General features: G+C 62.1%; 25 protein-coding genes (1 of these 25 running past the window's edge). 9 read left to right on the forward strand and 16 right to left on the reverse strand.

Features of this window, described 5'->3' with window-relative positions; translation table 11 throughout:
• The 4 genes in view from mltG to BA899_RS09270 are tightly spaced (at most 3 nt apart) and all read left to right on the forward strand, a layout consistent with a single transcriptional unit that may run on beyond the window.
• On the forward strand, nucleotides 1–684 hold the 3' portion of the coding sequence (gene mltG, locus BA899_RS09255) for an endolytic transglycosylase MltG (RefSeq protein ID WP_159300406.1). It extends 336 nt beyond the left edge of the window; 684 of the gene's 1,020 nt are visible here — the last part of the coding sequence; the start codon falls outside the window, past its left edge; it ends in the stop codon at nucleotides 682–684.
• A gap of 3 nt (nucleotides 685–687) precedes the next feature.
• A complete protein-coding gene (gene tmk / locus BA899_RS09260) occupies nucleotides 688–1,314 on the forward strand; it encodes a dTMP kinase (protein WP_159300407.1) in 627 nt (208 codons plus the stop codon).
• The gene (gene holB, locus BA899_RS09265; RefSeq protein ID WP_159300408.1) at nucleotides 1,307–2,293 is read left to right on the forward strand and encodes a DNA polymerase III subunit delta'; all 987 of its coding nucleotides are present in this window, start codon (nucleotides 1,307–1,309) and stop codon (nucleotides 2,291–2,293) included. Before tmk ends, holB begins: the two co-directional genes overlap by 8 nt.
• Nucleotides 2,290–3,057 carry a TatD family hydrolase gene (locus BA899_RS09270; RefSeq protein WP_159300409.1) on the forward strand — a complete coding sequence of 256 codons (768 nt, stop codon included), beginning with the start codon at nucleotides 2,290–2,292 and terminating at the stop codon, nucleotides 3,055–3,057. Before holB ends, BA899_RS09270 begins: the two co-directional genes overlap by 4 nt.
• Here the strand turns inward: BA899_RS09270 and BA899_RS09275 are convergent.
• Complete coding sequence (locus tag BA899_RS09275) at nucleotides 3,038–4,258, reverse strand: TraB/GumN family protein (RefSeq protein WP_235013344.1); 1,221 nt, start codon at nucleotides 4,256–4,258, stop codon at nucleotides 3,038–3,040. The two genes, BA899_RS09270 and BA899_RS09275, sit on opposite strands and share 20 nt — an antisense overlap.
• A gap of 135 nt (nucleotides 4,259–4,393) precedes the next feature.
• Between BA899_RS09275 and arsB the strand changes: the two genes are divergently transcribed.
• Nucleotides 4,394–5,491 (forward strand): ACR3 family arsenite efflux transporter, encoded by a 1,098-nt coding sequence (gene arsB, locus BA899_RS09280; RefSeq protein ID WP_200833090.1) that lies wholly within the window; start codon nucleotides 4,394–4,396, stop codon nucleotides 5,489–5,491.
• A gap of 3 nt (nucleotides 5,492–5,494) precedes the next feature.
• Complete coding sequence (locus BA899_RS09285) at nucleotides 5,495–5,824, forward strand: CC/Se motif family (seleno)protein (protein WP_235013345.1); 330 nt, start codon at nucleotides 5,495–5,497, stop codon at nucleotides 5,822–5,824.
• Here the strand turns inward: BA899_RS09285 and BA899_RS09290 are convergent.
• The 5 genes from BA899_RS09290 to BA899_RS09310 all read right to left on the reverse strand — a co-directional run bounded on the left by BA899_RS09290 (nucleotide 5,812) and on the right by BA899_RS09310 (nucleotide 11,242).
• Complete coding sequence (locus tag BA899_RS09290) at nucleotides 5,812–7,188, reverse strand: GTPase/DUF3482 domain-containing protein (RefSeq protein WP_159300410.1); 1,377 nt, start codon at nucleotides 7,186–7,188, stop codon at nucleotides 5,812–5,814. The two genes, BA899_RS09285 and BA899_RS09290, sit on opposite strands and share 13 nt — an antisense overlap.
• Nucleotides 7,185–8,450: a DUF2868 domain-containing protein gene (locus BA899_RS09295; RefSeq protein ID WP_159300411.1), complete on the reverse strand. Its 1,266-nt coding sequence runs from the start codon at nucleotides 8,448–8,450 to the stop codon at nucleotides 7,185–7,187. The genes BA899_RS09290 and BA899_RS09295 overlap by 4 nt, the downstream gene beginning before the upstream one ends.
• A 140-nt stretch (nucleotides 8,451–8,590) precedes the next feature.
• The gene (locus BA899_RS09300; protein WP_235013346.1) at nucleotides 8,591–9,355 is read right to left on the reverse strand and encodes an SDR family NAD(P)-dependent oxidoreductase; all 765 of its coding nucleotides are present in this window, start codon (nucleotides 9,353–9,355) and stop codon (nucleotides 8,591–8,593) included.
• Nucleotides 9,352–10,311: a D-2-hydroxyacid dehydrogenase gene (locus BA899_RS09305; protein WP_159300412.1), complete on the reverse strand. Its 960-nt coding sequence runs from the start codon at nucleotides 10,309–10,311 to the stop codon at nucleotides 9,352–9,354. The genes BA899_RS09300 and BA899_RS09305 overlap by 4 nt, the downstream gene beginning before the upstream one ends.
• Before the next feature lie 268 nt (nucleotides 10,312–10,579).
• Complete coding sequence (locus BA899_RS09310) at nucleotides 10,580–11,242, reverse strand: rhomboid family intramembrane serine protease (protein ID WP_144347367.1); 663 nt, start codon at nucleotides 11,240–11,242, stop codon at nucleotides 10,580–10,582.
• 98 nt (nucleotides 11,243–11,340) lie between these two features.
• Here BA899_RS09310 and BA899_RS09315 point away from each other — a divergent pair, with 98 nt between their 5' ends.
• The 3 genes from BA899_RS09315 to BA899_RS09325 are packed head-to-tail and all read left to right on the forward strand — an operon-like array spanning nucleotide 11,341 to nucleotide 14,410.
• Entirely contained in the window at nucleotides 11,341–12,645 is a 1,305-nt protein-coding gene (locus BA899_RS09315; RefSeq protein ID WP_159300413.1) for a DUF3422 family protein, read from the forward strand.
• Nucleotides 12,626–13,357: a TVP38/TMEM64 family protein gene (locus BA899_RS09320; RefSeq protein ID WP_159300414.1), complete on the forward strand. Its 732-nt coding sequence runs from the start codon at nucleotides 12,626–12,628 to the stop codon at nucleotides 13,355–13,357. Before BA899_RS09315 ends, BA899_RS09320 begins: the two co-directional genes overlap by 20 nt.
• A 27-nt stretch (nucleotides 13,358–13,384) precedes the next feature.
• A complete protein-coding gene (locus BA899_RS09325) occupies nucleotides 13,385–14,410 on the forward strand; it encodes a class I fructose-bisphosphate aldolase (protein ID WP_159300415.1) in 1,026 nt (341 codons plus the stop codon).
• Nucleotides 14,411–14,491: 81 nt separating this feature from the next.
• Here the strand turns inward: BA899_RS09325 and BA899_RS09330 are convergent, their stop codons facing one another.
• The 10 genes from BA899_RS09330 to BA899_RS09375 all read right to left on the reverse strand — a co-directional run bounded on the left by BA899_RS09330 (nucleotide 14,492) and on the right by BA899_RS09375 (nucleotide 56,792).
• Nucleotides 14,492–15,841, reverse strand: coding sequence for a DegQ family serine endoprotease (locus tag BA899_RS09330; protein ID WP_159300416.1), 1,350 nt, complete (start codon nucleotides 15,839–15,841; stop codon nucleotides 14,492–14,494).
• Between the two features lie 64 nt (nucleotides 15,842–15,905).
• Complete coding sequence (locus BA899_RS09335; RefSeq protein WP_110882874.1) at nucleotides 15,906–17,492, reverse strand: peptide chain release factor 3; 1,587 nt, start codon at nucleotides 17,490–17,492, stop codon at nucleotides 15,906–15,908.
• 82 nt (nucleotides 17,493–17,574) lie between these two features.
• Nucleotides 17,575–18,744 (reverse strand): hypothetical protein, encoded by a 1,170-nt coding sequence (locus tag BA899_RS09340; protein ID WP_159300417.1) that lies wholly within the window; start codon nucleotides 18,742–18,744, stop codon nucleotides 17,575–17,577.
• 99 nt (nucleotides 18,745–18,843) lie between these two features.
• Nucleotides 18,844–19,599 (reverse strand): serine protease, encoded by a 756-nt coding sequence (locus BA899_RS09345; protein WP_159300418.1) that lies wholly within the window; start codon nucleotides 19,597–19,599, stop codon nucleotides 18,844–18,846.
• 23 nt (nucleotides 19,600–19,622) lie between these two features.
• Nucleotides 19,623–19,967 (reverse strand): hypothetical protein, encoded by a 345-nt coding sequence (locus tag BA899_RS09350; protein ID WP_110882877.1) that lies wholly within the window; start codon nucleotides 19,965–19,967, stop codon nucleotides 19,623–19,625.
• A gap of 30 nt (nucleotides 19,968–19,997) precedes the next feature.
• Nucleotides 19,998–21,437, reverse strand: a complete 1,440-nt coding sequence (locus BA899_RS09355) for an HlyD family type I secretion periplasmic adaptor subunit (protein WP_159300419.1) — start codon at nucleotides 21,435–21,437, stop codon at nucleotides 19,998–20,000.
• Nucleotides 21,434–23,581 (reverse strand): type I secretion system permease/ATPase, encoded by a 2,148-nt coding sequence (locus tag BA899_RS09360; RefSeq protein WP_159300420.1) that lies wholly within the window; start codon nucleotides 23,579–23,581, stop codon nucleotides 21,434–21,436. Before BA899_RS09360 ends, BA899_RS09355 begins: the two co-directional genes overlap by 4 nt.
• 3 nt (nucleotides 23,582–23,584) lie before the next feature.
• Complete coding sequence (locus tag BA899_RS09365; RefSeq protein ID WP_159300421.1) at nucleotides 23,585–25,084, reverse strand: TolC family protein; 1,500 nt, start codon at nucleotides 25,082–25,084, stop codon at nucleotides 23,585–23,587.
• Nucleotides 25,085–25,527: 443 nt separating this feature from the next.
• Nucleotides 25,528–38,553: an S-layer family protein gene (locus tag BA899_RS09370; RefSeq protein ID WP_159300422.1), complete on the reverse strand. Its 13,026-nt coding sequence runs from the start codon at nucleotides 38,551–38,553 to the stop codon at nucleotides 25,528–25,530.
• Nucleotides 38,554–38,633: 80 nt separating this feature from the next.
• Nucleotides 38,634–56,792: a hypothetical protein gene (locus BA899_RS09375; protein WP_235013347.1), complete on the reverse strand. Its 18,159-nt coding sequence runs from the start codon at nucleotides 56,790–56,792 to the stop codon at nucleotides 38,634–38,636.
• Between the last annotated feature and the right edge of the window lie 92 nt (nucleotides 56,793–56,884).

Genomic DNA, 56,884 nt, shown 5'->3' on the forward strand with positions numbered 1-56,884 from the left:
TACGAAATCACACTGGTTGAGGGCTGGCGCGTGGACGAAGTGCTCGCCGCCATCCGCCGCCACCCGCAGATCCGCCAGACACTGCCCGCCGGTGTCACCCATGCGGCGCTGATGAGCGCCATCGGTCGCCCCGGCGAGGCCGCGGAAGGCCGCTTCCTGCCCGAGACCTACCGCTTTCCGCGCGGCGAGACCGATGTCGAGATATTGCGACGCGCCAATCGGGATCTGGAATCGACCCTCGCATCGATCTGGGCGCAACGCGCGCAGCCAACGCCCCTGGACAGCCCCGATGAGCTGCTGACGCTTGCCTCGATCATTGAAAAGGAAACCGGACAGGCCGCGGAGCGTCGCCGCATTGCCGGTGTCTTCGTGCGTCGGCTGCGCCAGGGCATGCGCCTGCAGACGGACCCAACCGTGATCTACGGACTGGGCGAGCGATTCGACGGCGATCTCCTGCGGCGTCATCTGCGCACCGACAATCCGTATAACACCTACACCCGTCACGGTCTGCCGCCCACACCGATCGCCATCGCCGGACGCGCGGCCATCGAGGCGGCGGCGGATCCGGCCGCCGGCGACAGCCTGTATTTCGTCAGCCGCGGCGACGGCAGCCACGTCTTCTCGGACACCCTCGAGGCGCATAATCGGGCGGTGCGCCGCTACCAGCTCGGGGCGGGCGACTGACCCATGGACACGAGCCGCCTGATCACCGTCGAGGGGACCGAAGGTGCCGGCAAGAGCTCGGCACTGGCGATCATCCGCGATTGGGTGACCGCGCATGGGGGGGAGCCGGTGGTCACGCGGGAGCCCGGCGGGACCGCGCTGGGCGAGGAGCTGCGCGAGGTGCTGCTGGGCCATCGGGAGGCCGGGATGAGTGCCGAGGCGGAGGTGCTGTTGATGTTCGCCGCCCGCGCGGAGCATGTACGGACCGTCATCCAGCCGGCTCTGCAGGCCGGGCAGTGGGTGATCTGCGATCGATTCACCGATGCCAGTCTGGCCTATCAGGGCGGCGGGCGTGGTCTGGGCATCGAGCGGGTGAGGGCGCTGGCCGACTGGCTGCTCGGCGACCTGCAACCGGGACTGACCCTGTGGCTGGACCTGCCTGTGGCGACCGGACTGGCACGGGCGGCGGGGCGCAGTGCGCCCGACCGGTTCGAGTCCGAGCGCGCGCGGTTTTTTGAGGCGGTGCGGGCGGCCTATGCCGAGCTCGCGAACGCCGATCCCGGCCGCATCACTCGGGTTGATGCCACGCAATCGCTGGCCCGGGTGGGCGCGGCCATCGAGACCCTCCTCGACGAGCACTATGATGACTGAGCCCGCTGGCGTTGATGCCCATACGACTCGCCCCATGCCCTGGCAGCAGCGCGCCTGGGAGCGATTCGCGGCGAGCATCGAGGCCAATCGCGTGCCCCATGCCGTGCTGCTCGGTGGGCCGGCGGGGACCGGCAAACGGGCGCTGGGCGAAGCCATGGCGGCACGGCTGCTCTGCAGTCAGCCGGTGGACACCCGCGCCTGTGATGACTGCCGGGACTGCCGGCTGCGGCGGGCCGGCAGTCATCCCGACTATCAGATTGTCGAGCCCGCCGAGGGGGGCAGCGGCATCCTCAAGATCGAAGCCACCCGGGCGCTGACCGAATTCAGTCATCACACCAGTCAGCACAACCGCCGCCGGGTGGTGGTCCTGACCCCGGCCGAGGCGATGAACCGCCACGCGGCCAACGCGCTGCTCAAGACCCTCGAGGAACCGCCGGCTGGCATGGTGCTCATCCTGGTCAGCCATCAACCCGGGCGCCTGAGTGCGACCATCCGCAGCCGCTGCCAGTACGAGCGCCTCGGCATTCCGCCACAGGCAAGCGCCCGGGCTTGGTTGCAGGCGCAGGGCGTGAGCGCGCCGGAGGCATTGCTCGCATTGGCGGGCGGCAGCCCGCTCACCGCCCGCCAGCTGGCGGCCGAGAAGGGCATGCAGCGCTTCGAGGCGCTGGCCGCTGCGCTGGCTGCCGTCATCCAGGGGCACCAGAGTGCGGTGGCGGCCGCCACTGACTGGCGCCCGGTGGGCGCGCTCGAGACCACACGGCTCATGCAGCAGCTCGCCATTCAATTGATGCGTGGCGCGACCGATCCCCGTCAGCGGCTGAGTGGTCACCCGGCGCTCGAGGGGCTTCAAACGCTGCTCGACAGCGCACGTCTCGCCCGCATCCAGGGGGATCTCCTGCCACTGCGTGAAGCCGCCGAACAACCGCTCAGCCGCGAACTGTCCATCGAGGCCCTGTTCCTGACCTGGAGGCGACCATGATTGTGGATTCACATTGCCACTTCCATCTGCTCGAGCGACCGGAGAGCGCCGATGCCGCGCTGGCCGAGGCCCGGGCAGCGGGCGTGGATGCGTTCCTGAATGTGGCGGTCGCGGTGGAAGAACGCGACCGATTGACGGCCTTCAGCGAGCGCCATGATGATGTCTACACCTCGGTGGGGGTGCATCCCTGCGGCCGCGGCGAGGATCCGGATGCCCCGGCACTGGCCGCCATGGCCGATCATCCACGGGTGGTGGCGATCGGTGAGACGGGGCTCGATTATGGCGATGGCCCGGGGGACTACACCTGGCAGCAGGACCGGTTTCGCCGGCATATCGAGGCGGCGCGCCTGTCAGGCCGACCGATCATCGTCCACAGCCGCCAGGCGCCCGCGGATACGCTCGCCATTCTGCGTGAGAGCGGGGCGGAGACGGTGGGTGGCGTCATTCACTGCTTTGTCGAGGATGAAGCCACGGCCCGCGGGCTGCTTGATCTGGGGTTCTATCTCTCGCTATCGGGGATTCTGACCTTCCGGCGCGCGGAGTCGCTGCGCGCCACCGCCCGGGCACTGCCCATGGACCGACTGCTGGTGGAAACCGACTGCCCCTACCTGGCCCCGGTGCCGCACCGCGGCCAGGAGAACCGGCCCGCTTGGGTGCACTCAGTGATCGAATGCCTGGCCGAGCTCAAGGGCCTGTCGCCGGCGGCAGTGGCCGATCAGACCGCCGAGAACTTCTTCGCGTGCTTCACACGAGCTGCCCGATGATCCGAAAGCCCGCCAGATAGGTGCCCGCCGCCGAGCCGAGCGTTGCGAACAGAAACACCAGCAGCGTCCGCGCGACCCGGTTGCGCCACCAGCCGCGCCAGTCCGCCACCGCTTCGCGCAGCCCGCGAAAGTCCTCCACCCGCGGTCGGCGGCTCATCAGCTCAATCGCCGCGGCCACGAAACCCGCCCCGATGGTGGGGTTGAGCGATGTCAGCGGCGCGGCGACGAACGAGCCGATCACCGTAAACGGATGACCCCGGGCGAGGGCGGCGCCCAACGCGCAGAGGCTGCCATTGATCAGCACCCAGTCGCCGACCAGTTGCCAGCCCAGTTCGCTGCTGCGGCCAAAGCCGATGGCGAAGCCGGTGAGAATGATCGCCACCACGACCCAGGGCAGGACCTTGGGCCAGCGTGACCGGGGCGGGACCTGCTCGAGTCGTCGGGATTCCGCGGCCGGATCGTCGATGCCGTCACTGAGCGCCTGCTCGAGCCCGCTCAGATGGCCCGCGCCCACCACCACCAGGACCGAGCGGGGTGTCGTCTCCGCGGCCTGGATGTTGGCCAGCAGCTGCGCGGCCATGTACCGGTCGCGCTCGCTGATCAGCGGCTCGAACAGGCGCGCCGAGCCGGCCGCGAACTCGCTGAAGGTCGACTCCAGCATGTCGCCCTGTTTGAGTCGCTCGATGTCATCCGCGCTGACCTGATCGCGCGAGAGCAGACTGCCGATCAGACCCGTGAACAGCGACGGCCGCTGCCACCAGGGGACGTTGCGGTAAACCCGCTTGAGGGTCGTCCCGATATCGCGATCGATGCGCCAGACCGGCAGGCGGCGACGGCGGCCACCGTGAATGGCGGCCTCGAGCTCAGCGCCGGGGCGGATATCAAACTGATCGGCGAGACGCTGCTGATAGGCCCCCAACGCCAGACTCGCGATCACCATACCGGCCTTGCCGCTGCGCAGGATCTCAAACAGATCCATCTGCTCGACGGCCTGTGGGTCCATGAGGTTCTGATAGCGACTGTCGCAGAGTTCGACGGCGATCGTATCGTAGTCACCGCGGTCCACCTCGCGGCGCACATCCGCGATACTCTGTGGCGAGACATGGGCGGTCCCGAGCAGGGTGAAAGTCGTGCCGCCGACCCGCACGGTGCGGATCAGCGTGGTCTCGTCATTACTGGCCATGGGCGTCTCGGGCTGCATCGGCGGTGCATTATCGCGGGGTCGGCGGCCATTGGCCAGTCACGTCGGTCGGTCCTGCGGAGTTTGCGATGACCACGGCCCAGCGCTTAGACTTATCCGGACATACGCATACCAGCATATAAGGAACCTTCCCGCATGAGTGCTGATCCGCAGGCGACGCCGTCGGCGCCGGATATCCGCGAGGGCATGGGTTTTTTCGAGCGCTACCTGTCGGTCTGGGTGGCGCTCGCGATCGCCGCGGGCGTGGCCCTCGGCCAGCTCGCACCCGCGCTGCCGGCCACGCTGTCGCAGTTCGAATACGCCCAGGTCTCGATCCCCATCGCAGTGCTGATCTGGGCGATGATCTTTCCCATGATGGTGCAGATCGATTTTTCGTCGATCCTGGGCGTGCGGCGCCAACCGCGCGGGTTGATCATCACCACCACCGTCAACTGGCTGATCAAACCGTTCAGCATGTTCCTGATTGCCGGTCTTTTTCTGCTGGTCCTGTTCGAGCCGTTCATTGCCGCGGAGCGCGCCCGGGAGTATCTGGCGGGAGCCATCCTGCTGGGCGCCGCACCGTGCACGGCGATGGTGTTCGTCTGGAGCTACCTGACCCGCGGGGACCCGGCCTATACGCTCGTGCAGGTCTCACTCAACGATCTGATCATGCTGGTGGCGTTCGCACCCATCGTGATGCTGCTACTGGGTCTTTCAAGCATCGAGGTGCCCTGGGCGACGATGCTGCTGTCGGTGCTGATGTACATCGTCATCCCGCTGGCCGCCGGCTACCTGACCCGGGTGATGGTGATCCGGCGGCGGGGCCAGGCCTGGTTTGATGAGACATTCATGCGCCGGCTCGCGCCGGTCACACCCATCGGTCTGATCGCCACGCTGGTGCTGCTGTTCGCCTTCCAGGGTGAAGTCATCCTCCAGAACCCCCTGCATATCGCCCTGATCGCCGTCCCGCTGATCGTCCAGACCGTGCTGATTTTCGCCATCGCCTATCTGTGGGCGCAGCGCTGGGGTGTGCCGCATGCCATCGCCGCACCGGGGGCGATGATCGGCGCGAGCAATTTCTTTGAACTGGCGGTGGCCGCCGCCATTGGCCTGTTCGGCGTCCACTCGGGGGCGGCGCTCGCGACCGTCGTCGGGGTGCTTGTCGAGGTGCCGCTGATGCTGGCGCTGGTCAGGGTCGCCAACCGGACCCGGCCGATGTTCGAGCGCGCGGCGCCCGCCACGGCGACGTCCTAGGGAATGGACTCGGCAGGCGTTCGCATCGACCCGCGCGCCCGGCGCTGGCTGACGGGGCACGGCGGCGCCGTCACGCTCCGGTCCGCGCCGCGGCATGGTTGCTGCGGTGGCACGGCACGGTTGCCGGTGGCCGAACCCGGGCCACCGGCAGCGGCCGACGCCGACGCTTACCGCCTGAAGACGGTGGACGGGATCCAAGTTTACCTCGCAGTGCCCCTCGCGGAGGGCGTGCAAACGCTCACGGTGCGCCTCGAGGGTCTGCTCGGCTGGCACCGGTTGTTCGTCGAAACACCGGATGCCGGCGGCCAACCGCCGGACGATCAATCGATGTAGAAGTCGGGCAGGCTCGCGCTGATCCGCTCGATCACCTCGTTGCGTCGCGCGGTATCGCGGAAGGCCGCATTCAGCGATGACCATTCCGGATGACGGCGCGCCTCACGCAACAGGTCCACCCGCTCGCTGTTCTCGAAAAGCGCCGACTGCGCCCCGGCGAGCGTATCGGTGGTGGCATGCCCGCGGTGGTTGAGGGCGCTGATCAGATGCAGCTGGCGGGCGGTGAGCCGCTCGAGTGTCTCATCACTCACGCAGACCGGCTGCTGACCGTAGGACCGTCGCCATAACGGCGGGCCAAAGGCCACGGCCGCGCCGACCCCGGTGCCCACCAGCAGCCCCAGCAACAGCCCGGTCCGGGTGCCCATCAGGCCGGTGGCGAGCCCCAGGGCGCCACCCAGTACCACGCCAATACCCGCGTAGATGGCGGTCTGGCGGGCGTAGCGCTTGAGCGAGTCGGCATTGAAGACATCATCCGGCCAGTAACCACTCGCCAGTGGCCAGTCCTGATCCTCATAGTCCTCGTCGGCGAACGCGTAGAGACCCAGCAGCGTTTCGCTGCAGACCTGTTCGCGGGCCCGAATGGCCTCGCGGAGGGCCTCCAGCGAGGGGTCCGGGCCGTTGGGGTCAGTGGGCTGGATGGCCCGCTGGGCCGCGGCGGCATCCACCAACAGGGTGGCGATGGTCTCGCGGGCGGCGGCCCGGCAATGGGCTTCCTCGCTCTCACGGTGGGCGATCCAGGCCTCGATCGTCGCTTCAAAATCATTGAGTTGGCTCGCAATCTTACGGTAGAGCTGTAACTCGGTTTCGAAGCTCCGCACCCGCGCATCAAAAGCGACGACGGTGTGCAGCGTCACGCGGGCGAGGGCGTCGCGCCATTCCGACTCACGGCTGTCATCCGCCGCCACGAAGTTGAGCACGGCGATGATCGGGCGGGCGCTGGCGGCGAGGACCGCGAGCTCGTCCTTGTACTTCTCGAGCACGGGTTCGCGGACGTCAATGACGTAGAGCAGGCCATCGCAGCTCAGGGTCAGCTCGAGGACCCGGGTTTCCTCGGGAAACCGACGGGCGATATCGGCATCGTCGAGTAGCCGGCGCAGGGCGGCCGGCCCGTCATGGCGCTCGGTGCTGGATTCATCGAGATGCTCGAGCAGCGCCGGCGCGTTCTCCAGACCTGGCGAATCCCACAGCCGCAGGCGGGTGGCGTCGCCATCATCCAGCGTTGCCGCCGACACCCGGCGGGTGGTGCCACCGCGATCCTCGACCTCGCCGAAATTGCGGTTACGCGTGAGCGTGCGCACCAGTGAGGTCTTGCCGGCGTTGGTGTGCCCGACGATTCCGATGTCGAGGGGGGCGGCGTCGGTCATGAGGCCTCCGCGTCATGGGTCCATTGGCGAATGGAGGCAATCGCCGCCGGATCCGGTTGATGATGATCGAATACGACACAATCGGCGCCGATGGAATCAGCGAGCCGGTGCCAGTCGGCGATACGGGCGTCGGGATCGCCGCCGCGCTCCAGAAGCGCAAGGCGGTCGTGCAGCACAAGAATGAGCGGCGCGCCGGCGGTCTCGGCCATGTCGCCGAGGATCTGCGCCGTGCCGGTGTCGGGCGTGCGCAGCACCGAGCAGGTGGCGAGCAGCCCGGGCGGCGGGTGCGGGCGCTCACGCAACACCGAGGCGAGGGCGCGGCGCTCGGATCGGGTATCCACCGATCCCAGCACCGCGGCGTCGAGATCGGGCACGGCGGCCTGAAGATCATCGGCGGTGCGCTCAGCGGCGAACACCCGCACTGGGCCGCTGGCGGTTTCATCGGCCTGACGCGGGGCGCGCGGCAGGGTCGCCATCGGCGCCTCGGACTGATTGGCCGGGACCGAGCCGGCATGCACCCGGTCGCGCAGCTGCAGGTAGCCCGGCAGCGTGACATCCAGCGTCATGCGCTGACTGTGATAGCCCGCGACAGCGGTGTAGCCCAGCATCAGGAGCAGCCGCGGCAGCGCCGCGTAGAGCGAGACCTGGGTGGTCGGTGCCAGCCCGGAGCCGGCGCTGAGTAAAGTCGCGACCGCCGCGCCCGTGTAAGCGAGCCATGTCGCATGCACCGCTGCCGCCAGGCACGCCTGACCGCCACGCGTTCGCAGCAGATAGACCCCGGCACGGGTCACATCCGCCGCCAGATCACCGCGCAGCCATCGTGGACCAAGGGATTCAAGGGCGATGCGCGCAACAGCCCCCGCAAGACCGCCGTTAAGGCCCCGTAGGCGACGAACGGTCGTCGCCGCAAGCCACCCCAGCAGGGCAAGGGTGGGAAGACCCACAAGCGCCAGCTGGGCCGTCTGGGTGTCGATGCCTTCCGGCTGGAGAGTGGATCGGGCAACCAGCATCCCCGCGAAGGCGGCGCCGATGATCACCAGGCTGACGGCGCCAGCGGCGCCAAGCTGCAGGCGCCGGACATCCGCGGCGGCACCCGATGCAAGCGGCAGTGTCGACGCGCGGGCCGCCAGCTGATCGGTCATTGCGCCATGGGTCGAGCGTGCCACGGCGTTGGCCGTTTCATCATCGCGGCGGCGACCGTGCTGCTGCTCATGAAGTCGCACTGATTCGGTGAGCAGCCATTCGTGAAAATTGAGCGCCATAGCAGTACAGGTTAACAAGGTCGGGGCCGGCTCAGAAGCGGGCGGGGTTTTATCCCAGCCAACCGTAAGTGCGCATAATATATATTATGTTAAATGTAAGACGTCACCGTAGCGGTTCAGCCCCCGTGTGACCGCCACTTTCAACCGCCGACCACCTGATCCCAGTGCTCCCGGATGTCCCACTCCCGTTCGCTGAAACGCTCGCCCGGCAGCACCAGAACCGCCGCCATGAACGTGGCCACCTGCGCGGGCGCCGTCAGAGCATCGTTGGCCTTGAGCGCGCGAAAGTTCTCCACTGCCGGAAAGTCCTCGACGGACTGCGAGCGGATCAGCGACTGCATCGGCGTATCCACCACGCCCGGGCGCAGACTCCCGACATGCACCGCGGCGTTGCCCATCTCAGCCTTGAGCACCTGATAGGCCATATGCAGCGCGGCCTTGCTGATGCAGTACGCGCCCCAACCCGGCATGGCCCGGTGCGCGGCGCCTGATGACACGTGCAGGATGCGGCCGTTATTGGCCATTCGCCCCCGCAACGCCCGGCTGAGCGCAATCGGGGCTTCCAGATTGATGGCCAGATGGCTGCGGAGCGCCTCGGCCGACTGCTCAAGCAGCGGTCCCACCGGCGCGAGGACCCCGGCGTTATGAACCAGCGCGCGGATCGGCTGATCACCCAGCGCCTCGATGATTGCCGCGCGGCCGGCATCACTGGCCACATTCGCCGGCACAGCGCGGACCAGCGGATATTCATCCGCCAATGCCTGCAGCGGCGCCTCGCGACGGCCGATGGCAAGCACCGGTTGCGCCCGGTCCGCGTAATGAATGGCCAGCGCCCGGCCGATCCCCGTGCCGGCGCCCGTGATCACGACAACGCCTTCGGGCATGTTGTCTCCTTTTCGGCTCATGTCACACACCGTATGGGCGCACCGGCCATCCAGGCACGCAGGTTCTCGATACTCTGCTCGACGATCCGCTGACGGGCGCGGCGGCTGCCCCACGCGCTGTGCGGCGTGATGATCAGGTTCGGCAGCCCTGGCGCGAGCAACGGATTGCCATTGGCCGGTGGTTCAGCGGACAGAACGTCCAGCCCTGCCCCGCCGATCGCGCCCGTGCGCAGCGCATGCACCAGTGCCGGCTCGTCAATCAGCCCACCGCGGGCGGTATTGATCAGAAGTGCGGTGGATTTCATGCGCTCGAGGACGCGGGCGTCGATCATCTGATGGGTGGCGTCAGTCAGCGGACAGTGCAGCGTCAGGATATCGGCGCACTCGACCCCCGCCTCGAACGACAGCCGGCCCGGGCGCGGGTCCTCGACGCCCGGGCGTTCGGCGAGCTGGACGGTCATGCCCAGGGCTTCGGCCTTATGGGCCACCGCCGCCCCCAGATCGCCATAACCCACCACCACCAGCGTCTGCCCGGCAAGCTCGCGGATCGGGTAGTCAAGCAGGCAGAAGTCCGGCGACTGGGCCCAGCGTCCGCGCTGGACGGCCTGGTGGTAGTCCACCAGCCGGGTGGATAGCGCCAGCATGAGTGTGATCGCGTGCTGGCTCACCGCTTCGGTGCCATAACCGCGGCAATGGGTCACGGTGACGCCGCGGGCCCGGGCGGCCTCGACGTCGATGTTGTTCACGCCGGTCGCCACCACATTGATCAGCGCAAGCTGCGGGCAGGCATCCAACGTAGGCGCACCGATCACACACTTGTTGGTGATGGCGATGCGCGCCTCACCGATGGTCTCACTGACCGCATCGGGCGCGGTACGGCCGACCGGGCGCCAGGCGTCGCTGAGGTCCGCCAGGGCACTCAGATCGAGGTCGCCGCGATCCAGCGTATCCCGGTCGAGGAAGACCGTTTCGCTCATGACCGCCCCAACCCGCCGGCTTTTATGCACAGATCGCCGGGGCCGTCAAAGCCGATTGCAAACGGCTGGGCAAGACGGGAGGTTGCGGGATTGTGACGAGACGGATTCATCGGTTTATCCGGTAACTTACTGATATCAATGGAAAATGCAGTACTGGTGAATATTCAATCAATTTGTCGTGACACCGCATCTTACAAGGGGTTCCGACCGCTTATCGCGAAATCATCCACAGTCTTATCCACAGGTACTGTGGAAAACCGTCACGGGCTCAGCGCATGAGCCGACGCTGCGGTTTGATGGGCAATCGCCCCCGCCAGTAGGTGATCATGAGAAAGCCGAACGCCATGCCCCCAAGGTGCGCGAAATGCGCCACACCCGACATCGATCCGGTGACGCCGGCGTAGAGTTCGAACGCCCCATAAAACAGGACAAAGTACTTCGCCTTGATGGGGATGGGCGGGAACAGCAGCATCAACTGCTGCTCCGGGAACATCATGGCAAAACCGAGGAGGATGCCGAACACCGCGCCGGAGGCGCCGATGGTCGGATAGAGGTTGCCTGAGTCGGCCGCCAGCGTCGCGACCACCAGCTGAATCAGCCCCGCGCCGACCAGGCACACCAGATAGAACCCGAGAAACGGCCGCGATCCCCAGAAGCGCTCGAGGCTGGTCCCGAACATCCACAGCGCGAACATGTTCACGAACAGATGCAGCAGACCGCCATGCAGAAAGCCATAGGTCACGAGCTGCCAGATCTGAAAGCCGGGTACGCCGCCGACGTACTGCGCACTGAGCGCCTCGGTGCCGAGCGGCCACAGGCCGAGCCCGGCGATCATTCCCGGCCCGAACAGCATGGTCGCGAGAAAACCGACGCCATTGGCGACGAGCATCGACAGTACAACCGGGTTATCATTGAAATTTGTGGGTCCCATGGCGCAAGGATACGTCGAGCGCCGGGGCCGACGCCACTTGCTTGTGACGCCGCTCGGCGCTAGCGTGCGCGCAGCTGCAGAAAAGGCCTCCGTCCAGCATGGTCAGTCAAACCGGCATCACCACGCACACCCTCCGGGATACCCTGCTCAAAGAGGCGCACGCGCGGCCGTTCGAGAGCCTGGAGGCCCCCCTTCGCGTCTCACACCTGCTGATGCACACCGGCACCAGCGGCCGCAGCGAGGAAGTCGCCCACCTCACCGCACTCTGCGAGCGACTGCGGATCGACCCACCGGATGCCGAAGCGGGCCACTTCACCCTGGAAGCCCGGGGCTTTCGCCTGCGCTGGGAGCGGCACACCGAGTTTTCCACCTACACCATCTTTGTAAGCGGTGCGGAGTCCGAGCCATTCGCCGAGCCGGCGAGCACACAGCTGCCCACCCAGTGGCTGCCGCAACTGCCCGGCGAGCTGCTGGCGGCGACCCACGTCATCCTGGTGGGCGCCAATGGGGTGTCCACGGATATCGATTCGCTGGGGCGATACTTTCAGGCGGACAGCCTTGCCGGCAGTTACTGCAGTGGCGGTGCCGCATCGGTATGGACCGATTTCATGGCCGATCGCGACGGTTTTCTGCGCTTTCTGGTGGTCGACGAAAGCCTCAACCCCATGCAGGCCGGGCGGCTTGTCCAGCGCCTGCTCGAGCTGGAAACCTACCGTTTCATGGCGCTGCTCGGCTTCCCGCTGGCGCGGGAGCTCTCCCCGGAGATCACCGAGATGGAGACCCAGCTCGGGACGCTGATGGATCAGCTATCCGATGTCTCGGATCTGGCGGACGAACGCGACCTGCTGTCGGCCCTGTCGGATCTCTCCGCGCGGGTCGAGCGGCTCATGGCCCGGACCAATTTCCGCTTCAGCGCGACGGCGGCCTACGGCACGCTGGTCAGACGCCGTCTGCAGGTCCTGCGCGAGCAGCGCATCGAAGGGGTCAGCACCCTCGATGAGTTCATGGAGCGCCGCCTGGCGCCCGCCCTGGATACGTGTGTGCACATCGGCGATCGCCTTGAGCGCATTTCCAAGCGGGTCAGCCGCGGTGCCAATCTGCTGCGAACCCGGGTGGATGTGGCGCTGGAAGCGCAGAACCGGGATCTGCTGGAGTCAATGAACCGACGCGCCCGGCTGCAATTGCGCCTCCAGGAGACCGTCGAGGGGCTCTCGGTGGTCATCCTCAGCTACTACACGGTGTCATTGATCAACTACGCCTTCGACGGGCTGGCCGGGGCCGGCATTCTCGCCAACGGGCGCATCGCCACGGCCGTGGCCATTCCCATCGTGATTGCCCTGGTGGCCTTCGGGATCCGGCGCTCCCGGGGCCGTATCCTGCGCGATGATGCCGACGCGGGCTGAATGGCGGGCAGCCATCCGGCGCCGCTGGCCACTGCTATGGCGGGCGATGGTGGCCGTCCTGATCCTGATCGGCGTGGCGGTTGCCTGGCAGATCGGCGATCTCAGCGCCTACACCCAACTCGATCAACTGCTGCGCCTGGGCGCCGAGCTGCGCGCCCAGCCGTGGGCGATCCCCGCCATTCTGCTGTTATACATCGCCGCTGGCGTCGCCTTTGTGCCGTTGACCGTCATGGTGGTCGCAACGATCGTCATCTACGGGCCCTGGGGCGGATTTTCCCTGGCAACGGCGGGCACCCTGTCGACGGCGCTTTTCAGCTACCTGCTGGGGCATCTGCTGGGCGCCGAGCCCATGCGGCGGCTGGGCGGGCGTACGCTCCGGCGCCTCAACGCGCAGGCAGGCCAGCACGGCACCATGATCGTGACGGCCCTGCGCGTACTGCCGGTGGCGCACTTCCATGCCGTCAGCCTGGTGGCCGGGGCCTCGTCCATCCGCTTCGGGGCGTATCTGAATGGGACACTGATCGGTACCGTCCCGGGCATTGCCGCCATCGCCGCGGTGGGCAATCAGACCAAGCGGTTTCTGCTCGACCCGGACCTCACCGGTCTGATCGTACTGGCGGGGCTTGGCGTGCTCACGCTGGCGATGTTTGCGATGATCCGACGGTGGATGCGCCGCTATGCCCGAACGGGCGATAATCACGATAATCTTTAGACTTGCCCCAAAAGGAGGATTGAGACCATGGATCGAATCGGACAGATGCAACACACCATCGAGCGGTTGACCCGCCCCGGACGCGGCATTCTGGCGGCGGATGAAAGCTACCCCACCATCACAAAGCGACTGTCCGATTTCGGCATCGAGTCCACCGAAGAGACCCGACGGTTCTACCGCAGCCTGCTCGCCACCACCCCGGGCATCGGCGAGTACGTCGGCGGCATCATCTTTTTCGAGGAAACCCTCGGTCAGCGCACCGATGAGGGCCAGCTCATCCCCGCCGCCTGCGAGGCGCAGGACATCGTCCCCGGGATCAAGGTCGATAAGGGCGCGGTTGAACTCGCCGGCAGCGATGGCGAGAAAGTGACCCAGGGCCTGGATAACCTAGGCGACCGACTGGATGGCTATGTCGAACAGGGGGCGCTTTTCACCAAGTGGCGCAACCTCTATCAGATCACGCCGGAGCTGCCGAGCCGCCAGGCCCTCGAGGCGAATGCCGAGGTGCTGGCCCGCTATGCCGCCATCGCCCAGTCGCGCGGGATGGTGCCGATCGTCGAGCCCGAGGTACTGATGGACGGTGACCATGACCTGGCACGCTGTGCGGCGGTCACCGAGGCCGCCCAGGCCATGCTGTTCGAGGCGCTGCGCCGTCATCGCGTGCTGCTCGAAGCCATCATCCTCAAGCCCAATATGGTCCTGCCGGGCAAGGGTCAGCCACGCCCGGCGGTGGAGACCTGCGCCGAGGAGACTCTGCGGGTGCTGCGACGGACCGTGCCGGCGGCGGTGCCGAGTATCAACTTCCTCTCCGGCGGGCAGACCAGCGAAGAGGCAACCGCCCATCTCAATGCGATGAATCAGGCCGAGGGGCCCAAACCCTGGGTGATGAGTTTTTCGTTCAGCCGTGCCCTGCAGAACCCGGTCCAGGCCGCCTGGGCGGGCATCGCACAGAATAAGGAGGCCGCCCAGCAGGCCTTCCTGCACCGCGCCAGGCTCAATTCACTGGCGCGGGAGGGCCGCTATTCCGCCTCCATGGAGACCGATCAGGCCTGAGGCGGGTAGCCACCCTGAGCCCACAAAAAAGGCGGGTGCCCTGCGGGGCCCCGCCTTTTTCAGTGCCGGATCGTCGCCGGCTCAGCGGATCAGGACAAAGAATGCCCCGTTATTGCGGCGGACATTGAGCAGCAGCCGCTCGCTGCCCTCGACCTGCGCGCGGAATGCAGCCATGGAATCCACGGCCTCACGGTTGACCGATGTGATGACATCGCCCGGCTGCAGGTACTCCGCGGCGCGGCTGCCCTGGGCGACGTCGGTCACCAGCACGCCCTCGACCTGACCGAACAGCGGCGAGCGCTCGTCAAGCTCGCTGAATGTGGCACCGGCCAGACCCGGGTGCAGCGCATCGGCACTCACCTCCCCCGACTGGGGATCCGCCACCGTGGCCGTGGTGGTCTGCGTTTCCCCGTCGCGGACGTAGGTCATGCTGACCGCATCACCGATCCTGAGCAGCCCAATCGCGTTGGCCATGGCATTGGCATCGGGGATGCTCGTGCCGTTCACCTCAACGACAATGTCGCCGGCCTGCAGGCCTGCCTCGGCAGCAGGCGAATTGGGGGTCACCTGGCTGATCAGGGCACCGTCGTTGCGGTCGATATCAAAGGCCTCGGCCATCTCGGCGGTCAGATCCTGGACGCGCACGCCCAGAATGCCGCGCCGTACCTCGCCATATTCAATGATCTGGTCCATGACCTGACGGGCCATGTTCATGGGCACGGCGAAGCCGATGCCGATATTGCCGCCGCTGCGCGAGAGAATCGCGGTATTGATCCCCACCAGCTCGCCGCGCAGATTGATCAGCGCACCGCCGGAGTTGCCCGGATTGATGGACGCATCGGTCTGGATGAAGCTCTGCAGGCGCGCCCCGTTGTTGCCCGGCAGCGTTCGGTCAAGGCCACTTACCACACCGGTGGTCACGGTGTGATCAAGGCCGAAGGGGTTGCCGATGGCCATGGTGTAGTCGCCCACCCGCAGGCTGTCCGAGTCCGCCATGGGCAGCGCGGTCAACTCCTCCGCGTCGATCTGCAGCACGGCGATATCCGTCTCCGGGTCAGAGCCGACGATTTCCGCCGACAGCTCGCGGCCGTCATTGAACGCCACGGTAATCTCATCGGCCTGGGCGATCACATGATGGTTGGTCAGCACATAGCCCTGATCGGCATTGACCACCACACCCGAGCCCAGCGACTGCACTTCGCGCTGGCGCGGCTGTTCGGGGGCGTCAAAGAACCGCCGGAAGAATGGGTCGTTGAGAAGCGGGTTGGATTCGGCCTCGACCGTGCCGGAGGTGGCGATGTTCACCACCGCCGGCGAGACCTCCTCGACCAGAGGCGCGAGGCTTGGCGTGTTGCCGTTCTCATCGATAATCTGTGTCTGGCCGGCCATTGGCAGCGCCAGCAGTAACAACATCAGCAGTGCACGTCGCATGTCGTTCTCCACGTTTTTGGTAACGCTTTAGACATGGCGGCATACCACCGCGATTTTCAAGGCCTTAGTGCTCGCGGGTGGCGCGGAACTCGATATCCGGCCAGCGTTCCTCGGTGAGCTGCAGGTTGACCCGCGATGGCGCGATGTAGGCCAGCGCCCCAGAGACATCCTCCGCCAGGTTCTCCTGCTGGCGCTCCTGAAAACGCGCAAGCTGGCGTGGATCATCGCTGTAGACCCAGCGCGCCGTGGACACATTCACCGGCTCGAACTGGCAGTCCACGCCATACTCCGTGCGCAGGCGATGAGCCACCACATCGAACTGCAGCGCGCCGACCGCCCCGACGATCAGGTCGTTGCCCATCAGCGGGCGGAACAGCTGTGATGCCCCTTCCTCGCAGAGCTCCACCAACCCTTTCTGCAGCGCTTTCATGCGCATGGGGTCCTTGAGCACCGCCCGGCGGAACAACTCCGGGGCAAAGTTGGGGATGCCCTCGAACTTCAGTGACTCACCCTGGGTGAACGTATCGCCGATGCGGATGGTGCCGTGGTTGTGCAGGCCGATGATGTCCCCCGGATAGGCGGTCTCAACATGCTCACGGTCCGAGGCCAGAAAAGTGATGGCGTTGGCGATTTTTACGTCCTTGCCGATCCGCGCATGGCGGACCTTCATGCCCCGCTCGAACGCCCCCGAGCAGACGCGCATGAACGCGATGCGATCGCGATGATTGGGGTCCATGTTGGCCTGGATCTTGAACACGAACCCGGTCAACGGTGTTTCCTCCGGGGCCACCGTGCGGGTTTCGGCGGCGCGGGGTTGCGGCGGTGGGGCATGCTCGACAAACCGGTCCAGCAGCTCCTGGAGTCCGAAGTTGTTGACCGCCGAGCCGAAAAACACCGGGGTCAGCTCACCGGCGAGGTAGGCCTCACGATCAAATTCATTCCCTGCCTCGCGGACCAGTTCCACCTCGTCGCGAAGCTCCTCGGCCTGCTCGCCCAGGGCCTCATCAAGACGCGGATTATCAATCCCCTCGATGGTCTCCCCCGCCTCGATGCCGCCGGCATGCTGAGCGCCGAACAGGTGCACGCGGTCATCGAGCAGATTGAACACGCCACGAAATCGCTTACCCATGCCGATGGGCCAGGTGACCGGCGCGCAGCGCATGCGCAGGATCCGCTCCACCTCGTCCATCAGGTCCATGGGGTCGCGCCCCTCGCGGTCGAGCTTGTTCATGAACGTCATGATCGGCGTCGTGCGCAGGCGGCAGACTTCCATCAACTTGATGGTGCGCTCCTCAACGCCCTTGGCGGCATCGATCACCATCAACGCCGAATCCACCGCGGTCAGCGTGCGGTAGGTGTCCTCGGAGAAGTCGGCATGGCCCGGCGTGTCGAGCAGATTCACCATGCGATCCCGATAGGCGAACTGCATGACCGATGAGGTCACGGAAATCCCGCGCTCCTTTTCCATCTCCATCCAGTCAGAGGTCGCATGACGACTGGACTTGCGCCCTTTCACCGTCCCCGCCAGCTGAATGGCACCGCCAAACAGCAGCAGCTTTTCAGTGACCGTGGTTTTACCCGCATCGGGGTGCGAGATGATGGCAAAGGTCCGGCGGCGGGCCGCCTCGGCGGCAATGGTCTTGTCTGGCATTCGTATCCGCGTTGTCTGAATTGAAAAGGCGCACGGGGCGTGATGTCCGCCGTGCGCCCGATGGAAGGGATGGTTCGGTCGGTCAGTCCACGGACAGGATACGGATCGTCCCGGAGGGTGGCTCGTTAACGGCCTCAACCGGCCCGACAATGCTGGAGACCACCGTGCCCTCGTTGCCGAACTGGTCGACCACATTGGCCCGGGCCCGTATCTGGGCGCCAACGAGATTGCGCGTCAGCTCGAGCGTGCGGGTCGATGTCTCTGCCGCCCGCCGCCAGCTGCGGCCGTCGTCCGAGGCCTCCCAGACAAGTGTTACGTTGGCGATGCCGTCCCGATCGCTGACCGCGCTGGTGTCGACCTCGAGGGTATCGCCGACCAGCGTGTCACCCCGGATCAGCAGTTCCCCCTGAACCGGGTCATTGACGTTGCGGATGGGATCGGTAGCTGGACTGTTCACCCGCTCGGCCGCCCCATAACCATCGGCGTAGCGGATGACCGCGCGAAGATACCGCCCGACTTCGTCCTGCGTCAGCGTGATCGTGTCACCCTGCCATTCGCCCTGACGATAGCGCTGCCAGGTATTGCCGTCCGGGGAGATTTCCCAGAAATACGTGATCGGCCCGATGCCATCCTCGTCACGGATCTCGCTGATGTCGGCGCGCAGTGTCTCGTACTGGGCCTGCGTTCCCACCAGTCCCAACTCCCCCATCGGTGGGTCATTGACGTTACGCACCGGTGGTGTGGGCTGGGTGACGATCGATTCGAGGTTGCCGCCGCCGTCAAGGTATTCAAGCGCGACGCGCAGGCGGTTGCCGACATGACGTTGACGTGGCGTGAAGGTCTGCGTGGTGGCACCATCAATCTTGGTCCATGTGCCGCGGTTGGCGTCATATTCCTGCCACTGCACCGAGGGAGTACCCAGTCCGTCCGGGTCCGTCAGGTCCGAGAGATCAATCACCAGCGGGACATTCTGCAGCGGGCCATCACCCGTTGAACCGGTATCGCCGGCCGTGCGTTGACGGTCACTGGCGGCTTCCGTCTCGGTGGGCTGTTCGCGATCGTCCTGGCCAGCATCGGTGCTGCCGGAAGATGGGATCGGGGCACTTTTCTCCTGGAATGTCTCACTGACTGACTCGTCCGGCGTCTGAGGCGGAAGCGTGTCGTCTTCCGGATTGCCCCCAGCCATCGTCACGCAGGCGGTCAGCAGCGGGATCAGAGCCAGTGCCCGGCCCACGTTTGTCAATCTTTTCATAAACCCCACCAGATCGCGCAATGTCACGGATCTACCCTTCGCTAAGCTAGATCTGAGCATAATGGCATTGCCGGGCCTCGGCTACCCCCGTGGTCTGATTCACGGGCTTGGAATATTCGTCTCGGCACCGACCCGCTGGGTCACCACAAGCAGGTGCACCGCATCGGTGACATCCCGGTAGAGCTCGTAGGGCCGCAGGCTCTGGGTGTCGTCAAACATCGATATCCGATAGTCGACGCCCTCGGCATCCAGGAAGTCCGTGATGCGAGAGCTTTTCATGGCAAAGTTGACGTTCTGCGGGAAATCCCGGGTCATCTCGCTCGCCCGGCGGGCATCGAGCTTGTGGCTGATGATGCCAACGACCGTGCCATCCGGCGCCAGCACAGGGCTGCCCGAGTTGCCGCGGTGCACCTCGGCACTGAGCTGGAACCAGTCATTGCGCGCATTGAAGCGCTGCTCACCATTGATGATGCCCTCGGTAATGCGCTTGCCCGTGACCACCTCGCCGATTTTGGGGAACCCCACCACGGTCACATCCAGACCGATCGGGACACTCTCCCAAGGCGCGAAGACCACCGGCGGGGCATCCACCGCCGCCTCGATCAACGCGATATCCAGAGCCTCGTCAAACGCCACGAGCCTCGCGACGGTGAAAAGCCCATCGCGCTCGGTACTGATGTACAGCTGTTCGTGGGTTTCCAAGGCATGATGCGCGGTGACCAGCAGATTCGGCGCCACAACGAATGCGGTGCCAACCCGCGGGAGCGGCTCGAGGGTGCGCTCTTCGGCTGACTGCTGGGCCGCGACAGGCGGGATCAGCGTCAGGGCCAGCAGTGCCAGCGTGAAGCAACGCACCCTTACAGGAACGGATCGCCGTGTCACTTTTTACTCTTGGCGCCCGTGTCCTGGTCATCGCCTGAGTCGGCCTCGAACGAATCGAGCGCCGCCGTGACCTCTTCGTCGGTGGTCGGCGTATCGTCGCCCTGCTCGCCGCGGCGCTGGAGGATGCCGCGCTCCACCATTTCGTCGGCCGCGCGGGAAAATGCCCCCTGGATACGGATAAACGAGGCGAGCGGCAGGACAATCTGACCTTTGTTCTGAAGGGTTACTTCGCCCTCATTCTCGCCCGGCGTCCGTCGGACACAATCAATACGAACCAGCCCGTTGTTGATGCTGATATTACCGATATCTTCGATGAAATAGTCCATTTTTTCCTCTTCCATTGGGTTTTAAAAAGCAGGAACTCCTGCATGTCACTCCCGAAATGCCCGGTCCTTAAGGCGGAAAACCGGCTCCATAAGATACGCGAGCACTGTGCGTTTCGAGATCAGTATATCCATGTTGGCCGCCATACCCGGTGAAATGGGATAGCGTTGCCCTTCGGATTCAAGCCATGGTGTTTCGGTCTCGGCCCGGACCAGAAAGTACCGCGTTCCATCCTGGCGTTCCAGTGCATCCGAACCGATGAACACAATCTCACCATCAAGCCCGCCAAACCGGGAAAAGTCATAGGCGGTGAGTTTTATGCTCACAGCCTGACCCATTTCGAGGAAGGCGATGTCCTTGGGCGGAATCTCCGCCTGGACCTGCACCGGATCGTTCACGGGCGTGAGTTCGAGCATAGGCTCGCCCGGCTGCACCACGCCTCCGATGGTGCGGGTGTTGATCTTATTGACAATCGCCGCCATCGGCGCAACCAGATCCGTTCTCGACAGGCGATCCTCGAGCCCGCGGATTTCCTCGCGAACCTCGGCGAGCTGCCCCGCCGTATCCGCGATCTCAAGTCCAACATCGCGCCGGAATGTCGCCTCATGCTGCGACAGCCGCTCACGGGTCTCTGTCAGCGCCGCCTGCGCGGACGCCACCGCGAGATCGGCTTTTAGAATGCGTGCCTCGGCATCGTTCAGCTCCCGCTCTGCCGAGAGCAGGGAGAGTTCCGCCTCGAGTTGACGCTCCACCAGATCGCGGGTGACGTCATACTCGCGGCGGACCAGGTCCAGCTGCCGTCGTGCGACATCGGCCTCGGCACGCGCATCCTCCAATGCGTTGCGACTCTGGATGACCTGCTCCCTGAGCACCGAGGCTTCGATCTCATGGACTTCGCGGCGCTGGGTAAATGCCGAGCGCTCGGCGGCGACCACTTCCGGTGCCTGGGCGGTCATCTCCACCGGAAAGTCGAGCGCTTTGCCCTCGTGCTCAGCACGCAGTCGACGCAGACGGGCCTGGAGTGCGAGCTGCTGCTGACGCATCTGTCCATAGGAGCTCTCGGACTGCGTCGGATCAAGTTCGGCCAGCAGGGTCCCCTTTTCCACCAGATCGCCCTCTTCAACGTTGAGCGAGCGGATTATTCCCCCTTCCAGACTGGAAATGCGCTGAGTCTGCGCCGAGGTAACGACCTCCCCCGTCCCGCGAACGACATGATCGAGCTGCGCGGTTGCCGCCCAGGTGATGGCAATGCCCAGAAACACGATGATGAAGATCAGCAGAAGGCTGGGTATCTTGCTGCGGGTTGACCAGAAACGACTCGATCGGTCGAGACGGCGCATGCCAAAGCGCACCCAGGCCGGTGGCTGTTTGGGCTGCTCATCGCCGGTCTGTTCCGCCTGCGATGTTTCGGTTGCCTCGGCGTTGGTATCGACCTGTGGGTCGGCGGCGTCCGCCGCTGCGGGATGTCTGTCGGCCTCGTTGCTCACTGCTTCTGTCCCTGCGCGCCTTTCTTGAGGATGGACTTGGGCCCATCGGCAGCGACCCTGCCCTGGTCAAGCACCACGACCCGATCCGCCAGCTCGAGCAGTGCCGTGCGGTGGGTGATGATGATGAGTGTCTTGTCCGCCGCCACGGCATTCAGGCGCTCAACGAAACGCGCCTCGGCGGACATATCCATCATGCTGGTCGGCTCATCGAGGATCAGCACGGCAGGATCCGCCACCAGCGCCCGCGCAATCGCGATGGCCTGCTTCTGGCCGCCTGAAAGCCCCTCTCCGCGCTCTGAAATCTTGAGGTCGTAACCCTGCGGATGGTCGGCGAGGAAATCGTGCACACCGGCCTTTTTGGCGGCATCGAGGACGGCTTCATCGGACGGCTGCTCGGCACCGGCGGCGATATTCTCGCGGATGGTGCCCGAAAACAGCCAGCTCTCCTGCATGACGATGGCCATGTTGTTGCGCAGGTCGAACGGATCGATCTGCCGGACTTCCGTGCCATCGATCATGACCGAGCCCTGCTGCGGGTGATAGAGGCCCAGCATAAGGCGCGACAGCGTGCTCTTGCCCGAACCGATCTTACCCAACAGGGCGACTTTTTCGCCCGGCTGGATGTGAAACGAGACATCCCGCAGTACTGGCGTCTGACTGTCGGGATAGGTGAACCCGACGCCCCGGAACTCGACCTCACCGTCGAGGTGATCCCGGGTCAGCCACTTGTTCGACAATGGCCGATCCAGCGGCCGGCGCATGAACTCGTCCAGCGCCCGGAATGCGGTCTTGGCCTGAACGATCCGTGACATGACGTGCGCCACCTGCCCGAGGGGCGCCATGCATCGGCCCGCGAGGATGACCGACGCGATGAGCCCGCCCATGGTGAGCTGGCCCTGAGATACGAGGATCGCGCCATAGGTCACGACGCCCACCTGTGCGACCTGCTGGGCGAAGGCCGAGAAATTGACGACCACCTGCCCGAGGATGCGTGTCTTGATCGAGGAGTTGGCCTGGCGGGTCAGCGCATCACGCCAGCGTCGCCGCATCTCCCGCGATGCCGTCGAGACCTTCAATGTCTCGAGCCCGCTGATGGTCTCCACCAGCACGGATTGCTTCTGTTTGCCTTCCTCAAAGTCCTCCGCGGCGAGCTGGTTGAGGAAAGGCTGGACGATCACGCCAACGATGATGACCAGCGGTACCAGGACCGCCGGAATAATGGCGACGGGGCCGCCGATCATGTAGATCACGGCGATGAATAGCAGCACGAAGGGCAAGTCGATGAGTGCGATCAGCGAAGCCGAGGCGAGAAAATCCCGAAGGTTCTCGAACTCACGCATGACGCTGCTCAGGCCACCCACCGAATCGCGTTTTGAGGACAGATCGATGGCGAGCAGGTGATCGAACAGACGCTGACCGATCTGAATATCGGCCCGCGAGCCGGCCCCATCAAGGAAATGCCCCCGTAGGGTTTTAATGATCCAGTCAAAGATCAGCGCGATCGACACGCCAATCGTCAGCGCCACGAGTGATTCCGTCGCGCCATTGGGTAGCACCCGGTCATAGACGACCATGGTGAATATGGACGTGCTGACCGCCAGCAGGTTGGTCATCAACGCGGCAATGACAACCTGTCCGTAGGCCCACTTGTTCTGCGCCAATGGCCGCCAGAACCACCCCCAACGCTTGTTGAGCCGTGAGACATCCGGATCGATGGAATAAAACCCACGTGCCTCGTGATAGAACGGCTGCTCTTTGAGCACGAACCGCTCCGGCCGGCGCCCGGGCTCGATGATCTCGGCCTCACCGTCCTCAAGGAATTCGAGAATAATGGCGGGCCGGCCATCATCGCCAATCACCAGCGCGGGCAGATCGCCCTCCTCCATATGGCTGGCGCGATGATCAACGCGCCGCACCTGCATGCCAGCCGTCAGGGCAATATCGTGCAGGTGGGTTTCATCCGCCTGTTCGACATCCTGGGGCAGGCCGCTACGCAGCAGCGACAGGCTGAGCGGCCTCCCAAGGTGCTGAGCGAACTCCAGCAGACAGGATTCAAGCGGGCTCGGCGGCGCCCTGCGCCGTGCCGAGGCTGCCTGGGGGTCAGCCTGAGCCTGTTCGGTATGCGGTAGTGCACGCGTTGCCATGGATCAGCCAGTATCCTCCGGTAGCCCGTACTCGGTTAGCAGATCACCGGTCAGACGCCGGATAGTGAAATGTTGCAGATGGAGCTCCCCGCGCAGATCCAGCAGCCCGGCCTGTGCGCCGTAGAGCTCGCGCTGGGCGGTTACAAGATCATTCAGCGGACGGCGCCCGGTGAAGAACTGCTCCTCGTAGGCGGACAGCGTTTGACGGTTGGCAGCGACCTGCTGCCGAAGGCCTTCAAGCCGGGGTTGAAGACTAGCACGGTTTGAATACGCCTCACTGAGCGCGCGGACCACGTTGGCCCGAAGTTCATCGACCCGCGCGCGCTCGAGGCTCGCCTGCCGAAGCGCCTGGTCGACCTGAGCGCGACGACTGCCCCCGTCAAACAGCGGGGCGTTCACACGCAGGCCGATGAAACTGTCGTAAAAGTCCTGTCCTTCGCGCGTTACATCGAACCCGGTGACCGTGGCGCCGAGACTGACCTGCGGCCAACGCTGCGCTTGCCTTGCCTCGGCGTCACGCTCCGCCGCCCGGGCGATTGCTTCGGCCTCTGCCAACTGCGCGTTGCGCCCGACAGCGCGCTCCACGGCGGCTGACGTAGTTGCCGGAACAGGCGGATAAGCCGAGGGTAGGCCGAGGACGATCGGGTCGGTCCGAAAAACTTCCGCGTAATTGGCCCGTGCGGCATTGAATGCGGCGATGCGCTGCTCGAGCGTATTGCGCGCTTCCTGAACGCGACTGTTCATGCGGAACATGTCGCTCGGCGAGTCACGCCCGGCCTCTGAGCGCTCCTGGATCATGGCGCGCAGCCGGCGCACTTCGCTGAGATTCTCTTCGGCGAGCCGAATCTGCGCACGAAGGGTCGCGAGATCAATCAATGTCTCCGCCGCGCGGAACGCAATGTCCTGTACCGCAGCGCGAGTGCCATCCTCACCGGCTTCGACCCGATTACGCGCGGCGTCGATGCCCGCGCGTGTGGCACCGGCATCAAACAGGAGCAGATCGGCGTCCACCGTCGGGCTGAGCTGCAGATCACGATCGTCCGGGATCCCTCCCGCCGAGGTCGGATCTCCGCCGTCGCGAACACTCCGATCATTACCGAATTCGCTGGACAGGGTGATCTGGGGCATGCGCCCGGCCTGGGCCTGGTCGACTCCGGCCCGCGATGCGTCCGTCTGCAGCCTCGCCACACGGACGCTCGGGTGGTCATTTACTGCGATCCGCATCTGCTCCATCCATTCGCGGAGTTGCAGCGCCTCGAGAGGCTCAAGCGCGGTGGCCGCCTGCGCGTTGCCATCGGATTCGGTGAGCAGCTCGTCATACGCTTCGACACCGATTCCCCGGGCACGCTCGGTGTCAAAGACGAAGGTCTCGCGTGGTGGCTCAGCAGATGGGACCGGCTCGGCGGGTGTGACCGGCGCCGGCGGTCTTGCCGTGATACTTGACTCCGTCCGCTCACCGCGGCGGGTTTCAGGATCCGGTTCAGCATCGCGCTCTGTTACCACAGGCTCTGCTGATGGGGGGTCACCGATCACAGTGACCGAGAATCCCCGCTCTCCGCTGCGCCGTTCATCAACAATGGGAGCGGGGTCGCGCGGCGCATCAGAAACGCTCTGATCAGGCTCCACCGGGCGCTCACGGGGGGCTGGCTCCCGCTCGGACGCGACGAATTCGGTGCGTACCCCGCCCGCCGCGGCCGCACTGGGCCTGCGAGGTTCGCTATCTGATCGACTCGACGAGCGGTCTTCGCCCACGACACTGCGGCCGAGCACCCGGGGCGTGGGTGCCGGAGTTGTGTCTGAGCGATCGGCCTCGGAACCGGGCCCGGGGCGGGGAACTGGGTCTCCTCCTTCCAACACCGTCACGGATCCACTCGTGACCTGCGTGTTCGCCACGCCATGGACACTGGCAATCGCCAGAATCAGCAGGGCAGCCGGCGCTCGCCGCATCAGCTGATGCCCCCGGCGTCGATCAGGTCGTTCCACCAGTCGCTCGATCCAACCGGATTCTGCTCGGCGAAAAGGCTGGCCGTATCGTCTGGCACACTTGCGTTGCTGAAAGTCACTTCAACTCCGCCGCTGACCGCCGCGTACTCATCATTTGTCTGCGGGTCATCGTCCTGCGCGCGATTCACCACGAAAAAGCCTTCGAGATCGATTTCTGCCACCCCGTTTTGCGCGTCCAGCACCGAGACGATTTCGCTCAATGCGCTCGAATCGATGCCTCCCCCGGACGCATCCGCGTACAGCCCGTCCAGATTAATGAGATCTTCGCCGACTTCAAAGTCCGCAATACGCACATCCACCGATGTTTCCACTTCGGGCGCCACGATAAACGTGTCTGACCCCGCATTGCCGCTCAGTGTCGCATCCGCCGTGCCCTTGCCCATGGCGGCCAGCGTATCGTCGCCCTTACCGCCGGAGAGCGTATCCGAGCCGCCCACCGACACGAGGACATCGTCGCCGGCGCCGCCCCGTAGGTCGTCATCCCCGTCCCCGCCGATGATTCGATCATCACCGTCCCCGCCCAGGATGCTGTTCGGTGAGCTGTCCTGTAGCGGCCGTCCACCGCCGTTATAGACAAAGGCATCGGATGCCGTTTCGGTGGTCACGAACCCCGTCACTGGATCGTCCACCAGCACGGCGTCCGCAAATACAATTCGCTCCGCCTGAATGAAATCCGTCTGCCGGCCAAGTGCGGTGACTTGATCAACCCGCAGCACCGTTTCATCGACGTCGAACTGAAGATCCGGCGTTTCCTGGCCCAGGATTGTCGGCGTGGCATCCGGGTCACTGCTGGAATCATTCAGTAACTCGTTAAGCGTGTCGATTTCCGCACGGGTCAGCGCGTTGATCAGATAATCCGCCGTTCCCCCGGCGAAGGTCGCCACATCCGTTCCATCATTGCCGACAAAGATGTTCTCGCTACCGGGCTGGTGTCCATCGATGTCGCGGCGATAGGCGTCGTTTCCGTCACCACCGGCCATAGAGTCATCGCCCGCACCGCCACGCAGCGTGTCATCGCCCGCACCGCCGATGAGCACGTCATCGTCCTGCTCACCGATCAGGATATCGCTGCCGTCATAACCTAAAATCACGTCATCACCGGCGTCGCCGAAAATGAATTCATCGCTCGCCGGCGTGCGAGCAGCGCTGCCATCAAGCAACTCGGCCGTCTCATCGATGATGTTGTCGCGAACATCACCACTGATCGAATCACCGCCCTGCGGCAGCACGAGCAGCTCATCGGTCGTGGTATCGGCCGTCGCATTGCGGGCGGAATCGGTGAGGACCGCGACGACATCGTAGCGCCCGACCTCCAGTGCATCGGCGGCGGACCAGTCCAGGGACCAGTTGATGACGCCATCGCCCTCGGTGAGCGTGAGGCCATCGCCCTCCCGGAATACCCGGCCGTTGATGACCACTTCGAAGGCCAGATCGTCGTCGTTGCCCAGCGGGTTCAGCGTATCGGTGAGGATGACGGTGCCGGTCACGGCGGGGGTGGCGGTTCGCGCATCGAGGGTATCGATCACGATGGTGTCGGCGTCGGGCGCCTGGTCATCCACGACCGCGAAATCCCCGTCGGCTCCGGTGGGCCTTGCGTCCGCCACCGCGTCACTCAGGTACTCATTCATGCGATCAGTGATGCGCAGTCGGCCGATGATGGCAGCCGCCGCGTCGACGTCGATGCCGCCGTCCTTCCCCCGGCTTGCGGCAAGATCGCTGAGCAGCGTATCGATGCCACCGTCCACGCTGACACCGCTTTCTGACAACGCGGCCAGCTTGAGCCCGTACTGATTGCTGGCCTTATCCGAAGCGCCGCCCGTTGCATCCAGGTTGATGGGCTGTGCGCGGACCTGTGAGGGATCAACGCCAACCAGGTCGGCGACAATGTCAGCCGCCGAATCATAGAGCGCCCGGGCGGCGGAAAGGCTGGCCGCTTCCGGGCTATCAAGATCAACGCGCAGCGCCGCCGCCTCCTCGGCGAGGCGCACAGCAGCCTCGGTGTAGGGCGTCAGGCTGATGCCAGTGGCCGTCCCTGCATTGGTACTGGCATATCCACGCAGGGCACTGTCCAGTGTGACTGCGTCGCCCGTCGCCTCGTCGATGAATAGGGCCTGACTGCCCTCGGCATCGCTCACCCTCAGCCAGACGTCACCCTGATAGTCAGAGAGTTTGAGCGAAAAGCCCTTGGTCAGGCCCGACGCCTCGCTATTCCCGCCGCCCACCTGGGGCGGGAGATTGTCCAGGCCTGCCTGGGCGGCCGCGGCTGCTGCCTCTGGCAACTGCAAATTGCCGCGCAACCCTGTTTCGGTCTCAAGCGCCGTGACCTCGACACGGTCTGCTCCTGAGGTAATACTCCCGTTTTCGTAGGTAAATAACTGATTACCGTCGCTATCGAAACCTTCTATCGCGAAGGTGCCCGTCACAAACGGCCCCGCTGACAGATCCACGTCCAGTGTGCTGTCGCTACCACCGGTGATCTCGAGCGTGCCAGTGGCCACCGAGGACTCAGCGCCAAGCGGGTCGATGACGTTGTAAACGAACGCACCCGTGGCGACCTCACCCTCCGGCAGGTCCGGTGCATTCAGGTTGCTCAGACTGTAACTGCCATCGGCATTGATGGTGAGCGTCACATCGCCCGTCTGCGGATCGCCATTGGCGTCGGTGTAGTCCAGCGAGATGGTGAGGGCTGTCCCCGCGTTCTGGAGGGAGCCGCTTGCGGCTCCGGCATCATCGATATCGAGTTCATCCCGGGCATGGTCGACGTCATTGGCGTTATCCAGCAGTGCACTGGCGTCGGCACCGACACTGACACCCCCGTCGGCGAGCACATCGTCGGCCGCCGCCGAGATCGTCGCTCCGGAGAGGGTTGGCGCATCGTTCACGGAGGTGATCGTCGTGCCGAGCGCGATGGTCTGATCCGAAACCTCGGTGGTACCGCCGTTATTGATACCGGAGACGTCCGCTGTGCCACCGGAAGTAAAGCCAGTGAAGTCACCCTCGATCAGGCGAACAGTGAGTGCTGGAGCGGCGCCGTTGAAGTCCGCCGCGGGAACAAAACGCAGCGATGAAAACCCATCAAGAATCAATGCATTGGCGTCACTGACCGATGTGCCAATCGTCTCCCAGGTCCCACTGACATTATATTGCCAGTTGCCCGCCGTACCGTCGGCTGCATTGCCGATCACGGCAATACCGGCGAGACCATCGGCGAGATCGCCATCCCGGGAATCGTCAAAACTGTCCGCGAAAAGCTGGCCGACGATATCACCATTGGGATCGGCGGTGTCCTCTTCCACTTCAGCCAGCGCAACATCACCCGAGGCCACCGGCGCATCGTTCACATCGTTGACCGTAGTCTGAATGGCAATCGTCTCGGCAGAGATCGCTGTCTCACCACCGTTGGTAGAAACATCGGCCGCCTGGCCCGCCGTGAAGCTCGACAGATCCTCAAGCAAGCGAACCGTCAGATCCGGCGCCGCGCCATTGAAGTCCGCCGCCGGGACAAAGCGCAGCTCATCGGCTGCAGCAAGAATGAGCGCTGTACCATCCGTTGGGCCATCCGAGATGGCCGTCCAGTTACTCCCCTGATTGGTGGAGAACTGCCACTCACCCTTGGTCGTATCCTCGGTATATCCGGTAATCGCAATGCCCGCGAACGAGTCCGCCGAGCTGCCACCGGCAACATCATCTGCCGGGTCATCAAAGCTCGAGGACACCAGGCTGCTAACCGTCGCCCCTGCGGGACCAGTCGTGTCCTCATCAACCGACGTCAATGTCACATCACCCGAAGCCAGCGGTGCATCGTTGATCGGCGTGACATCAAACGTGAGCGTGTTCGGAGTCTGGTCCGTGTCCTTGCCGCCGCGATCGACGCCCCCATTATCAATGACTTGGAAGTCGAAGCTGGCATATCCGGTGCCGTTGGCATCGGCGGCCGGTGTGAAGGTGAGATCGCCACCGTTAATCGCCTCAACCGGGATCGAATCCCCGGAGCTCACTGCATTGCCGCTGAGTTTGAGCTCACCGGCACCTGGCAGTGCCGCTATTAATACCGAGTCGAAAGCATCGCCGTCCTCGGGATCACTAAAGCCAAAGTCCGAGGCCTGAAGTGTATAGGTCTGGTCCTCATCGACCGTCACCTTCCCGTCGCTGCCCGAGGGCGGCTCGTTGGGGGATTCTCCGGTTATTGTGATTGTCGCGGTCTGCGCAACCGATCCACCATTGCCATCGTCAACGGTATAGCTCGCCACGATGATGTTCGTCTCATCCGGGGCAAGACCCTCAAATGTCGCATCCGTCGGATCCACCATGAGATCACTACCGCTCCGGCGAACGCCAGCCGGCAGATCTTGACCGCTGTTGCCGGTCGCTTCTCCATCAACCGTATAGGTCAGGTTCGCCACCGCAAGCGTATCGCTGACATCGACATCGGCGGTGCCGGCGAGCAGGTCCACCGTCGCGGCAGGCTCTCCGGCCTCTACCTCCACGCCAAGCTGCTCAGTGACCAGCGGATCATCGTTGGTTCCCTGGACCACGACTTCAAGGCGCGCGCTGTTGGAGACCCTCAAGTCGGAATCCTCGACCGAGAAGTCATAAACCAGCGTGACGGATTCACCGACAGCGAGCCGGTCAAACACCGCCGCATCCCCATCAAAGCGCCAGTCCTTAAAGGCAATCTGCTGGTTCGCGTCCAGCACCTGCCCGGTCGGCACAGAGAAATAGCCCTCAATGACGCCCGGACTGACCCCCAGAATGCTTGTATCACCGGCCATCTCGGCCAGTTCAGAATCAACCACCTGGACCGTTTCGCCGGCATCCAGATCACCAATCGCCACTTGACCGGTTGTAGAAACCGCCGCTGCGTCATCCCCCTCAGTAAGTGTGCGGCGCATGAGTGTTGCGTCAGGGGCCAGTTCATCATCGATATCTGAGGATGCCACTCCCTCACCAAGCCACTGGATAATGGGCGCGCTGTCCTCATCGCGTCCTTCTGCCTGACTGGTATTCGAGGCCGTATCAACCACGAAGACATCGAGGCTGTATGCACCCGGATCCAGGTCGGTAAGCGTCAAGCGCCAGGTTCCTGGGGTATCCACATCGCCCGAATCAATAATCTCGAGCGCGCTCCCATCCGATCCGTCGATTGGATCGGCCGAGAAAACCGTCGTATCGCTCAGTGCGACTCTGAGCGACAGATCGCTATCTTCCTCCGCTGTATTGGCGCGATCGAAGAACTGCGCATCGCCCGTGATAACAGGTGTATCGTCAATGACCAAAAACTCACCGATGGTCGGTGGTGTAACCGGCCGATCCGAATCGACCACGCGACCGCGGATGGTCTCGTCACGCTCGACGAAAGAATCCTGGCTGTCGGTAAAGCTGGTCTGGTTGCGAAGCGCGGCGCCTGGGTTCTCGAAAACAACGTTGCCCGTCTCGGGATCACTGCTTGGCGACACATTCTCCTTCAGCCGATCGATCGAGCGCTGAACGCGGGAGTCTTTCTCCTCTTCACCAGAAAACTCAGAGAGTGCCGCAAGCTTCAGCCCGTATTGGTTGGCATCGGGGTCGTCGTTGGACTGGAAGGATGTTTGGTTGACCGCCACCGGACGCGTGTCACGAATATCCACGCCAGTCAGCTCCCGGACACGGTCTGCCGCGCTATCAATCGCGGGTAAGGCGTCGTTCAGGACCCCCGCGCTGTCCGCATCCAGTGTGATCTCCTGACCGGTAGCCTGCTCTACGAGCTGGATCGCGAGCTCGGTGAACGGCGTCAGGCTGATTACACCAAATCCTACGTCAGGTACTTCCGCTGAACCACGCAGCGGTATATCCAGCTGGGTTTCTTCACCGAGCGACTCATCAATGTACGACGAAGTGTCCTCGACCTGCAGAAATACCGGACCCGAGAAGTCGTCAAACCGGACCTTGAGACCCGCAATCACTTGCTGCCCATCAACGGTGTCGGTTGCAACTTCCGTCAGGGTGGCACCCTCACCCACCGTCTCGCCCGGCGGTTGTCCTTCATAAACGAAGAGCTCGTTGCCCTGAATATCCACCGCCCTTATGGCGAGCTTGCCATCGACAAAAGGACCGGCTGCAACACTGATATCGAGTCCGGAGAAAACTGCCTCCACATTGATGGTATTGAGCGGCGCAGTCGTCGTGTCGTTGCCAGTACCTCGATCACCACCACTATCCACGACGGTGATGCTGACGTTCCGGTCATCAGTCTCTGTTGGCGAACCGCTGGTGTTCTCATAGGTCACAAACCGCACAAGTTCATTCGCGGTGGATTCACTGAGCGACAAGTCCCTTAACGTGACAGTGGCGACGTTATCTTCGTTGTCATAGGTGACGTCGTAGGTATAGCTATCCGTCGATCCGCCGGTCACCGCCGTCAACAGATCAATCCCCGATCCATCAATGTTCAGGATCTCACCCGCATCGGCGACGTTGGTCACGTCAAAGGCAAGCTCGGAGATCGTATCCACAGCCTCGACTGTGCTGATCGCAAAATCATCGCTCGTGATGTTTACAGGTGTGGAGTCGTCGGATTCCGTATGTGTAACTGTCCCAGACGTGGCGGTAATCTCGGGGGCATCATTGAGGCCAGTAATGGTAATCGCCGCGGTCTGTTCAACTAACCCCCCGCTTCCATCCTGAATCTCATACCCGGCGACGATGGTACGGGTGTCCCCATCAGCCAGGCCCTGAAAGGCCGGGTTCTCGGGGTTCACCGTCAATTCGTTGCCTATGACAGTTATGCCATCAGGCGGATTGGCACCATCGTTACCAGTGGCATCACCATCAACTGTGTAGGTGAAATCGACCGCAGAAAGTGAGTCGCCAGAGTCCACATCCGTTGCGCCGGCGAGCAGATCCACCGTCTGCGCCGGGTCGTCCTCGGTCACTGTCTCCTCAATTTCTTTTGATACGACCGGCGCATCATTCACGGAGGTTATCGTCGTGCCGAGCGCGATGGTCTGATCCGAAACCTCGGTGGTACCGCCGTTATTGTCACCGGAGACGTCCGCTGTGCCACCGGAAGTAAAGCCAGTGAAGTCACCCTCGATCAGGCGGACGGTCAGTGCTGGCGCGGCGCCGTTGAAGTCCGTCGCCGGGAGGAAACGCAGCGATTCAAACCCGTTAAGAATCAATGCATTGGCATCACTGACCGATGTGCCGATCGTCTCCCAGGTCCCACTGACATTGTATTGCCAGTTGCCCGCCGTACCGTCGGCTGCATTGTTGGTCACGGCGATGCCAGCAAGACCATCGGCGAGATCGCCATCCCGGGAATCGTCAAAACTGTCCGCGAAAAGCTGGCCGACGATATCACCATTGGGATCGACGGTGTCCTCTCCCACTTCAGCCAGCGCGACGTCACCCGAGGCCACCGGCGCATCGTTCACCGGGGAGATTTCAATGGACGCCGTATCAGTCATGGATGAGAACGCCGTCGCCCCGCCGCGCTCGCTGACATCCGCGTAGTCACCCGCTTTTCCAGTGGTCTCGTCCCAGGCGCCGAAGTCGATGGTGGCCGAGCCGTTGTAGTGGGTAGCGGGGACAAACCGGATCTCATCGCTCGCATCCAGCAGCAAGCCCTTGCCAGCGTTGTCCCCGGAGAGGTCGATAGCCGTCCAGCTCGATCCGGAATCCGTAGAGAACTGCCAACCGCCATTCGTCTCATCGACTGCGGTCACATAGATTGAGTCATCACTCGGGCCATCGGGATCGTCGATCGACCCAGAGGCGATTAATTCATCGACGCGCGTCCCGCCGTTCAGGCTGTTAGAGATATCCTCATCGATCCCGGCGAGCTGCGGGGATTTCGACTCATCAAGCGTCGGGGCATCATTGGTGCCCGAAATCGTGATGTTTGCTGTCTGCTCCGAAGACAACCCGCCATTGCGGTCTTCGACTCGGTAAGCAAACGTCCCAGTCGCGGTCCCGCCGGCAGGTAGCTCGTCCCAGTCGACTTTCGACAGCTCATAGCTGCCGTTCTGGTTCACCGTGAGATCAACATCCTGGCTCTGGTTGACGCCATCGGCATCGGCGTAGCTGAGGGTCACGGTCACGGCATCGCCAACATCCGCGGAGTCACCGTTGACTTCACCGATGACCAGCGTGGTGTCCTCATCATCCACATCGGAGGCGTTGTCCAGCAGGTTGCTGGTCACCGCTGTCACGGTAATGCCCGTTTCCAGCTCATCTTCGGTGCTATTTATTGAGCCCGGCACAGTGACTTCGGGCGCATCGTTACTGCCCGTGATCGTTACCGTGACCTGCTCGTCAGCAGTCGCGCCCGCCGCATCCTCGCCCGTGAGCGTGTAACTCAGCTCAACCGTGTCTCCCGAACCCAGCGCCTCCAGGTCCAGTTCGCTGGCATCATATTTCCAGGCACCCGTCGCCTCGTCCGTGATGCTGAACGCACCACGCAGCGCCGCGGCACCCAACTCCGAGGGCAGCGATGGCGATGATCCAACACCCGAGGCGGTGTATGCCAACGTCACATCCGCATCGGCCGTGCTCGTGCTCACTGTCAGCGATTCGCCCGCGTCCACATCCGTAAACGCCACATTACCGACCGCCACCGCTTCCTGCGCCGGCGTCTCGTCACCCGAAGCGTTCTCCGTCACCGAACCGGCCAACGCACTGTTTGACGTATCAACCACCGGCGCATCGTTCACGGAAGTGATCGTCGTGCCGAGCTCGATTGTCTGAGCCGAAAGCTGGGTGATGCCGCCATTGTTGTCACCGGAAACGTCCGCTTTGCCATCGGAAGTAAATCCAGTGAGGTCACCCTCGATCAGGCGAACCGTCAGATCCGGCGCCGCGCCATTGAAGTCCGACGCCGGGACAAAGCGCAGCTCATCAGCTGCAGCAAGAATGAGCGCTGAACCATCCGTCGGGCCACCCGAGATGGCCGTCCAACTAGACTCCCCATCAAGTGAGAACTCCCACTCACCCTTGGCCGTGTCCGCGGTATATCCAGTGATCGCAATGCCCGCGAACGCGTCCGCCGAGCTGCCACCGGCCACCTCATCTGCCGAGTCATCAAGCTGTGAGGACACCAAACTACTGACCGTCGCCCCCGCGGGATCAGCCGTGTCCTCATCAACCGGCTTCAACGTCACATCACCCGAGGCAACCGGCGCATCGTTGACCGGCGTAACTGCAATACTCGCCGTATCCGTTGCGCTTGAGAACGCCGTATCAGCACCTGTCGAACTGACGGCAACGTAGGTCCCCGCGCTGCCGGTGCTCTTATCCCAGGCACCAAACGTGAGATCCGCACTGCCGTTGAAGTCCGCATTCGGTGTAAACCGGATCTCATCGCTCGCATCCAGCAGCAAGCCCTGGCCAGGGTTGCCTCCAGAAAAATCGATCGCCGTCCAGCTTGATCCGGAATCCGTCGAGAATTGCCAACTGCCATTCGTCTCATCAACCGTCGTGACGTGAATCGCCTCAGCCGCCGATCCATCTTCATCGGTAACCGAGCCGTCCACGACGATCGCGGACACCACAGTGCCTGCGTTGTTCGCATCCGGAATATCTTCGGCAATGGCCGAAAGGGACGGATCCTCAGTGGAATCCAGCACCGGCGCATCGTTGACCAGGGTCACCGTCGGGTCCGCACTGCCCGTGCCCGTCTGAGCAGGCGAGCCGTCATCCGTGACCGTCAGATCCACCGCCGGCAGATCATTGCCAGCATTCACATACGCCGCACCGGCACTCGTCAGCAGAACTTCGCTGTTCGCCGTATCCAGCGTGTAGAGCGCATTACCCGAGCCATCATCCGGCACCGCGCCGGTAAAGGTCACCGTGAGGCCATCGCCCTCCTCATCAGCCGTGGTGTACGTCGCCACCACCGCATTCTCGGCAACCGCCCCATCGTCCTCAGTAAAGTCGTTCGCCGTCACCGTGATCGTCGGCGCATCGTTGACCAGGGTCACCGTCGGGTCCGCACTGCCCGTGCCCGTCTGAGCAGGCGAGCCGTCATCCGTGACCGTCAGATCCACCGCCGGCAGATCATTGCCAGCATTCACATACGCCGCACCGGCACTCGTCAGCAGAACTTCGCTGTTCGCCGTATCCAGCGTGTAGAGCGCATTACCCGAGCCATCATCCGGCACCGCGCCGGTAAAGGTCACCGTGAGGCCATCGCCCTCCTCATCAGCCGTGGTGTACGTCGCCACCACCGCATTCTCGGCAACCGCCCCATCGTCCTCAGTAAAGTCGTTCGCCGTCACCGTGATCGTCGGCGCATTATTCGACGGCTCAGCCACTTCAGTACCGGTTAAGGTGATTGTCGCGGTCTGGTTGACTGTGCCCCCGTTGCCGTCGGTAATCGTGTAACTGGCCTCGATGACGCGTGTCTCGCCCAGAGGCAGATTCTCGAACGCCGGAGAGTTCGGCTCAAAAATCAGTTCGGTGCCATCAAGGCGTATGCCCTCGGGGCGTTCTGAGCCTCCGTTACCGGTAGAAGAGCCATTCACGGCGAACGACAGATCGGTCACCGAAAGCGTGTCATTCACATCTGCGTCGGTGGCGTCGGCGAGCAGATCCACCGTCGTGCGGGCATCGCCGACGTCTGCTGCCACGTTGATCGCGCCACTGATTTCCGGCGCATCATTCGTGCCCTCGACCGTGATTTCGAGGCGCGCCTTGTTTGAATCCAGCGGTTCGGAATCATCAACCAAGAAGTCATAGAGCAGCGTTACGGATTCATTGCCACCAAGCCGGTCAAAAACACCCGCATTGCCACTGAAATTCCAGTCCTCAAAGGCTATCTGCTGACTCTCGTTGAGCACCTCCCCCACCGGAAGCGAAAAGTACCCCCCGAGGGCACTTTCGCCGACATCGAGGACCTGCGTATTGCCGGTGATCTTGACCAACTCGGAATCGCGCACCTGAACCGTTTCCCCGGCATCAAGGTCCCCGATCGCCAGCCGGCCGGTTGCCGAGACCGCTGCCGCGTCATCACCCTCCGTGAGCGTTCGACGAACGATGGTTGCATCAGCATCGAGCGTCCCGTCCGCCGCATCCGGTGCGATGACGCCCTCGCCGATGAACTGGATTACTGGGGCATTGTTCGCATCGCGCCCCTCAGCCTTGGTTGTGTTTGAGGCCTCATCAACGACAAACACATCAAGGCTGTACGCACCGGGGTCCAGGTCGGAGAGTGTCAGCCGCCAGGTCCCCGCGGTATCCGCATCGCCTTCCTTAACAACCGTGAGCGCCTCATCGCCCGACGCATCATCGGCGTCAACCGAGAAGACGGTGTCATCACCCAATGCGACCCTCAGGGAGAGGTTGGAATCCTCGAGCGCGGTATTCTCACGATCAATGAACTGCGCCTCCCCCTCAATCACCGGGACATCGTCGATGACGAGAAACTCACCGATGGTCGGTGGCGTATCAGGACGATCTGCGTCTATCACGCGCTCGCGGATCGACTCGTCTCGATCAACGAAGGCATCCAGGCTGTCCGTTAAATCAGTCTGATTGCGAAGGGCCGTTCCAGGGTTCTGGAATTCGATCGTGCGCTGGGCAGCATCAGCAACTGGTGAAACGTTGGCTGTGAGTGAGTTGATGGCGTTTTGTACGCGGTCGCCTGTCTCGTCACTGCCTGCAAACTCGGAAAGTGCAGCCAGCTTGAGGCCATACTGATTCGCATCGAGGTCGTCGCTTGACTGAAAGGAAGCCTGGTTGACCGCCACTGGGCGTGTGTCGCGAATATCCACACCGGTGAGATCGCGAACCCGATCCGCGGCGCTGTCCAGAAGACCCCGCGCAGCGGTCAGCCCATCGACGTTCGACGCGTCCAGAGTTACCGATGTACCCGTTTCCTCGATAAGCTGGATCGCGAGCTCGGTGAAGGGCGTGAGGCTGGCCTGTGCGATCCCTTCAGGCGGCACTTCCGCTGAACCGCGCAGCGGTATATCCAAGGTGGTTTCCTCGCCCAGGGACTCATCAATGTAGGCGGAGGTATCTTCGATCTGTAGGAACACGGGACCCGAAAAGTCATCGAATTGGACTTCAAGCCCCGTGATCACCGGCTCCCCGGCTACGGTATCGGTCTCGACACCCGCCAGCGTGACTCCGGCACCCAGGGTATCGCCCGGCGATTCCCCTTCGTAAACAAAGAGCTCGTTCCCCTGACCGTCCACGGCCCGGATGGCGAGCTTGCCGTCAACGAAGGGGCCTGCCGCGAACGCAATATTCAGCCCGGTGACGGCCGCGTCACCGAGCGAGGCGGCGCCGGCGCCGGCGCTGCCCAGACCACCGCCGAAGAGTCCCGCCACTGCAGAAGCAAACCACGCCCCCGGACCGTCGCCGAACCAAAGCCAACCACCTTCGTCGTCGTCGTCCTCGGGCGCAGGTGGCCCCATCTGTTCGTTCAACTGAGTGATTGAGACGAAGCGCGGATCCGACTCCGTAATGGCCTCAGCCTGCGGCAGAGGAGTCTCCGAGAGGATTTCACCGGTGGAGTCCGCGGGGGCACCTGGGTCCGCCTGACTGATCGCGGGCGCCGAGCCCTCGTCCCCGCGCCAGAGCACAATGCCCTCGTCGTCATCGTCCTCATCTGACCGATCCGGCGCGGGGGGCGGTAACTCACCCGCCAACGCCCGATCACCGATGATGACATCAGGCGTGTTGGCGAAAAGCGCATCAGGAGCTGCAGCTTCCTGCTCAAGAACAATAGTGAACCGATTCTTCTGATCGAGTATATCTTGGGGGACATCCGGCAAGGGAACCGGCGATGCGCTGCTTACCGCAAGCAGCAGATCGGAAGAAACGCCCTCACCGTCTCCTTCATTTTTTTGCTCACCGCCAAATCGCCCCCAGAACTCCTCGAGCCGGCCGATGAGCACGCCGATCACCGCCGCCCCTAGCAGAGCCATGGAGCGGCGGGACAAACCTCGCGCAGTAAGTCGTGCCGCCGGCACCGATCGACGTTTCATTAATTGTTCTAGTTCCTGCCCTCGCAACGCATAGACAACGACTATCGGTTAGAAGTGCCCTCCATGGCCTGAGCCCGTTACTAGCTCACGTTGGTCAAACCCAGCGCCGCTTCAAAGTCATCACGCCATTCGCCGGCACCGTCGTAAACGAAATCACTCGCAGTCAACCGGTCAACATTAATCCCGAGAAGCCGGATTGAGCCCTCCGCATCCAGCGTGTTGATGTCATCATCCCCGTCGACGAACTCCGCCTTGAATGCATCGAGATTAATCTCCCCCTTCGACGCGTCGAGCCCGCCGCCCTCGAAGAGGTTCGAGAGCTCGACCGTACCGCCATTCCCATCGGTAAGGGCCTCTGTGCTGAGACGGTTTTCACCGCGAGCGAAATCGCCGATTATCGCGTCAATATCGATTCCGGCATCATCGAGCGGCGCGGCGATGATCTGATCGTCGCCACCGCCAACCAGCATAAGCACCTGACCATCACCTGAACCGACGTTGTCATCGCGGGTTGCAAGCACGAACTTGTCGTCCCCACTGCCACCCTTCATACGGTCATTGCCACCGGTCGTAATGAGGGTGTCATTGCCCGATCCACCATCCAGCCAATCATAGACTTGGCCCCCCGACAGGAAGTCATTGCCGGAGCCACCGAAGAGAAAATGGCTTTTCTCTGATTCGGTATCGACCGTTAACGTGTCGTCACCGCCACGCCCTCGCATGGTGTATGTGGCATTGTCAAACTCACTGATTGATCCAAAGCTGGCCTCGCCGGAACCACCAAGGCTGAACTCCGAATTACCAGTGTCGTAGAAACTATCGTCGCTACTGACATAAGCATTGCTATCCGGCGAAGCCTTCAAGGATTCCTCCGAGAGCACCTCGATGCGGTTATCACCCTCATTACCGTTGATGATGATGCTCTCTTCACTGAGCACCCGCAGAAGCGAAACCGGATCGGTTCCGTCGGCCTCATTGCCGAGTGTGAGCTCAACACCGCTGGAGCCATCCTGGATAAAGAAGTTGAGCTCCTTGGTGACGACGGCGGGGTTGTAGCTGTTCGGCGTTACGAGGATTTCATGGCCATCCTTCGTATTCACGTCATCAATCGCCGCCTGAATGGTCGAGAATTTCGTCGCCGTATTGACGTTGATCACGGAACCGACCAGATCATTCAGTGTTTCCCTGTCACTATCAGGTCGTTCTTCCGGATCTTCCCCGGGCTGAATGAACAGGAAGTTTTCAACGTCGGTAAGCACTCGATCGGTATTAACCACCGTGCCGCCATCACTCAGCGACACCTCAACCTGTACTTCCGTTGTCTGGGTCGTATCATCCGTGGTCCGGTTGAAATTGTAGTCAAGAATCTTCGCTACGTTGCCCTGACCGACGACAGCATCCTTGAGGTCGATATTGTTGCCGCTATCGTCCTCAAGATTCGCCGCGGCAACGGCATTGCCGTTGTTATCGAGTACAAGCTTCCTCACGCCGCCGACTTCGCCGGTGAACTCGAACACAGCGGTGTCGATCTGGTCACCACCGCTGATGAAGTCGCCGCCGTCCTCACCGGATCCGCCAAAGAGCAGATCATCGCCATCGCCACCATAGATCGCGTCTGCACCGTCACCGCCGACGATGAAGTCATCGCCGCCGCCACCACGCAGCACGTCGTCAGCGCCTTTACCGTCGATGAAGTCGCGTCCCCCGCCACCGAGGAAGTCATTTGCCGAACCATCACCAGTCAGGTAGATCCCGCCCGTGGCAAGCGCCTGAAGATTCGACTCGATGCCATTCTCATCCGGCGGATAGGTGGAGCCATCCCCCGGGTTCGCGGGGAACTGCGCGCCATCACTACGGAGATCAGAGAAACCGCTGATATCCGAATCCACCTCCGACGCCCGAACCTTGGCGCTTACATTGTCGAGGAAGAACTCTGCATCACCTTCGAGCGTGATGGTGTCGCTGGAATCCATCCTGCTGTGATCGATCGCGACATCCACGACGAAGTCGCCGCTGCCGACCCCCCGCTCAGTGCTGCCGTTGCTGAAATCATCACCCGGCGTCACAAGGTTGTCATCGGGCTGATCATCGTCGGCATCCACATGGAGGTCACCCGTGCCGGCCGTGACATTGAGATAGGCTTCCGACTGCGCGTCAGAGAGGGTGAAGGGGTCTGTGTCAGAATCCCGATCGGTACCGGAGATCGGCCCCGTGTTAATCGTCACAAGCCCGCTCGACTCACTCGCATCGACTGTTCTGGCGATCAAGCCGTCTGTTAGCGCGGCAGCTGAACCGTCCGTTGAGCGCAGCACCGAGATGTCCCCGCTGCCTGCGAGCTCGAGGACGTTGTCGCCCTCCAGCAGGCCTGCTCGAATCTCGGTCGTCCGGTCCGAATCAATGCGAATGTTGTCATCACCCGGCAGAGCAAGATCGATGTCGAGTTTGCCCACCCCGTTAGCAGCTGTGACATTGGCTTCGAGGTTATCAACGGAGATAACACCGTCGCCCGAGAGCGCCAGTGACCCTGAATCACCCGTATCATCAGCAAGCAGGTCGGCATCGATGATGACCGTATCGCCGGATGAGGCGGTGACCGTCGTCGCGCCTGTCCCGGTCGTCACCGCCACCTGGTTATCCGTGGTGGTATCTGTTGTCACCGTCAACGTGCCTGTAACGCCTGCTGCATCCACGTCACCGACAACACCGGTTATGGTGGCCGCCACTACACCATTCAGCGTCAAGGTGTTGTCGTCATCCATTTCATCACCGGCGACGGTGACCGAGCTTCCACCGGAAACCGTGGTATTGGCATCACCGGTCCTGACAACAACGCCGGTGGCGGAATTATCAAGGTTGACCGTGAGACCGCCTCCGAGCGCAGCCCCGGCACCATCACCATCTGCATCAACAATGACACCGGTCGCGACATTATTGACAACGAAATCCGCTGCCCCATCGAGCGTGACCGTATCGCCGCTGGCCAGTTCATCGGCATCCACCGTCACGGTGTCTTCCGAGTCCACACCGGTGATGGTGATATCACCGCTACCGGTTTCTACAGCGAGGTTGTCAGCACTGCTGTTGGCGGCTTCGGTCGTGATGTCGATGGTGCCTGTCGTCCCGGTCGCCGTTGCATCGGCGCCAAGCGCTGTAACGGAAAATGCCGTGTTACCCCGCACAGTCAGGTCATTTGCGCTACCGGTATCCGACAGATCGCCCGCGTCAATATTAACGGTCCCGCTGCTGCCGTCGCCTTCGACCGTCGCAGCCGCTGTACCCGTCTTCACGCTGGCGGACTCACCCGACACCAGCGCATCGGTGAAGACCAGCATTCCACCGGTGAAGTCGACCGGACTGCCTTCGACAGTCATTCCAGACTGCCCGTCGATGGTCGCCCCCGCCTGCAAGTTGAACACCTCTACGAAGCCTGCCCCTGCAAGGGTAGCCGTCGAGCCGTTCATCTGCTTCGCATCGAGCGTCACATCAGTCGAGTCACTGGCGAGCGTATTGATCTGGGAATTGCCGGCGTTAAGCCGGATATCGACATCGCTCGTACCGCTGATATCGGTATCTGCCGCCGTCGTTACCGTCAGGGTGCCGGACTGGGCACTCGCATCCAGGTCCGCCGCTAAATCCTCCACAGAGATGGCACCGACACCATCTGTGCTGAGCTCGAAACTGTCATTGGTGTCGTCATTACCAACGACCGTCGTCCCACCAGTGATCTCGGCATCGTCGTCATCGTCGACCAGGGCACCGGCCTCGATGGTGAGATTGTCAGACGCATTCTCCGCATCAACCGTCAGATCCCCATCACCGGCGGTAACGGTGAAGTCATCGCCAGTCCCGGCCCGCGATGTGATAGTTAATGGACCGGTACTGCTCCCTGCCGTGATATCAGCGGCCGTTTCAATCAGATCGAAGCCGCCTGTACCAGTCAGTTCGATCGTCCCGGAGCCGCTGGCGCTGGTTAGATCGACCTGTACATCGCCAGCACTCGGATTATTGTTGTTCTGCAGCTCATACTCTGCATCCCCACCGAGGTTGAGGATGTTGTTGTCGTCGGTGGCATCCGCAAGGGCCGAGGCGTCGACGACAATATCAATCGTCTCGGTGTCGTCTGGATCCGAATCATTACCGGTTACCGTCGTGGTGTTGGAACCGGTATCGATGCGCATGGCGGCGCCGTTACCATCACCGGTTATTGGTCTCGTCGTGATATCCAGTTCACCGGTGTAGGTCCCTACACCGAGATCCGCATCAATATCGCCGACGAGATTAGTGACAGTCACATCACCTGAGCCAGCGAGCTCAAGGGTGTTGTTAACGCTCAGGTCGTTTGCATTGACACTGGCATCGCGGGCGACATCAAGCCGGATGTCCGTCGCATCATCGAGGGCCACCGATAGCGTACCGGTACCATCATCAGCATTCAGGTCGCCTTTTAATCCGGTAACGACGAAATTGCTGTCGCCTTGAAGATCGAGCGTTGTCCCGTCGAGCAGCGCTGACGCATCCGCTGTGATCGTGTCACTGGCATTGTCAGCATTGATCGTCGTCGCGCCGGCGCTGGTCTTTACCTCAATACCATCGTCTCCGGCATCGTTGGTCGTCACGTCAAGCGTGCCGGTCTGAGTACTCGCATCAACGTCCCCATCCAGGTTGTTGACGACCATGCCCGACGAACCGTCGAGGGTCAGCACATTGATCTGAGCCAACTCCTCGGCATCGACCGTCACCGATCCGCTGTTACCGGTTACGCTGGTCGCCTCAGTGCCAGTCTCGACGAGGACTCCGGTGGCACTGTCTGCCGTCGTGACGTCGAGTGTGCCGGCCAGCGCCGCCTCCCCGTTCGTTCCGCCATTGGCATCGATCCGCACCCCGTCACCAACATCCGTGACGGTGTAATCGCCCGAGCCAAAGGTGGAAACCACGCCGCCATCAATGACGGCGCCCGCATCCGCGAGGATAGCGCTGTTGGAACCTGTTGCTGTGAGGAAACTGTTCAGCTGACTGGTCTTGATGACCACATCCTGGTCAGTGGCCGTCGTCGCGGTCAGTGTACCCGGGAGCCCGCTCGCATCGACATCTCCCTTGAGGTTTTCAACGATGGCCTCGCTGGAGCGGTCAGAGGCACCGTCGATCAGCAGCTCGAACGTCGTATCGTCACCGTCGTCCGCGATATTGGCGGCGTCAACGGTGATCTTCGAGTCAGAAGCCGCACTGACCTCAGTGAGACCCGATCCGGTCGTCAGGGTCAGGTCAGCATTGCTCACCGTGTCAACATCCAGATCACCGGAAAGCGAGGTAGCCGTCGCGTCCCGAGAGAGCCCATCCACTTCCACTTCACCATCGCCTGCGAGGGTGAGAATGGCACCCGCACCCGTCATCGATGTCGCGTCAATGATGGCCTCGGTTTCACCACCCGGCGTCGAATCCGTCTCATCAACGGTGATCGTGCTATTGGCCGAACCTAGATCAATTTCGATCCCTGCGTCGTTGTCCAATGGACCAGTCTGAACGATGAGCTCGCCCTGAAGGGTGCTGGTCTGCGCAGGGGTATTGCCGTTCGCGTCGAGATCCTGAACAAGACCGGTGACACCCACGGTTGACTGACCGTCCACTGAGAGGGTCCTGCCGGCTGTCGTCATGTCACCGGCGGCAACATTCACCGTGTCAGCGTTGCCAGTCGTACTGATTGCCGCGTCCGCATCACCCAGCGTAACGCTGATGTTTCCATCACCGGATGCACTCCCGTCATTGTCCCCCGTCGTGACGGACAGCCTGCCGGACAGCGCACTGGCATCAACATCACCGATCAGCTTGTCGACATCGGCGACCGCGGCACCCGTTAGGGTCAAAGTCGTATCGTTTTTAAGAACTTCAGCATCAACGCTGATGTCGCCACCCGCCGTCGCGCCCGTGGCGACGGTCGTTGCCTCTTGTCCGGTGAGCACTTCGACGCCAGTCGCCTGGCTCTGTGTGTTCACTGTCAGTGTTCCAGACAGGGGCGCTGTACCAGCGACGGCATCATCATCGTTGGCGTCAATGACCACATTGTCGTCGACATCGTTGACGGTAAACCCGGCCGCGCCATCGATGGTCAGCGTCTCGCCACCAGTCATGGCAAGCGCTTCGACTACGACCGTGCCGGATGTGCCGGTCACCGTGGCGCTTGCGGAACCCGTGGTGACAGACAGATCGGCCGATCCAATAGTGGTGACGTCGAGCACGCCAGTGCTCGTTGCTGCATCCACATCCCCCTGGAGATTATCCACCAGAGCAACCGAGTCGCCGCTCACGCTCAACGTTGTATCGTCGGCCAGGCTGGCGGCGTCGACATCAACCGTTCCGCCACTGCCGACAACGGTGCTGGCGGCACTACCCGTCTTGACGAACACCGTATCCGCAGCGCCGAGCGTATCGGTCCGGACGGTCAGATCACCACTGAACCCGGAACTGCCATCAACAATAACGCCATCGGCGGCATCGAAGAGATCAACGGCACCCCCTTGATTCAACGTTACGGTATCGCCGGAACCAACCGCGGTTGCATCGAGCGTCACCGACGTGGAGTTGGTATTGATCTCAGAGTCGAATCCGTTGAGAACGATGTCCACATCGTTGCCACCGGTCACGTTCGCCGTGAGCTTGTTGGTAAGCGCACTCGCGTCGACGTCGGCCGATAGATTATTGACCGTGACCGTACCGCTACCCGATGCCGAGAGCTCGTAGAGATCCCCGGAGTTCCCGGTTGAAATCTCATCATCGATCGCGTCATCTGTCAGGTTTGTGGCATCGACCGTGATGTCGTCTACGGAATCGGTCGCTTCCACCTCAAGCAGGCCGGTACCCGCAGTCACCGTTATGTCGTTCTCAGTACCGGAGTCGGTCGCGATGGTGAGCTTCCCGGTAAGGCTCGGTGCTTCGACATCGCTTGTGGTATTCACCAGACGGAAGTCGCCCGCCCCTGTGAGCTCGATTCCACCCGACGCATCCAGACCACTCGCGTCGATCGTGACTTCTCCGCCAGTGGCATCGCTGTTGATCTCATACTCGGCATCGCCGGTCAGTGTGAGATCCGTTCCATTGTCGCTGTCTGACAGCTGCTCCGCCTCAACAACAATGTCCAGCTTAGTCGTATCCGTATCGTCGCTGTCATCACCGGATACCGTCAGGCTATCGCTGCCTGCCGTAATGGTGAGCTTCTGTGTACTGGCATCCGTACCCGTGATGCCCGAGGTATTGACTGTCACCGCGCCGCTGGCTGCCGAGGCGTCGACATCGGCCTCCACGTTGTTGGCCGTCATGGTTGAGCTGCCGGAGAGCGTCAACTCCTCATCATCCAGTTCCGTAGCGTCTATGGTGACGTCACCGGAATCCGAACTCACGCGTGTGAGATCATCACCCGTGTTGATACTCACATTGCTGGCGCCGGATTTCGTCTCAACGTCAAGGGTACCGGTCATGACCCCGTCGTTCGTGCCGCCTGTGGCATCGACGGTGGTAGAGCTCCCAACCCGGGAGACCAGCATCGGCGACCCGTCACCCACGAGCGTCAGATTCGAGCCCGCGGCGAGCTCAAAGGCGTCGATGAAGGTGAGCTCCGTGGAACTGGCCGCGTCAACCCGTGCGTTGCCAGCTCCAAGCTCGATGTCGACGTCATCCTTAGCGCCGTCCGTGATCTGCCCTCGCGTGACGTCAAGTTCTCCAAGGAGGCCTGTGGCATCCACATCCGCCTTGAGATCGGTTACGGTTACATCGCCACTGCCAAGGGCGACGACCTCGAGAATCTCCGTCTCCTGATTCCGCGTGTCGCTCTTATCATCGAGGAGCGCACCCGCATCAACGCGAATCGTGTCGTTGCCATCCTCGGCATCGACGGTGGTCTTGCCCGTCCCGGCGGTGACCAGGATGTCATCGGCGCTGCCATCATCCTTTGTTCGGACCGTGACCTCGCCCGTGAGCGACTCGGCATTGACATCAGCTGCCGTACCCGTCAGCTCGAAGTCGCCGCTGCCCTCGAGGGTGACCTCGTTATCGTCAGCAATTGCCGATATATCCAGTGAGAGCAATTCACCGTCGCTTTCATTGACGATGACATACTCGGCGTCTCCCTGGAGGGTCAGCGTCTCGCCTGCCTCACCTGCCAGATTACTGCCATCCACGCGGATATCGATGACGTCCTTATTGCCGTCATCGGAATCGTCGCCGTTAATGGTGGTGTCGGTCGTACCGACAACAATCTCCATCGCTGGCGTGTTGCTGTCGCCAGTCCCCGTACCAGTCAGTGAGTCTGTATTAATCGTCAGGGAATCACCGGAGAACCCGGCGGCGTTGATGTCCGCCTCAACGCCGTTGACCGTCATCGTGCCGGCGCCATCCAGCGTGAGCTCCGCGTTGGAAAGGCTGCCGGATATCGTGCCATCACCGGAGATGTTGGCCGCATCGATGGTGACGTTGTTACCTGTCGCGCCTGAGATCACCGCATTGTTCGTACCTGCGGTAATCGCGAATGCACCGGCACCGGTGCGGGTGTCGACATCAAGCAGACCAGTCAGCGCACCGGCGTCGAGATCCGCACCCAGCTCACCGACCGCGATATCGGCATCGCCCTCAATGAAAAGATCACCCGCGCCGGTGGCGTCAGCAGAGAGCGCGCCAGCATCCACTCGCAGGTCGGTTACCTGACCGCTACCGGCATCGACAACGTCAGCGGTGATTTCGGTACGTCCCTCACCAATGCTGATCAGGCGATCGGCACCATCAGTGAGTTCACCCGTCGTGACATCGAGCGTCCCGCTAAGGACACCGATATTGCCGACTTCGTCTGCATCGATATTCTGGACGAGATTGTTGACGACGACATCGGAGTTCCCCGTCAGCGTCAGTGTCTCGGACCCGGTAGCGTCCATCCCAGTCGCGTCAATGGTGACTGTATCGCTTCCGTTCGTCCCGTCGATCGTTGCGTCCGTATCGCCAAGACTGATGTCGATGGTCCCGTCGACCTGATTATCCCGCGTCGTGACGAACAGCTCAGCGCCGTCCATGCCATCTGCCGCGATATCACCGATCAGATCATTGACTGTGACTTCCGACGATCCATTGATGTCTAGCTCGGTGCCGTTGGCCAGTTCGTCGGCTTCGACGGTAACTGTCCCGGCGGCGCTAGTTCCCGTATTGAGCGTTGTCGCTGCGACGCCGGTCAGCACACTGACGCCGGTCGCGCCAGAATCGGTGGTGACCGAAAGCGTTCCCTGCAGAGAGGAGCCCGCCCCATCGCCATCCGCATCGACGACTACATTCGAGCCGACATTGTCAGCCTCAAAGTTGGCATCCCCATCAAGCGTCAAGCGATCGGTGCTGCCCATTGCATTGGCATCAACGATTACCTGATCGCCCGCGGTGGTACCCGTGATGGTGGTGCTGTCCTGGCTCGCCTCGATGGAGACATTGTTATCGGCGACCGTAGATGCCGTGGTGATATCGAGCACGCCGGAGCTGCTACCCGCAACAATATCGCCCTGGAGCTCGGTCACGGTGGCATCGGACGAGCCAGTCAACGTCAGTTCGAGGTCATTATTCAGCTCGGTGGCATCAATAACGCCCGATCCCCCGGAGCTGTTCACGGTCGTGTTGTTGGTACCCGTGAGAAGCGTGTAATCGGCGCCGTTGACAGTGCTGACCTCCAACGTGCCTGTCAGCGCCCCACTATCGGTATCGAAGCCGAGGTGGTCCGACGCGTCGATCGTGATGGACTGAGCCAAGCTGACCGTGACACTGCCGGTGCCGTCCAGGTCAAGCTGACCGCTTGTCAGTTCCCTGGCATTGACCGCGGCTGAACTACCCGTGCGCGTGGTGACGCTTGTGTCGTCCGAACCGGTCGTGACATTAACCTGCCCCACTGAATCAGCGAGATTGACGTCGAGCTGCCCCTGGAAATTGATGGACGACCCCTCGCCATTGCGATCGGCGAAAATGTCGGCCGACAGATTATCGACCTGCAGGGTGTCATTGCCCGTCGCACTGCCACCGCGAACAAAAACGTCAGTCGGCTCAGCAGCGACATTCTCGGCATCAAGCAGATTCTTTCCGCTAGTACCGTCGGTATCCGTAGTGAGGATCAAGTCCTCAACATCATCGACCGTCGTCTGGGAAGTACTGCTGCCGTTCTGGCTGAATTCGATCTCGAGCTCATCTGCGCTCGAGGAGCTGCCATTGTAGAAACGAACAACCCCGTCGAATTGTTCACTCGTCGTGATGACGTCGTTGTTGCCTGTATTGTCGAACAGAACCTCTTCAACACCGGTGAGAGTACCCAGCGTGAAATCAACCCTGCCGCCGGCATCAATAATGACCTGATCGGTGTCGGTGTCAGGGCCTGCACCGTCATCTGTAATACTATCGCCGCTCTCGAAACCGACCCCAATCTCGCGGGTCCCATCACCGTTGATGATATCCGGGGTAATCAGGAAATCGTCGCTGCCCTCGCCGCCGTCGACGACATCCGCGCCCGTGCCACCGCGAATGACATCATCGCCATCACGACCGAATAAGACGTCATCGCCATCGCTGCCACGCAGCGTGTCGTTACCACCACGCCCAAGCACATAGTTGGGCGTCTCAAGCTGATCCGGACTACCACCACCGCTGTAATCAAATGCAGCGTCCTGCTCAGCGCTGACATAGATTTCATTCCCGGTGTCACCACGGTCTGCATAGTCATTCGTGGAGTCGATCGACCCATCCAGCGTACCCCAGACCAGCGTAACGTCATTGAACTGGAGGTTCTCAGCCTGGATGTAGTCCGTCTGGCGGATGCCGTTCTGAACATAGTCGACCTGGAAGATCGGCTGATCCGGGTCAAACGAGACACCTTCCAGCTCTGTTGGCAGCTCGGCTCCGTCGCCCAGCACCGCATCACCGCTGGAATAGAAATCATCTAAGAATCCATCACTTCCACCCCCACCACCGATATCTTCAAGAAGATGGTCGGCACGGTTGATGAGGTAATCGGAGGTATCGCCCGAGAAGAGGGCCGTGTCGTCTCCGCTACCGCCAACGAAGGTATTCGTCGTGCCATCAACTCGATTGACGTTGTAGGTGTCGTCGCCGGCATCACCCGTAATGTCGTCGCTACCAGCACTACCCACGAACGTGTCGTTGCCGGCTCCGCCGGCGAGCGCGTCGTCCCCTTCGCCACCGTCAATGGTGTCACCGCCACCACCGCCGCCAATGGTGTCGTCCCCGCCACCGCCGGAGAGCACGTTGACCTGCTCATCACCGGTGATGGTGTCACCGAATTCAGTGCCTGTGACGTTCTCTATATCCGAGACGCCACTGGTGGAGGTGATATAGACATTCGTGTTGTTGAGCGTTCCAGTGACGAATTCCCCTTCGCTCGTACCATCCTCATCAAAATCAACATCGCCCGTATTCGTCAGATCAATGTTGAGCTCGGCGTCCGGTTCGCTGAAAACAACCGTCTCGTCAGCTGCTGCAGTACCCTCGACAACCAAATCTTCGAAGCCGCTGAAGTCGGTCGAGTCGATCGCGTCGCTGCTTTGATCCGCCGTCTCGAATGTATTGAGCTTGAGCGACTCGCCAAGGCTGGTCTTGAACGTATTGCCATCGGCGAAATCGTTGGTGTTGGTGGTTACACCATCACCACTGACAGGGACATCGAACTGGTTGCGCAACACACGAATATCAGCATCCGCCGCATACGTCCCGGCGTCACCAATGTTGACGCCCGCCGTGTTATTAACGAAGACACTGCTCGCGATATCAATATCTGAAGTCGACGCGGCGCCATCCAACGCCACACCATTGACCGAGGAGGCGAACGTGTTCCCGGTCAGATCCGCGGTCGCTGCATAGTTCTGCGCGAGGTTGATACCCGTATCCAGCGCGTTGAAGTCACTCGCTGCCACGGTGACGTCAGCATCCGTCGCCGTCACGTTCAGGCCCGTCGCGCCATTCGCCGAACCACTGCCAATGAAGGCCGCGTCACGAATGACCGCGCCCGAGCCGGCACTGGTCACCTCTACGGCATCGGAGCTGTCCGCGACAGCGAACCGGATTCCGTCAATGGTCACATTCGACTGATCGATCGTCAGCTTGTCGCTGATCACTGCCGCGGAGACAGTACCGGAGCCCTGAATCGTCAGACCTTCGGTGACCGAGTTGCTGAACGAACCGACTGACACGCCATCCGCGATGGCAATGGTATCCGTTGTTGTGCCTGATCCGTTGCCGACGGCGGTGAGCGCGGAGTCGAAATCGCCATGAAGGCTCTGGAGCTCGCCCGAATCGTTGAGTACCCGGAAGTCCTTGGTCAGATCATGAGTGTTTCCACCACTGACAAAACTGCCGCCGGAGACGGATCCACCCTCATCCAGGGTCTCCACACCCTCATAACGATTGGTCCCATCGCTGCCAGACACCGTGACCGACGCCGTGTCCTCAAAGCGATCGGCATCGCTCATCGTGATCGTATCCGACGCGGCAATTACCGCCGTGTCGTCACCCACACCGCCGACGAATTCATCATCGCCTGCCCCGCCAATGAAGATATCGTCCCCCGAGCCGCCCAGCGCAGAGTCGTCACCGGACTGGCCAACAATAATGTCGTTACCGGTGCCGCCGAATATCTGATCGTCACCCGTGCCGCCGTAGAGGAAATCATCACCGGACTGTCCGTATAGGCCGTCCGCTTCGCCTCCGCCGAAGATGACATCATCAAATTCCGAGCCGCGGAGTGTATTGGCGCCATCACTGCCCTGAATTTCCGCACCGTCGACAATGACCGTGCCACCGTCGGTGCCATCACCATCCTCATCGGGCAGGGTGACGTCATGATCCTCGCCGTCATCCGTCAGCGCCGACGCGTCAAGATCCAGAGCAAGCCCGGTGCTGCCACCGCCGGTGTTCGTGATGACGAACTCTTCAACCCCTGTCGTATGCGCCTGTATGAACAGGTTCTGATTGTTCGCCGTGCCCTGGAACTGAAGGGTGTCAGTCTCCGTTCCACCGGAGACAGCGGTATCGGTGATGTAGTCATCAACGCTGGAGGTCACTGTGCGCGTGGTGCCAAACGCATCCGAGCGGGTATCAGCGCCAACAATGAACGTATCCTCGCCCGCACCACCGTTGAGGGTATCCGAACCTGCTCCACCGTAGAGGGTATCGCTACCGGCACCACCGGACAGAGTGTCATCCCCGCTGCCGCCGAAGATCGTGTTGTTCTCCGCGTTACCGGTGCCAGCGAAATTACCGGTACCCGTATAACGGAGCACTTCGACATTATCCGTCAGATCGTAGTCATTCAGCGTCGTGCGAACTTCATCACCGCTGCCTTCACCACCTGCCTCGCTGACCTCGTCATCCTTGGTCACCCGATAGAGGTCGTTGCCACTGCCACCTTGTAGCTGATCGGCCGCATTCCCGCCAATGATGAAATCATTGCCATCACCACCGATCAGGCGATCGATTCCATTTGTGCCACTGATCTCGTCGGGACCACTGCCACCATCAATGATCTGTCCGGTGATTGCCCCGATCGTATTAGACCCCGCCAGCAACGAGTCGAGCCCCGACATCGTCTGTGCAGGACTCTCGTCGACCTGGACAACATCGCCGGATGCCGTGAGGCTGCTGGTCGTGCTATTCGGTGAAAAAGCCTCGATCTGCGACTTTCCTAAGCGCAGCTCCGCACTATCGTTCTGGACGAATGAGTCGACGCCGCGATTATCCGTCGCGCCAACCGTCACTCCCTCCAGGTTTCCGATCCGGGTCGCTGACAGCCCTTGAAGACTACTTGCCGTATCCTCCACGGTCAGGACATCAATCTGATTAATCGCCGTTGCCGAGTCGAGTGCATCGACCTCACTCACAGATCCTGTGACCTCGAACTGCCCGGTCAGTGTGAGTGACTGCCCACCAAGTTGACTGGCATCGAGTGTCACCGTGCCCGAATCGCTGGTCTCGACGGTGTTGTATCGCGTGAAACCGGGCGCCGTCAGGTCAATCCCTGAATTATCAATGTTGCTAGCCGTGTCACGGATCGTGTCGATCGTGACACCGTTGAAGCTGAGATTCTGACTGTCGATACCCTCGGCGTCGGCGATTGAAACCGGAGAGCTGGCATCGACAAGGATAATATCGCCGGTGCTTGACTCATTGACTGCGGCAGCCACGGCTTCCGATATATCGGCATAGCCACCGACACCAACCACACGGGCCGTTACGTCGGCAAACTGAAGGACTTCAACATTGCTGACGGTGTCAACGTCATCACCGCTGTTGCGTGTATCGCTGATTGTCAGCGAACCGCCACCAAGGCCGGTGATGTTGTAATCTGAGAAGTCTCCGGTGTAGACCGCTGTATCGCCGGCGCCTACACCACCGTCGATGGTGTCGTTACCCGCACCACCCGTTAGGGTGTCGTCGCCACTCCCGCCGTTGAGGGCGTCATTCCCTGTGCCACCGGTAGCAACGTCATCACCGTCCAGTAGATTGATGGTGTCATTGCCCGCGCCACCGTCAATACCCGTATCCGCCTGGTTCGTTTCATCGAGCAGATCATCGCCGGAAGAGGCGATGTACTCGAAGGGGGGCAACGTGACGCCATTCTCGGTGGTCGGCGTCTGCGTATTCTGTATCGCGCTGCTGAACCCGAAAGCGTCAGTCTGTGCGATGGTTAACTCGAGGGTCCCAGAGGTAACGGTAACCTCATCCAGGCCTCTTGTATTGACCAAGTCATCGATATCACTGGTGCTGAGCCCACCGATACTCGAGGCATCATCATTGAGGATGAGTGTATTGGCAGAGCTGTAGACAGCAGCATCCAACCCCAGCACATCGCTGGCACTACCCGTTACCGTGATGTCTCCCGCGCCACTGAGGGTAACCGCCCGGCCACCGAGTTCTGCGGCATCTATTGTCGCAGTCTGTCCGGAGGACGTATTCGTGATGGTCGTAAACCCAGTAAACGCGGCATCCGAGAGCGTCTTGCCCTCCAGCGTCGTCGCCGTGTCGGCGAGCTCAGTCAGCGTAATGCCATTCTCGAAGGTCAGGGATTTGTCATTGATGGTCTCGGCGGTCGCAACGTCAACGGCTGAGGCCGTTTTCACCAGAATGGAATCACTGCTCGTCGCTGCATCAGCCGCGGCTTTAATGTCCGCGTGGCCACCTGCCCCGACGACCTGGATCGTGTCGTCCGAGAAGACAATTTCTTCGATATTGCGAAGCGTATCGGTAACGCCGCCAACCGTTACCTCAACAACCTCGCTCGCGCCGGAGCCGGAGAACGCAAGGCTCGCGCTACCAACGCTCGCGCTGTAGGTCACCGAATCATCGCCCGCTCCCGCAGTAAAGCCATCCCTTCCGTTGAAGCCATCTGCCTGAATATCGAGGGACTGCGTGCTGCCGAGGTTACCGCCCTCCAGGGTGAAGGTATCGTCGATACCACCACCAGCGATCGTCAAGGTGGTTCCGCCATCAACGAGACCGGTTCCTAGCTGGACGGTCGTTGAGGCACTGTCGTTATTGACCAGCAGCGTCTCGATGCTGCTCGCTGACGTCAAACCGCCGAAGTCGTAGGTGCCGGCACCATCCAGACGCACAGTGTCCGAGCCGGCTCCACCCTCTACCGTGTCCGATCCGACCTCTGCCGGCGCGTTGTACACGAACACGTCATTGCCAGCATCGCCCCGAAGAATATCCGGCCCGGCACCGCCAGTCAGCGTGTCATTGTCCGCACCGCCATTGAGCGTATCCGTTCCTACACCACCGGTAAGGGCATCGTCGCCCGCACCGCCGCCCAGCGTGTCGTCACCCGCTCCACCCTCAAGCGTATCGTTGCCATCATTGCCAGTGAGCGTATCAGCGCCGCCTTCGCCCTTGAGTGTATCGGTGCCACTGCCACCGATCAGCTCGTTATCTGCGCTATTGCCGGTGAGTTTTACGCCGGTGGTATCGAGCGACGCATCAATATCAATTGCATCCGAGCCAGTCAGGACATAATCATTAATGCCTGAGACGTCGTCTGCCTTAATGGTATCGCTCGAATTAGCGGAGGAAAGGGCATCGGCGAACGAATCGAATGCACTGGAGAAGTCACCACTCGACGTGACCGAGGAGGTCTGATTGCCGGCGGAATCAAAGACCGCAAACGGCGCTTCACTGATAGTGATCGTCGCCGCGCTACTGGTGCCGGTTCCATCTGATACGGTCAGGGAGACCGTGTCCCCATCGGCCAGACTGGTCGCATCAATCGTGAGCTCGCCGTTGCTGGCACTGACGTCAACATCGGCGTTGCTGCTCGTTTCCGTCCACGAGCCGTCTGCCGGCGCGTTACTCCCGTCCAGGTCGTTGAACTGAACTGCGGCCGTCTGCTGTGCTTCACCGGTGAAGATTTTTGCGGTGCTCGTGGTGATGACCGGAATGTCGTTCGTTTCGGCCACAGACACCGTTTCTGTAACAGTATTAGAGGAAACTCCCTCTGCATCAGTGACCGTTATTTCGATATTGCGGGCAGCCTCGCTCGGCGAATCCGACGTATTGTTAAATTCTACTGACTGAAGGGCAGCCTCGAAATCCGCCGGTGTACTATTCCCATCGCCCGTCAGCGTAAGCTTGGCTGTCGCATTGAATTGTGGGTCCGGTGTGAGAAAGCGTTGACTCCCACCGCTTTGGACGAATACGACGGTTTCACCGAAAGACCCATGTCCAGCCGCCTGGTTGAAGCTACCGCTGTTATTAATCGCGTCGATGATCGCATCAGCGATGTCCGCTGCAGTATCGCCGGCATTAAGGTCGATCTGCAGGTCCACGTCGGGTTTTTCCCAAGAAAACGTGATCGAATCACCGGACTCTATGGCGCGCCCAACTGGCTCAGACACCTGTATCGTCACGGCGTCGCCATTAGTCGTTTCGTACTCGACCGTCGGCGTAATCTTAACGTCTACATCAGCCGCTACTGACGCCCCGGTAATGCCATTGCCGTTCGTAAATAAAAGCTCATCCCCGAGTTGAGCATTCTTAACGCTAACGGTTGCCGACTGGATCGCACTGTCGTCGCTTAAGCCAAGGCTCGAGTTGAGCGTTACCGCGGCACTCTCATCATCCGATCCCTCAACCTCGCTGAAAGATGGTGTAGCGGCCGGAAGGGTAAGGACTGGCGCATCATTGGTGCCGCTAATCGTGACGGTAGCCGTCTGCTGCGACGACAGCGCGCCATCATCATCGGCAACCTTGTAGGTAAAAGAACCCGTTGCCGATGAGCCTGCGGGCAAGGCATCCAGGTCAACGCTGGATATGGTGTAGCTGCCATCCGCGCTGACCGTCAGGTCAACAACCTGCGTCTGACTACCGCCGTCGGCATCGGTATAGCTCAGCGTCACCGGCACGGACGAGGCAACATTCGAGCTCGCGCCCTCAACCTCAGCAACCGTCAGCGAGCTATCCGCATCATCGACGTCCGTAGCGTTGGTAAGCAGATCGCTCGACGCCGCATCCACCGAGATACCGCTGTCAAGCTCATCCTCGGTGTTGCTCACCGGACCGGCCGTCGTAACCGTCGGCGCATCATTCGTGCCGCTGACCGTGATACTGGCCGTCTGCGCGGAGGACAGCGCTCCATCATCATCGGCAACCTTATAGGTGAAGGAACCCGTCGCCGATGAGCCCGCGGGCAAGGCATCCAGGTCCACACCGGCAACGCTGTAGCTGCCATCGCTGCTGACCGTCAGATCAACGTCCTGCGTCTGGCCATTGCCGTCGGCATCGGTGTAGCTCAGCGACACCGTCACCGCCGAGCCAACATTCGCGCTGTCGCCCTCAACCTCGCCAACCTCGAGCGAGCTATCCGCATCATCGACGTCCGTGGCGTTCGTCAGAAGATCGCTCGACACCGCATCCACCGAGATACCGCTGTCAAGCTCATCCTCGGTGTTGCTCACCGAACCGGCCGTCGTGACCACCGGCGCATCATTCACCGACGTGACATCAACCGTGAGCGTGTTCGCGCTCTGGTCGGTGTCCTCACCGCCGTTGCCAGTGCCACCGTCATCGACCACCTGGAAGTCAAAGCTCGCATAGCCCGAGCCGTTGGCATCGGCAGCCGGGGTAAAGGTGAGATCGCCACTGCTGATCGCCGCAACTGTGATCGAATCCCCCGAACTCACCGCGCTCCCATCAAGCTTGAGCGAACCAGCACTCGGCAGCGTGGCAATCACGACCGAGGCAAACGCATCCGAGTCAGCGGTATCACTAAAGCCAATGGCTGAGGCCTGGAGCGAATAGGTCGCATCCTCAACCGACGTGACCG

The organism is Spiribacter sp. SSL99 (assembly GCF_009805925.1).
Classification (GTDB): domain Bacteria; phylum Pseudomonadota; class Gammaproteobacteria; order Nitrococcales; family Nitrococcaceae; genus Spiribacter; species Spiribacter roseus.

Excerpts from the sequence above, each read along its gene's own strand:
- tmk (WP_159300407.1), top strand. The coding sequence starts at position 688 with ATGGACACGAGCCGCCTGATCACCGTCGAGGGGACCGAAGGTGCCGGC.
- holB (WP_159300408.1), top strand. The coding sequence starts at position 1,307 with ATGACTGAGCCCGCTGGCGTTGATGCCCATACGACTCGCCCCATGCCC.
- BA899_RS09270 (WP_159300409.1), top strand. The coding sequence starts at position 2,290 with ATGATTGTGGATTCACATTGCCACTTCCATCTGCTCGAGCGACCGGAG.
- BA899_RS09275 (WP_235013344.1), bottom strand. The coding sequence starts at position 4,258 with ATGCAGCCCGAGACGCCCATGGCCAGTAATGACGAGACCACGCTGATC.
- arsB (WP_200833090.1), top strand. The coding sequence starts at position 4,394 with ATGAGTGCTGATCCGCAGGCGACGCCGTCGGCGCCGGATATCCGCGAG.
- BA899_RS09285 (WP_235013345.1), top strand. The coding sequence starts at position 5,495 with ATGGACTCGGCAGGCGTTCGCATCGACCCGCGCGCCCGGCGCTGGCTG.
- BA899_RS09290 (WP_159300410.1), bottom strand. The coding sequence starts at position 7,188 with ATGACCGACGCCGCCCCCCTCGACATCGGAATCGTCGGGCACACCAAC.
- BA899_RS09295 (WP_159300411.1), bottom strand. The coding sequence starts at position 8,450 with ATGGCGCTCAATTTTCACGAATGGCTGCTCACCGAATCAGTGCGACTT.
- BA899_RS09300 (WP_235013346.1), bottom strand. The coding sequence starts at position 9,355 with ATGAGCCGAAAAGGAGACAACATGCCCGAAGGCGTTGTCGTGATCACG.
- BA899_RS09305 (WP_159300412.1), bottom strand. The coding sequence starts at position 10,311 with ATGAGCGAAACGGTCTTCCTCGACCGGGATACGCTGGATCGCGGCGAC.
- BA899_RS09310 (WP_144347367.1), bottom strand. The coding sequence starts at position 11,242 with ATGGGACCCACAAATTTCAATGATAACCCGGTTGTACTGTCGATGCTC.
- BA899_RS09315 (WP_159300413.1), top strand. The coding sequence starts at position 11,341 with ATGGTCAGTCAAACCGGCATCACCACGCACACCCTCCGGGATACCCTG.
- BA899_RS09320 (WP_159300414.1), top strand. The coding sequence starts at position 12,626 with ATGATGCCGACGCGGGCTGAATGGCGGGCAGCCATCCGGCGCCGCTGG.
- BA899_RS09325 (WP_159300415.1), top strand. The coding sequence starts at position 13,385 with ATGGATCGAATCGGACAGATGCAACACACCATCGAGCGGTTGACCCGC.
- BA899_RS09330 (WP_159300416.1), bottom strand. The coding sequence starts at position 15,841 with ATGCGACGTGCACTGCTGATGTTGTTACTGCTGGCGCTGCCAATGGCC.
- BA899_RS09335 (WP_110882874.1), bottom strand. The coding sequence starts at position 17,492 with ATGCCAGACAAGACCATTGCCGCCGAGGCGGCCCGCCGCCGGACCTTT.
- BA899_RS09340 (WP_159300417.1), bottom strand. The coding sequence starts at position 18,744 with ATGAAAAGATTGACAAACGTGGGCCGGGCACTGGCTCTGATCCCGCTG.
- BA899_RS09350 (WP_110882877.1), bottom strand. The coding sequence starts at position 19,967 with ATGGAAGAGGAAAAAATGGACTATTTCATCGAAGATATCGGTAATATC.
- BA899_RS09360 (WP_159300420.1), bottom strand. The coding sequence starts at position 23,581 with ATGGCAACGCGTGCACTACCGCATACCGAACAGGCTCAGGCTGACCCC.
- BA899_RS09370 (WP_159300422.1), bottom strand. The coding sequence starts at position 38,553 with ATGAAACGTCGATCGGTGCCGGCGGCACGACTTACTGCGCGAGGTTTG.